This is a genomic window from Marinobacter sp. M5B (assembly GCF_042604615.1).
GTDB lineage: Bacteria > Pseudomonadota > Gammaproteobacteria > Pseudomonadales > Oleiphilaceae > Marinobacter > Marinobacter salarius.
Genome location: NZ_CP156894.1, coordinates 3,506,137 through 3,563,807, shown reverse-complemented (window position 1 = coordinate 3,563,807; position 57,671 = coordinate 3,506,137). Strand labels below are relative to the sequence as shown.

Annotated in this window: 44 protein-coding genes (2 of these 44 only partly in view); 21 read left to right on the top strand and 23 right to left on the bottom strand. The window is 57.2% G+C overall.

The features are described from left to right. On the top strand, nt 1–726 hold the 3' portion of the coding sequence (locus AAGD24_RS16170; RefSeq protein WP_041334063.1) for a YihY/virulence factor BrkB family protein. Its footprint begins 597 nt before the window's first position; 726 of the gene's 1,323 nt are visible here — the last part of the coding sequence; its start codon lies off the left edge, out of view; the stop codon is at nt 724–726. Here the strand turns inward: AAGD24_RS16170 and AAGD24_RS16165 are convergent. From AAGD24_RS16165 to AAGD24_RS16150, 4 genes are all read right to left on the bottom strand, one after another. Continuing rightward, nucleotides 723–1,763 carry an HDOD domain-containing protein gene (locus AAGD24_RS16165; RefSeq protein WP_036208938.1) on the bottom strand — a complete coding sequence of 347 codons (1,041 nt, stop codon included), beginning with the start codon at nt 1,761–1,763 and terminating at the stop codon, nt 723–725. The genes AAGD24_RS16170 and AAGD24_RS16165 overlap by 4 nt on opposite strands. A gap of 114 nt (nt 1,764–1,877) precedes the next feature. Further along, nucleotides 1,878–3,107, bottom strand: coding sequence for a DUF445 domain-containing protein (locus AAGD24_RS16160; protein WP_036208940.1), 1,230 nt, complete (start codon nt 3,105–3,107; stop codon nt 1,878–1,880). 261 nt (nt 3,108–3,368) lie between these two features. After that, complete coding sequence (locus AAGD24_RS16155) at nt 3,369–4,103, bottom strand: 16S rRNA (uracil(1498)-N(3))-methyltransferase (protein WP_379865690.1); 735 nt, start codon at nt 4,101–4,103, stop codon at nt 3,369–3,371. Nucleotides 4,104–4,111: 8 nt separating this feature from the next. Then, nucleotides 4,112–5,464, bottom strand: a complete 1,353-nt coding sequence (locus tag AAGD24_RS16150; RefSeq protein ID WP_085679275.1) for an adenosylmethionine--8-amino-7-oxononanoate transaminase — start codon at nt 5,462–5,464, stop codon at nt 4,112–4,114. Nucleotides 5,465–5,646: 182 nt separating this feature from the next. On the opposite strand from AAGD24_RS16150, the gene AAGD24_RS16145 reads away from it, so the two are divergent. Then, nucleotides 5,647–6,135: a DUF2505 domain-containing protein gene (locus AAGD24_RS16145; RefSeq protein ID WP_036208948.1), complete on the top strand. Its 489-nt coding sequence runs from the start codon at nt 5,647–5,649 to the stop codon at nt 6,133–6,135. Here the strand turns inward: AAGD24_RS16145 and AAGD24_RS16140 are convergent. Beyond that, nucleotides 6,130–9,369: a type I restriction endonuclease subunit R gene (locus AAGD24_RS16140; protein ID WP_085679278.1), complete on the bottom strand. Its 3,240-nt coding sequence runs from the start codon at nt 9,367–9,369 to the stop codon at nt 6,130–6,132. The genes AAGD24_RS16145 and AAGD24_RS16140 overlap by 6 nt on opposite strands. A 245-nt stretch (nt 9,370–9,614) precedes the next feature. Between AAGD24_RS16140 and AAGD24_RS16135 the strand changes: the two genes are divergently transcribed. The 6 genes from AAGD24_RS16135 (at nt 9,615) to AAGD24_RS16110 (ending at nt 14,200) form a co-directional block, all read left to right on the top strand. Beyond that, entirely contained in the window at nt 9,615–10,421 is an 807-nt protein-coding gene (locus AAGD24_RS16135) for an AraC family transcriptional regulator (protein WP_085679281.1), read from the top strand. A gap of 238 nt (nt 10,422–10,659) precedes the next feature. Continuing rightward, on the top strand, nt 10,660–10,827 hold the full coding sequence (locus AAGD24_RS16130; RefSeq protein WP_197025691.1) for a hypothetical protein: 168 nt from the start codon (nt 10,660–10,662) through the stop codon (nt 10,825–10,827). A gap of 78 nt (nt 10,828–10,905) precedes the next feature. Beyond that, nucleotides 10,906–12,411, top strand: a complete 1,506-nt coding sequence (locus tag AAGD24_RS16125) for a radical SAM/SPASM domain-containing protein (protein WP_085679284.1) — start codon at nt 10,906–10,908, stop codon at nt 12,409–12,411. A gap of 2 nt (nt 12,412–12,413) precedes the next feature. After that, nucleotides 12,414–13,151, top strand: coding sequence for a 2OG-Fe dioxygenase family protein (locus tag AAGD24_RS16120; RefSeq protein WP_085679287.1), 738 nt, complete (start codon nt 12,414–12,416; stop codon nt 13,149–13,151). A gap of 120 nt (nt 13,152–13,271) precedes the next feature. After that, a complete protein-coding gene (locus AAGD24_RS16115) occupies nt 13,272–13,889 on the top strand; it encodes an AzlC family ABC transporter permease (protein ID WP_264754877.1) in 618 nt (205 codons plus the stop codon). Further along, a complete protein-coding gene (locus AAGD24_RS16110; protein WP_085679293.1) occupies nt 13,886–14,200 on the top strand; it encodes a hypothetical protein in 315 nt (104 codons plus the stop codon). Before AAGD24_RS16115 ends, AAGD24_RS16110 begins: the two co-directional genes overlap by 4 nt. 152 nt (nt 14,201–14,352) lie before the next feature. Here AAGD24_RS16110 and AAGD24_RS16105 read toward each other — a convergent pair whose 3' ends face one another. Further along, complete coding sequence (locus tag AAGD24_RS16105) at nt 14,353–14,904, bottom strand: DUF6933 domain-containing protein (protein ID WP_227517867.1); 552 nt, start codon at nt 14,902–14,904, stop codon at nt 14,353–14,355. Nucleotides 14,905–15,217: 313 nt separating this feature from the next. Here AAGD24_RS16105 and AAGD24_RS16100 point away from each other — a divergent pair, with 313 nt between their 5' ends. Both AAGD24_RS16100 and AAGD24_RS16095 read left to right on the top strand, forming a co-directional pair. After that, on the top strand, nt 15,218–15,907 hold the full coding sequence (locus AAGD24_RS16100; RefSeq protein ID WP_051947004.1) for a HipA family kinase: 690 nt from the start codon (nt 15,218–15,220) through the stop codon (nt 15,905–15,907). Continuing rightward, a complete protein-coding gene (locus tag AAGD24_RS16095) occupies nt 15,904–16,758 on the top strand; it encodes a DUF3037 domain-containing protein (RefSeq protein WP_036208974.1) in 855 nt (284 codons plus the stop codon). The genes AAGD24_RS16100 and AAGD24_RS16095 overlap by 4 nt, the downstream gene beginning before the upstream one ends. 137 nt (nt 16,759–16,895) lie before the next feature. Here the strand turns inward: AAGD24_RS16095 and AAGD24_RS16090 are convergent, their stop codons facing one another. The 9 genes from AAGD24_RS16090 to AAGD24_RS16050 form a co-directional block, all read right to left on the bottom strand. Then, nucleotides 16,896–18,254, bottom strand: coding sequence for a restriction endonuclease subunit S (locus AAGD24_RS16090; protein WP_051947006.1), 1,359 nt, complete (start codon nt 18,252–18,254; stop codon nt 16,896–16,898). After that, on the bottom strand, nt 18,244–19,815 hold the full coding sequence (locus AAGD24_RS16085) for a class I SAM-dependent DNA methyltransferase (protein WP_197061335.1): 1,572 nt from the start codon (nt 19,813–19,815) through the stop codon (nt 18,244–18,246). Before AAGD24_RS16085 ends, AAGD24_RS16090 begins: the two co-directional genes overlap by 11 nt. Before the next feature lie 141 nt (nt 19,816–19,956). After that, complete coding sequence (locus AAGD24_RS16080; RefSeq protein ID WP_136633557.1) at nt 19,957–20,703, bottom strand: amino acid ABC transporter ATP-binding protein; 747 nt, start codon at nt 20,701–20,703, stop codon at nt 19,957–19,959. A gap of 13 nt (nt 20,704–20,716) precedes the next feature. Beyond that, entirely contained in the window at nt 20,717–21,388 is a 672-nt protein-coding gene (locus AAGD24_RS16075) for an amino acid ABC transporter permease (protein ID WP_041334074.1), read from the bottom strand. 69 nt (nt 21,389–21,457) lie between these two features. Continuing rightward, nucleotides 21,458–22,216, bottom strand: a complete 759-nt coding sequence (locus tag AAGD24_RS16070) for a transporter substrate-binding domain-containing protein (protein WP_075194435.1) — start codon at nt 22,214–22,216, stop codon at nt 21,458–21,460. A gap of 227 nt (nt 22,217–22,443) precedes the next feature. Continuing rightward, nucleotides 22,444–23,313: a methylenetetrahydrofolate reductase [NAD(P)H] gene (metF, locus tag AAGD24_RS16065; RefSeq protein WP_379865685.1), complete on the bottom strand. Its 870-nt coding sequence runs from the start codon at nt 23,311–23,313 to the stop codon at nt 22,444–22,446. A 12-nt stretch (nt 23,314–23,325) separates the two neighbouring features. After that, entirely contained in the window at nt 23,326–24,720 is a 1,395-nt protein-coding gene (gene ahcY, locus AAGD24_RS16060; protein ID WP_379865683.1) for an adenosylhomocysteinase, read from the bottom strand. Nucleotides 24,721–24,777: 57 nt separating this feature from the next. Beyond that, a complete protein-coding gene (metK, locus tag AAGD24_RS16055) occupies nt 24,778–25,968 on the bottom strand; it encodes a methionine adenosyltransferase (RefSeq protein WP_085679302.1) in 1,191 nt (396 codons plus the stop codon). 148 nt (nt 25,969–26,116) lie between these two features. After that, on the bottom strand, nt 26,117–27,118 hold the full coding sequence (locus tag AAGD24_RS16050) for a metalloregulator ArsR/SmtB family transcription factor (protein ID WP_036208990.1): 1,002 nt from the start codon (nt 27,116–27,118) through the stop codon (nt 26,117–26,119). A 245-nt stretch (nt 27,119–27,363) separates the two neighbouring features. Here AAGD24_RS16050 and tkt point away from each other — a divergent pair, with 245 nt between their 5' ends. The 4 genes from tkt (at nt 27,364) to fba (ending at nt 32,835) form a co-directional block, all read left to right on the top strand. Beyond that, complete coding sequence (tkt, locus tag AAGD24_RS16045) at nt 27,364–29,364, top strand: transketolase (protein WP_379865681.1); 2,001 nt, start codon at nt 27,364–27,366, stop codon at nt 29,362–29,364. Next, nucleotides 29,364–30,392: a type I glyceraldehyde-3-phosphate dehydrogenase gene (gene gap / locus AAGD24_RS16040; protein ID WP_379865679.1), complete on the top strand. Its 1,029-nt coding sequence runs from the start codon at nt 29,364–29,366 to the stop codon at nt 30,390–30,392. The genes tkt and gap overlap by 1 nt, the downstream gene beginning before the upstream one ends. A 29-nt stretch (nt 30,393–30,421) precedes the next feature. Continuing rightward, nucleotides 30,422–31,582: a phosphoglycerate kinase gene (locus tag AAGD24_RS16035; RefSeq protein WP_379865677.1), complete on the top strand. Its 1,161-nt coding sequence runs from the start codon at nt 30,422–30,424 to the stop codon at nt 31,580–31,582. A gap of 188 nt (nt 31,583–31,770) precedes the next feature. Beyond that, nucleotides 31,771–32,835: a class II fructose-bisphosphate aldolase gene (gene fba / locus AAGD24_RS16030; RefSeq protein WP_305937294.1), complete on the top strand. Its 1,065-nt coding sequence runs from the start codon at nt 31,771–31,773 to the stop codon at nt 32,833–32,835. 139 nt (nt 32,836–32,974) lie between these two features. Here the strand turns inward: fba and AAGD24_RS16025 are convergent, their stop codons facing one another. After that, entirely contained in the window at nt 32,975–33,757 is a 783-nt protein-coding gene (locus tag AAGD24_RS16025; protein WP_379865675.1) for a substrate-binding periplasmic protein, read from the bottom strand. A gap of 46 nt (nt 33,758–33,803) precedes the next feature. Next, nucleotides 33,804–33,977 (bottom strand): DUF6435 family protein, encoded by a 174-nt coding sequence (locus AAGD24_RS16020; RefSeq protein WP_269399793.1) that lies wholly within the window; start codon nt 33,975–33,977, stop codon nt 33,804–33,806. Between the two features lie 260 nt (nt 33,978–34,237). On the opposite strand from AAGD24_RS16020, the gene AAGD24_RS16015 reads away from it, so the two are divergent. Then, complete coding sequence (locus tag AAGD24_RS16015) at nt 34,238–36,178, top strand: methyl-accepting chemotaxis protein (RefSeq protein WP_379865673.1); 1,941 nt, start codon at nt 34,238–34,240, stop codon at nt 36,176–36,178. A 15-nt stretch (nt 36,179–36,193) separates the two neighbouring features. Here AAGD24_RS16015 and AAGD24_RS16010 read toward each other — a convergent pair whose 3' ends face one another. Further along, nucleotides 36,194–37,159: an NAD(P)H-dependent flavin oxidoreductase gene (locus AAGD24_RS16010; RefSeq protein WP_379865672.1), complete on the bottom strand. Its 966-nt coding sequence runs from the start codon at nt 37,157–37,159 to the stop codon at nt 36,194–36,196. Between the two features lie 107 nt (nt 37,160–37,266). Between AAGD24_RS16010 and AAGD24_RS16005 the strand changes: the two genes are divergently transcribed. From AAGD24_RS16005 to AAGD24_RS15990, 4 genes are all read left to right on the top strand, one after another. Then, a complete protein-coding gene (locus AAGD24_RS16005; RefSeq protein WP_379865670.1) occupies nt 37,267–37,998 on the top strand; it encodes a DsbA family protein in 732 nt (243 codons plus the stop codon). 167 nt (nt 37,999–38,165) lie between these two features. Next, complete coding sequence (locus AAGD24_RS16000; protein WP_379865668.1) at nt 38,166–38,723, top strand: porin family protein; 558 nt, start codon at nt 38,166–38,168, stop codon at nt 38,721–38,723. A 177-nt stretch (nt 38,724–38,900) separates the two neighbouring features. Then, nucleotides 38,901–39,911, top strand: a complete 1,011-nt coding sequence (locus AAGD24_RS15995) for a rhodanese-related sulfurtransferase (protein ID WP_151982957.1) — start codon at nt 38,901–38,903, stop codon at nt 39,909–39,911. Between the two features lie 19 nt (nt 39,912–39,930). After that, on the top strand, nt 39,931–40,662 hold the full coding sequence (locus AAGD24_RS15990) for a YdiY family protein (protein ID WP_126811704.1): 732 nt from the start codon (nt 39,931–39,933) through the stop codon (nt 40,660–40,662). 7 nt (nt 40,663–40,669) lie between these two features. Here the strand turns inward: AAGD24_RS15990 and AAGD24_RS15985 are convergent, their stop codons facing one another. The 5 genes from AAGD24_RS15985 to AAGD24_RS15965 form a co-directional block, all read right to left on the bottom strand. Next, nucleotides 40,670–41,617, bottom strand: a complete 948-nt coding sequence (locus AAGD24_RS15985; RefSeq protein WP_091642961.1) for a DUF523 and DUF1722 domain-containing protein — start codon at nt 41,615–41,617, stop codon at nt 40,670–40,672. Nucleotides 41,618–41,709: 92 nt separating this feature from the next. Beyond that, nucleotides 41,710–43,926 (bottom strand): glycosyltransferase, encoded by a 2,217-nt coding sequence (locus AAGD24_RS15980; RefSeq protein WP_199480827.1) that lies wholly within the window; start codon nt 43,924–43,926, stop codon nt 41,710–41,712. Beyond that, nucleotides 43,923–44,981 (bottom strand): lysylphosphatidylglycerol synthase transmembrane domain-containing protein, encoded by a 1,059-nt coding sequence (locus AAGD24_RS15975; RefSeq protein ID WP_085679346.1) that lies wholly within the window; start codon nt 44,979–44,981, stop codon nt 43,923–43,925. Before AAGD24_RS15975 ends, AAGD24_RS15980 begins: the two co-directional genes overlap by 4 nt. 65 nt (nt 44,982–45,046) lie before the next feature. Further along, the gene (locus AAGD24_RS15970; protein WP_273624323.1) at nt 45,047–46,081 is read right to left on the bottom strand and encodes a DUF6160 family protein; all 1,035 of its coding nucleotides are present in this window, start codon (nt 46,079–46,081) and stop codon (nt 45,047–45,049) included. A gap of 423 nt (nt 46,082–46,504) precedes the next feature. Next, on the bottom strand, nt 46,505–47,170 hold the full coding sequence (locus AAGD24_RS15965) for a GntR family transcriptional regulator (protein WP_228211018.1): 666 nt from the start codon (nt 47,168–47,170) through the stop codon (nt 46,505–46,507). 351 nt (nt 47,171–47,521) lie between these two features. Here AAGD24_RS15965 and AAGD24_RS15960 point away from each other — a divergent pair, with 351 nt between their 5' ends. Both AAGD24_RS15960 and AAGD24_RS15955 read left to right on the top strand, forming a co-directional pair. Continuing rightward, a complete protein-coding gene (locus AAGD24_RS15960) occupies nt 47,522–48,349 on the top strand; it encodes an OmpA family protein (RefSeq protein WP_379865664.1) in 828 nt (275 codons plus the stop codon). Between the two features lie 75 nt (nt 48,350–48,424). Further along, nucleotides 48,425–57,671, top strand: partial view of an Ig-like domain-containing protein gene (locus AAGD24_RS15955; RefSeq protein ID WP_379865662.1) — the 5' portion only. The gene runs 2,384 nt beyond the window's last position; the window shows 9,247 of its 11,631 coding nt (coding positions 1–9,247); its start codon is at nt 48,425–48,427; its stop codon lies off the right edge, out of view.

Below are 57,671 nucleotides of genomic sequence, written 5' to 3'. Positions count from 1 at the left end.
TCCATGATTGTCTTCGCCACCCGCTTTACCCCGTTCATGCTGGTGGTCGGGGCGTTCACCTTCGTATACGTGTTCATTCCCAACACCCGGGTGAAGCTTCGCTATGCCTTTATCGGTGGCCTGGTAGCAGGTATATCCTGGCAGGCGGCGGGTATGCTGTTTGCGTCGTTTGTCGCCGGTTCCGCCAAGTACGCTGCCATCTATTCCAGTTTCGCAATCGGCATCATCCTGTTGATCTGGGTGTACCTCAACTGGATGATTCTGCTGCTGGGGTCCAGCATTGCCTTCTATCTCCAGAACCCGGGCTCGGTGGCCAAACGCCGCCAGGTGCGGTTGTCGCCGGAACTTCTGGAAAAAACCGGGCTGGCGTTGATGTGGCTGGTGGCGAAACCCTTCAGCGAGGGCCGGCCGGCACCGCAGCAGGAAGCGGTTGAGCAGCAACTCAGGGTGCCGGGGGAGGTGACCCGTGGTATCAGCGACAAGCTGATCCGCGCCAGGCTGCTGACATTGGCCGGTCGCAACGGCGATTGCCTGGCTCCGGGCCAGTCCCTCGAGAGGATCACCGTTGGCAGCGTGCTGGAAGCCATACGTCGTGATGAGGATCGGGTTGCTGACCGTTTACCTTATGCCGTGCCGAGCCATCTGATGGAACGCCCTCCGGAGCACGAATCGGTGTCCTTCGCCGAACTGCTGAAGCAGGAAGGGGGTTACGGAGAAAAAACCTAGGCGCGGGTTTTTGCACCCGCTTCCAGGGTATCGAGGATCACCTTGCGTACCCGCGTAAACTGCTCCCTCGAGATGTTAGTAATACGCAATACGTCGTCTTCCGGCATATTGCGCTGGTGGGCGTGGCGTAACACCTCCCGGGTGCCGATAATAATACCGTCGTTCAGCGGGGTGTGTTGCTGCCTCGGCGCCGGCCGTTCCGCCGCCAGAAGCTGGGCGTGATATTTAGGCGGCAGCCCCCATTCATTGGCCAGTAGTTGTGACGTGGCCCACTGGTAGCGGGAAAGGGCGATGTGGATCAGCGAGGGTGGCGGTTCCGCCAGCCCGGATTCCGTCCTGCAGACGCGCTGCAACTCCCTTCGTAGTGTGATGTAAGAGAGTGCTGGCAGTAGGCCTGCCATGAAATAGACGCTGCTATCCTGGCCCTGAATCTTCGCAATCAACTCCGCACTGCGGGCACAGGTGAGCCCCCAGCGCCATACCCGTTGTGCAAAGAGTGCTTCCCGACTGTTCCTGGCTGCCATCATCGGCCGCATGATGGCGGCGGAAATAACGTTGCGAATACCGTCCATACCCAGTACAAAGACCGCCTGGTCCACCGAGTCGATGGACTGGTCGCCGGTGCGGAAGTAAGGGCTGTTGGCAATTTGCAGTAGTTGGTCGGTCAACGCGGGGTCATTGAGGATGATCTCCGTCAGTTGGTTACGGCCTGTATTGGCATCGGAGAGTGCCCGCATTAGCATCGGCAGGGTCATGGGTTGGCGCGGTAATTCGTCCAGTTCACTATTGGCGATTCGCCAGCGCAGTTTTTCCAGCACTTCATCCCATTGCCCGGTTTCTGAGCGCAGCGTGGCGGGGGGTGAGTCAAGCAGCCAGCAAAACAGACGCTCTTCCAATTTGTCGATCAGGGCCGGGTCTATGTCCGGGCTGTCGTTTGTTGAAACAACCGGGTTGAGCAGGCGGGATTCAGGTGCTGTTGCGGTTGTTGGTTTGTCGGACGAGAAAAGTCCTGAAATCCAGGAAATAAAGCCTGGCATCCGATGCCTCCGGGAAAAGAATAGTCGCCGGGAAATACATACCCGTACACCGCGAGTATAGAATGAGCTAGCGGCTATGCACAGTATAACAGCAGGCTTTTTGGCACTAGAGCCTCAGAAAACAGAGCCTCCGAAGACGAACACCAATTGGCAGATACCGGCGGCGAAACCCAGGAAGGCGCCCACCAGGATCAGTTTGATTTCGTCCTCCTGGAAGCAGGGTCGAAGAAGGTCTTGAAATTCCTCAGATGAGAGGGCAATCATGCGCTCCACCATGATGCTTTCCACGGCCCTTGCCCGGTCGGTTTCGAACACCGGGTTATTGAAGGAGGTTTGCGAAATTTCGATGGCTTTTTTGCCGACCTGGTTCTTTAGGGTCGCAAAGCCTGTTGGTCCAAACGCCATCTGAGTCAGGGCCTTACCCATGCCGGCGGTTTCGTCCACCAGGGGTTTAATGTGTTTTTTGACCATGTTGCGGGCCCGGTCGCCCTTTGGGCCCTCCAGTATGGCGTTGATGATGTTGCCAACCGTGAGTATTTCGTGGGTGACGATGTGGCAGAAGGATTCGGCGACTTCCTGCTGGCGTTTGAGGAACAGTCCCTGGAATCGGAAAGGGCCGACTTTCTTTTCGTGCAAGGGCCGGAAGATCACGTTCAGCGCGATCCAGTTGGTCGCCCAACCCACCATCAGGCCGAAGAAAGGCAGTACCCACCAACTTTGGTAGAAATACCAGACGGTCATCTGAACCAGGCCGAACAGGAAGCCGAAATAGAAGCCGGAGTTGATGATGAAACGGAATTCCACTTCCCCGCACTCGATGAAGATCCGGTTCAGCAGCCGTTTGTCCTTGGCCAGGCGTTCGATGACCATGCTTTTGATGTCGAGCAGGTCTTCGATGTTGTCGGAAACGTCACCCACCAGGTTGTCCACCAGTTGCGGGGTGGACTTGCGTACTCGGTCGTAGACCATGTTCCTGGCTGAGGAGGGCAGGTTTTCCCAGAAGGTGGGGTATTCCTTGAGCATCAGTTCGTCGACGTATTCTTCGGTGCGGGGTTCGACGGTGTAGAGGATGTGGGCTGCCAGTACCTGGGGATCGATCTGCTGGAAAATTTCCTGCACGGTGCCAATCTTGGAGATGGTGGCGTCGACGCTGATGGCGGCCATTTTTCGGGCCTTTGAGGGGATGATGCCCTGCCAGCCCAGTAACGGGGGCTTGCCGACGAATTCCAGCGGGTAGAAGGTCATTTTGATGGCCAGCCAGTTCGTGGTCCAGCCGATCAGGGCGGCAATGACGGGGATACTGAGGTATTGCCAGAATTCTGGGGTGCTTAGCAGGCTTGTCATCCGGTGTTCGCTTTTTGGGTTCTGGAGTTTGCTGCATTACGGGGAGGCCTTTCCAAAACACGCTCCTTGCGGCACGTCCCTGTGGCGCTTGGGCTCCGCCATCCATGGCTCCGCACAGTTTTGGAAAGGCCTCCCCGTAATACAGCCCCGACTACAGAGCTATCCTCAACAGACTTATCACTCGACAGGGATAATGTTGTCGGGGGCCGGCTCTGTCAATGACTTGCGCGCCAGATTGAGATGGCGGCACAGTCGGTAGGCTCAACCGCCGATATCACCCCACAACCACTGACACAGCGCCATGGCGGCAACCGGGGCGGTTTCGGTGCGTAAAATGCGGGGGCCGAGGGCAACGGGGAGGAAGCCGGCAGTTTCGGCAGCGGTGATTTCGTCCGGGCTTAGGCCGCCTTCGGGGCCGATCATCAGAGCGACGCGAGCGGGTTTGGCAAGGGTGTTCAGGGATTGTTCGGTGCGGTGGTGTAGAACCAGGCGCAAGTCGCAGTCACCCGAGTTTTCAAACCATTCCGACAGTGTCATCACCGGTACTATCTCGGGCACCCGGGCTCGGCCGCATTGTTCGGCGGCGCTGATGGCGACGGATTGCCAGTGGCGCAGGCGTTTGTCTTCACGGTCGCCTTTGAGTTTGACGTCGCAGCGTTCGGTGGTCAGCGGTACGATGCGGGTAACGCCCATTTCCACGGCTTTCTGAACGGCGTAGTCCATGCGGTCGCCTTTCGACAGGGTTTGCCCGAGTACGACCTCCAGATGGGACTCTGTGACATTGGCGGACGGCGTTCCCACCTCGACCGACACGTGTTTCTTCCCGGCCTCGGTGATGGTGGCGGGGTAGTCGTTGCCGTCGCCGTTGAACAGCAGCAGTTCCTGGCCGGGCTGCATGCGCAGCACACGGCCGACGTGTTGCGCTGCATTGTCGTCCAGGCCGGCTGTGGCGCCTTCACTCAGGGGTGAGTCGGTGTAGATGCGGGGGATGCGCATGATGTTTGTCAGTCCCGTACGGCGATTTCGATGCCTTCTGTGGCCACTTGGGCCAGGTGGCGGATCTGTTCTTCGGTGATCACGTAAGGGGGCATAAAGTAGACCACGTTACCCAGTGGCCGCAAGAGCGACTGGCGGGTCAGAGCGTGTTGGTAAACGCGGATGCCACGGCGCTCCTGCCAGGCGAAGGACTCTTTAGTGGCCTTGTTTTTCACCATTTCCACCGCCAGGGTCATGCCGTGCTGGCGGATATCGCCGACGTTGGGGTGGTCGGCCAGGTGTGCGACGGAGTCCGCCATGCAGGTGCTCAGGCGTTTGTTGTTTTCGATGACGTTGTCATCGCGGAAGATGTCCAGGGTGGCCAGGGCCACGGCGCAGCCAATGGGGTTGCCGGTGTAACTGTGGCTGTGCAGGAAGGCTTTCAGGGTCTCGTAATCGTCGTAGAAGGCGTTGTACACCGTGTCCGTGGTCAGCACCACGGACAGCGGCAGGTAGCCGGCGGTCAGGCCTTTTGACAGGCACATGAAATCCGGGGTGATGCCGGACTGCTCGCAGGCGAACAGGGTGCCGGTGCGTCCGAAGCCAACAGCGATCTCGTCAGCAATCAGGTGGACGCCATAGCGGTCACAGGCTTCGCGCAGCTTGGTGTGGTAGATCGGGTGGTGCATGCGCATGCCGCCAGCGCACTGAATCAGGGGTTCCACCACCACGGCGCAGATTTCGTCGTGCTTTTCGGCCAGCAACGCGTCCATGGCCTCAAACTGGCGCAGTGCGTATTCCTCGTCGGTTTCGCCCTGCTCTTTGTTGAACGCATCCGGCGAGGGCGCTGTCATGACTTCCATCAGCAGAGGCTGGTAGGTGTCCTTGTAGAGGGCAACATCGCCCAGTGCCAGGGCGCCCAGGGTCTCGCCATGGTAGCTGTTGCTCAGATTGACGAAGTTCTTCTTGCCGGGCTTGCCGTGGTTTTTCCAGTAGTGAAAGCTCATCTTGAGCGCTGCTTCAATCGCGGAAGAGCCGTTATCGGCGTAGAAGCACTTGTTCAGGCCTTCGGGGGTCACTTCGATCAGCCGTTCGGACAGGTTAACCACCGGCTCGTGGGTAAACCCCGCCAGGATAACGTGCTCCAACTGGCCGATCTGTTCCTGAATCGCGGCGTTGATTCTGGGATTAGCGTGACCGAACAGGTTAACCCACCAGGAGCTTACGGCGTCGATGTAGCGGTTGCTCTCGAAGTCCTCGAGCCAGACCCCTTCGCCCCGTTTGATCGGGACCAAAGGCAAGGTACCTTCGTGGTCTTTCATCTGGGTGCAGGGATGCCATACGGACTTGAGGCCGCGGGCGACGAGGTCAGCGTTGCGCATGATAAATCTCCGTCAAACGGTGGGGTTCTGTCAGGTTCCAACAAAAGGTCAGCTGTTAACCAGTGCGAATATTACAGTTAACAACGCCTGCTGACCACTATGCCATCCACCGATGACCGGCGGGCCAATGTGTGAATGAAACTCACCGCGCACAATCAGGCCATTCTTATACGGAGGCCTTTATGGAACTGGAATTGAGACATTCATACGATGCTGGCCTGGACCGGGTGCTGGGTGCGTTCTTCGACGAGGCCCATATCCAGGAGAAGAACCAGCGGCTGGGTTCGCGCAATGTGAATATACCGGAGCTGACCCGTGACGACTTGTCCGCGAAGGTGGTGGTTGAGCGTGAAATGACAGCCTCCACCGAGGTGCCCGGCATCCTGGCGAGCTTTCACAAAGAGTGGAATCGCGTACGCCAGGAAGAGCACTGGTTCCGCAAGGACGACGGGGAATGGCATTGCGAGTTCCGGGTAAAAATTGAAGGCGTGCCCGCGAAGATCAAGGGCAATATGCGCCTGCAGGGCACAGACCAGGCCTGCATCAACTACGTTACGCTGAATGTCTGGTGCGAAGTGCCGTTACTGGGCAAGAAGATTGCGCGGTTTCTGGCGGATGACTCCCACACCAAGATTGAGAAGGAGTATAGAATTACTCGGCAGCTGTTATGAGGTAGCGGGCCGGTATTTCTTGAAATTTTCTGCTTGTTCAAAAATCTCTTTGTAAACCTCATCCCGGTCAATGGGTGGGTAGCCATGCTTCCCCAACAGCAGGATGAGGTCCACCTTCAGTTCGGCCTTAATATCCTCGCGCCGGTTCCAATCGGTGTACTTCATCTTATCGTCCACCACAGCTTTTACCGCTTCGGAAAGAGGCAGCAGCTTCTCTTCAGGGTATGTAAAGTCATACTTGACCGCCAGATCTTTCAGGATGTCATAGAAGGCTTTGACTTCCAGGTCGATCCCCAGCTCCTCAAAGGAGCTGACTTCATGTTTCAGTGACTGGATCATGCCCAAGTAGCGGTCGATAATCTCGTCGGTGAAATCCTCAACGACCTCACCTCTCAGGATGTCTGCTTCCTTTCGTTCATTGTATTTCTCTACCAGCGCCTGAAGCTGCTTCGAGAAGTCGACACCTCGGGCTTTATTGACCCTTTTGAAATCCTCGATCGCTTTGGCGAGAAGCTGTTGGAGAAGTTTGATCTTAGTATTAGGAAGTTTGATTTTCTCGATTTTGGCCAGATAGTCATCGTCGAAAATATTTCGCGCTTCGGCGCCATCTTCGCCAAGCTTGAAAATTTCCTCCACGCCGTCGGCTTTCAGGGCCTCCGTCATCATCTCCCGCACCCGAGCGTTCATCTGTGAGGTGTCCGGGGCATGGCCGCGTGTCAGTTTGAAAACGATGGAGCGAACCGCAAGATAAAAGTGAATGCGGTCCCGCTCGGCCTGGGTCACGCCCTCTGAGCCACTACAAAGGTCATAGGCCGCTTTCAGACGTTTCACCAACGCCATAAAGCGCTTCTCAATCTTGTCCGTGAGTTGGGCGTACTCGGCGGCCTGGTTCAGGCAATTCAGTTGTTGTACCGGGCTGCCCTGGAAATAGAGACGGTCATCAAACTTGTGAAACAGTTTGCCAAGTAGGTCCAGGTGGTCTTTGACCACAATGATCGACTGCTCAATTTCCTCGATGTTCTGCTGGTCGGCTTTGTTGTAGTGGGCCAGTGCCAGGTTCATCTGTTTCTTGATGCCGATGTAGTCCACCACCAGGCCTTTGCGCTTGCCTTCAAATTTCCGGTTGACCCGGGAAATGGTTTGAATCAGGTTATGGCGCTGGATGGGCTTATCAATGTAGAGGGTGTCCAGAAAAGGCACATCAAAGCCAGTAAGCCACATGTCCACTACGATAGCGATCTTGAAGTTGGATTTTGGGCTTTTGAACTGGCGGTCAAGCTCCTTGCGATAGTCCTGAGTGCCAAGCATGTCCCAGAGGGGCTTGGGATCATCCTTGCCCCGGGTCATGATCAGTTTGACCCTCTCCATGGGTTTGATCTCTTTTCGATCCTTGTCTGAAAGATCGGCACCGGGTTCGCAGACCAGAACTTCGTTCCACTGCGGTCGAAGCGCGATCAGTTCCTGCCATAAGTTATAAGCGATATTTCGATTGCTGCACACGAACATCGCTTTACCTTTGACGGTAGCCCCTTCCTCTACCCTCTGTTCGTAGTGATGGACAAAGTCCTTAGCCAGCGTACGCAGCCGATCCGGATCGCCCAGGATCACGCTCATGTTGGCGCTGGCTTTTTTGCTCTCCTCAATCTGGTACTCGCTGGCGCCGTCTTCAGCGCACTGCTCGTAGTAGGCCTCTATTGCCTGAAGCTTTTCGTTGTCCAGGATTACCTTGGCGGCCCGGCCCTCGTAAACAATCGGTACCGTAATTTCGTCTTTGACCGATTCGGTCATGGTGTAGCTGTCCACCACCTCACCGAAAACATCGAGAGTAGCGTCGATGGGAGTACCTGTGAAACCGACATACGTGGCATTGGGGAGTGAATCGTGCAGGTACTTGGCAAACCCGAAGCTGCGTTTCACGCCGTTTTCAGTGACACGGATTTTCTGGTCCAGGTTCACCTGGCTTCGATGGGCTTCATCAGAAATGCAGATCACGTTGTAGCGATCAGTCAGTAATTCGGTGTCTTCGGTGAATTTGTGAATGGTGGTCAGGAAGACCCCGCCGCTGGTTCGGCCTTTTAGCAGTTCACGTAAATGGTCGCGGCTCTCCACGCTGATCACCGTTTGGTCGCCAATGTACTCCTTGGCGTTGGTGAACTGGCCAGAAAGCTGGTCATCAAGATCCGTTCTGTCTGTAATCAGAACAATTGTCGGGCTTTCGAAATCTACACTTTTCATCAGCAGGCGAGTGAGAAAGAGCATGGTGAAACTCTTGCCGCAGCCAGTCGCTCCGAAATACGTGCCGCCTTTGCCGTCGCCCCCGGGCTTGCGGTGCTCCAGGATGTTTCTGAACAACTTTCCAGCGGCATAGAACTGCGGGTAGCGACAAACGATTTTCTCCTCCCGGTGAGATTTGTCCGGGAAATAGATGAAATGCCGGATGACTTCGCGCAGCCGGTTGTGGTTGAACAGCCCCTGGATCATCGTGTGCATGGCGTTGATGCCATCCTGTTCGATGGTCTCGTCACCGGTGACCTTGCGCCAGGTATAGAAGTATTCGTAAGGCGCAAACAGTGAGCCCAAACGGGAGTTCACACCATCACTGATCACGCATAGAGCGTTGTACTTCATCAGCTCCGGAATATCACGAGCGTAGCGAATGGTGAGTTGCTTCCAGGCATCGTAAATGGTGGCGTTCTCACGGGTGGCGCTTTTGAACTCGAAAACCACCAATGGAAGGCCATTGATGTAGAGAATCGAATCGGGAATCCGCTTTTCGAGTCCCTCGATTTCCAACTGATTGACCACCCGATAGATATTGCCGCCAGTACGGTAACCCTCTCCGTCGTCGGCGATGACGGTATCCACATCTCCGGATTCGGGCTCCCGTTGCTCTGGAAGCCCGGAATAGTCCAGTAGTTGGATGTAAAGGTCCTTTTGCGATTGGTCTTCTCGCTTTAGCAGAAAACCATCGGCAACCCATCTGTGGATGGTCTTGTTGGAGGCATAAAGATCGGATGCGGAAAGGGTGTCCAGTCGATTGATGATCGTGTCGACTTCATGATCGGTAATGTAGTCATTGGCATACCGCCGCGCCAGGAAAGTCTTTAGATCATCCCGGATCAGAACGTCGTTTGGCGACCTGGAAAGGGAAGGGCCTGGGGTATGAGGAAATCCCTGCTCACCCAGTAGGGTAATGATCGCCTGTTCCAGTTTGTCCTCGGTGAACTTGGGCATTCCCTATCCTTACTGCGCGATCTGGCGTCCCAGGGTGATTTATCCGTAGGGTTTATCAGCATGTTACCTGATTGTAGCCATTTTTTGCCCACCTGACGGCGTCACATTGTGAAATCGGGTAATTTGGCCAACGAATAGCTTGCGTATAAGATACGTGCAAGCCTTTTGGGAGCTGGGAAGCTTCTGGCTGGTGCACGGCAAACGGTTTAGCGCGAATAGCGCAGTTACAGACAAGGACGTCAGATATGTCATCACAAACCCGAAGCGGCGATTGGGTAAAACGCGGTAGGAAATCAGCCTCGCTGGATCGCCTCGAAGCCTATTTCACTGGCAATGGTTATACCCCACATCGCCACGACACTTATGCCATCGGCCATACACTCTCCGGCGTCCACAATTTCCGATATCGCGGAAGCCTGCGTAATAGTCTTCCGGGCGGAACGATTGCCATCTATCCCGACGAGTTGCACGACGGAGAGGCGGGTACGGATGAAGGCTTCCGATACAGAATAATGTACGTTGAACCGGCCTTGCTTCAGGAGGTACTGGGCGGCAGGCCATTACCTTATATTCCTGGTGGTCTTTCTGAGGATCCCCGTTTAATGGCGGCATCCAGAGCGCTTCTTCAGGACATGGATCAGCCCTTGGATCACCTGGAAGAGGCAGACTCAATATATGACCTGGCGCAAGCGTTGGCTGCAGCCGCCGGTAATCCAACGAAGCGCAAGAAGCTGGACGTTCTCGCTGCTCAACGGGCTCGAGAGTTTATGCATGCCTCTTTAGATGCAATGATCACAATGGATGAACTCGAGGCTGTTACTGGCCGAGATCGATGGGGGCTTTCCAGGGATTTTCGCAACCTTTTTGGTACAAGTCCCTATCGCTACCTAACGATGCGCAGGCTCGATAGAGCTCGCGAATTGATGCAGGGTGGTTCATCGCTTGCAGAGGTTGCCGTTATAGTCGGCTTCAGTGACCAGAGTCATTTTACCAACCACTTCACAAGGGCCTACGGTATAACCCCAGCCCGATGGCTCAGAATGCTTCGCTAAACCTACGCGCAATTCTGTGACCCTCTCCTCGTTTTGAAGTCCCTTTCCTGCACGATCTTTCAAGATCGTGGTGCTCACTCACCTCTATGCTGCTATTCAAATAGCCGGATGCCTTTAACTGTCTAAAAACTGCATATTTTGGGCCTGGCACAAGGATTTGTGCTCTATCAGAGCGCAAATAAGAGCACGGAGATAACTCTGTGCTTGGTGCAAATCCATAAAGAAAAGGAAAGTAACTATGAACCAGAATATTTCAACTATCGGTGGAACTGTCGGCGGCACTGTTGGAGGAACAGTGGGTGGCACAGTTGGTGGAACGGTAGGAGGCACCGTTGGTGGAACTGTTGGCGGAACAGTTGGGGCTTCCCTTGGTTCAACCAAGTTGAAAACAAAATTGACCAAGTAATCCCCATTGGTATTCGAGGTAGCGTATGTGAGTGCGCTACCTCGCCATTTAAGAGCTAGAAATTGGTTAGGTGTTGATATGGCTGATAGTCGCTACGTGCTTTCAAGTGATCTGATCTTAAACGAGGTAGGCGATCGCTTTGCTGCATATCACCGGCAGCTAGGTGGGTTATGCTTTTTGGATGGCAACAGTAAAGGTCTACTGGAAAGCTTTTCAACTCCAAAATATTTACCGAATGACGTCATGGATGTGGAAGCACGTGACCGTTCTGAGGAGTTGATACAGCAATTAATTGCACGCCGGTTGATTGTGAGTAAAGAGGAAGAGGCTGAATCTAAAGAGGATGTATGGCCTGCCGTTGAAAAGAAAATAAACGTGATCCAGTTGATACTCGCTAATGCATGCAATTTTGGCTGCACCTACTGTTTTGAAGGCGTCCAGGGAAAGGAGCTCTCCGCAGAGGATGATTTTAATAGAGTCGACGAATCGAGAATAATCGCGAGGGAAGGCATAAAGGTTAATATTGAAGATTCGATTTATGCTTCCAAAGAGCGCTTTGAACATCAGTATGATCCCAAGAATCGTGCCATGAAGCCTGAAGATGGCGTTTCCTATGTTGAATCTTCATTGGCTGTGGCAAGAGCTGCAGGTGTAAAAGAGGTCATGGTCCAGTTTTTTGGTGGCGAGCCCCTATTGAACTGGAGAACCGTAAAGGCTGTTCTTCAACACTTTGGCAATGGCGAAAATCACGACATAATTATAAATTACTCTACGGTTACCAATGGATCCTTAATAACAAAAGAGGTTTCCGAAACGTTCTCTAAATATAATGTGGCTGTTTGTGTGAGTTTCGATTCTCCAACAAGCCCGAACCGTCCTCTTAAAAACGGAGACGACAGTACACCGGTTGTCATGGACGGGTTCAAGATGTTGAGAAAATACAACAACCGTGTAGCTATAAATTCGGCCTTGACCTCAGACACATGGAATGACTTTAACGAATCAATCGTAGATCTGGCCGTTGATGTTGGGGCGCGTGAAATTGGAGTTGTTGTAGACTTTGATCCCACATTCTATTCCGAGTTCGGTACACAAAATATCGTAGATCGCCTGTGGCGGGTAGTTGAGTACGGAAGATCTCGTGGCGTCGTTCTTACAGGATATTGGCATCAGATCTTCCAGGTGATGCTGGGGTTTGATGTGGTTGCTGACAGAGGATTCAAAAACTGCTCAGCAAAGGGTGCCCAATTTAGCATTGAGCCCAATGGATCCGTTTTTTCGTGTAAGGCGGGTTCCACTCTTCTAGGCAATATATCCGATGAAGAGCGAATTCTGGACTCGGAAGAGTATCTTAGCCACGCGCGGTTGCGGCGTAACAACCCTGAGTTTTGTAAAGGCTGTGAAATTGAAGGATTCTGTGGCGGGCTTTGTTTAGGGCCTCTGGAGAAGAAGTATGATGCGGTTGATGTGGTTGAACCTGCTGCCTGTGAGTTTTATAGAGGTATCACCAGGAAACACATCGAGTCATTGAAGCCGCATGAGATTGCTACTTTTGATCTTGAAGAAAGGGCAGGGGAGGCCTAAACATGAATATGTCATTAACCAAGACTGACTTAAAGACTGCTAATGAGCAGTATATTGAAAACGGATTTTGTGTTGTGAAAACGCCTGCTCTGTCTCATGAGATTATTGCTTCCTTCGACGAACTTCCTAGAGACTGTCACAGCAAAGCGCGGTTGAGGAAAATAAGGTTATCTCAATATTTCGGATATTTTGAGGACAATGAGTGGATATTCGGGCTGCTTCCTAAAAGGCGGTATATTCAGTCGCCGGAATATATAAAGTTAAAAGAAGCAGGTGGGGTTCTTAGATACAGGGAGCAATTAACTATTGATCCTTCGTCACTGATGTCTTGCATTATGCAGGAGCTGCCCGTCGATAAGGGGGATATCTTCCATCTGAATGTTAATCAGATTCGCGTCATTGCCAATGAGGAGTACCGTGGAGTTACGGTGCCTGAGGGGCCTCATAGAGATGGCCATCAGTTTAGCATTATTGGTGTTGCCGCTAGGGAGAACGTGGTCGGGGGTGAGACGCAGGTAATCGATCCCAATACGGGAAATGTTGTATTCAGGTATGAATTAAAGGAAAACGAAGCCATTATTATTGATGATGAACGATATGTTCATTACGCGACGAATATTGAACCTGAAGAGGGTAGCACCGGCTATCGGGATATCTGGGTTATCGAAATCAATAAATGGGAAAATCGAGCTTATGGACCAGTTCATGAGAAAAGGGCAAGGGGCCTAGAGCTATGCTAAAGAAGTATAGGTTGGGTGGAAAGCGTGAGTGCTAGCTTCGAGGACGCGGAAGGAGCGCTGACAACTCCCAGTGTTCTATCTCGAGTCTTGCCACCAGCGCTGGCAGTGGCCCCCGTGAGCATGCTGTTCGGTTTTATAGCCTCTCAGGCTGACTGGACTATTCTAGAAGTGTTTCTTGTAAGCGTGCTGGGTTTTTCAGGGAGTGGGCAGTTTGCGGTTCTGCCGCTCTCCCAGTCCGGCTCGGGATTCCTTACCATGCTCTTTGTGACCGCTTCGATAAACAGCCGCTATTTCCCAATTGCTTACGTATCATCTGGTCGCCTACCGCGAAGGAAAGTGGGCCGATACCTAGCGGCTCATATGCTGGGAGACGAAGCCTATGCAACCGAAAGTCCATCTGACGGCCCGCAGACTATTTTCCTGATCCGGAGCGTCATCTTTATTACATGGGTTCTGTCAGCGTTGGTGGGTGCGGCCCTGGGGCAATCACTTCAACTCCCTTGGCTTGGGGATAATGTCAATCTCGGGTTTTCAGCCAGCGCAGTATTGGTCTTCCTTTCGGTGAGCCAGCTCAGATTGCGGGTTTTTGTCGATGATGGGTTTACGGTATCTAGGGTAGGTGCCGTCATCCTCTGTCTGGCTGTTGCTTTAGCATTGATATATTCGCTGGGACCGGTCTATTTTTGGGTGCCAGGTATCATCGTGACGTCAATTCTGCTCGCGAGGGCCAGGCTATGAATAACGCTGCATTGCTGGCCGTTCTCGCGCTGTTTGTGACCAGTTTGATCGTTAGAGTTTTACCCGTGTTGCTGCGGTTCGAACTTGCCGCACCTTGGAAGGTCTATGTGGAGCAGGTGGTTCCGTCAGCGGTATTCATCAACTTCATTGTTTATATTTTCTACAGCGAATTGGCCCGAGAGCCTCTCGCCGCGACAATTTCTCTGGCCCTCGTAGCGACTGTTGCCCTGCTGACGTCAATGGGGCTGTTGATTTCAGCGTTGGTTGCTGCTGGCAGTTACTACTCGCTTGTCTATTTCATGTCATTTTGAGGACGACTAGCCTTGCTTAAACTAAATAGGCAAAGGCTCTGGCGTAATACCTCGCTGACTCGGTCAATGTCAGAGGGCCTGGAAGGGACGCTGCTTGAACTGCTCAAGAACTATGTCGACAGAAAGTTTGTCACGAAAGGAAAATCTGTGGTCTAGCATTGTTTCAACAACTCCAGCATCGCCCGTTTTGGCCAGATACAACCCTTGACTCCCTTCACAGTACAAGGCCGTTCGGCTAAAAAGGCACCTGTGCTGTATGGCGCCAGATCGCTAATCGAGAGGTTGTCGTACCAGATCTGATGCTCCAGATCCTGCTTCATCTGGTTCATGGTGGCCTGCACTGAGCGGTCGCATTCCGAGTCGCAAACCAGTTGCGAGAGTATACTTCCGGCAGTGTTCATTTGCGTCTCATTGGCACCGGATTTAATGAGAGTGTTCATCAGAGCGTCCTGAAACCACCAGTCCAGCTCCGCTAAGTCCGGTTTCGTGAGGCAAGTTGCCAGCACCGGAAAACGAGTGGTGCCATGAACGAACAGCACACAGTTGCGGCGCTGAATAGTGAGCAGGTTGGCGTGCCAGCCACTCAGCGGGCTCTCAGCTTCATCATTAGCTGCTTGCGGGAGCAATGCCTTTCTCTTTATCCGACCGGACGAATCCAGCGGCAGCTTTGCCAAAAGTTTCTTTGTGCAGTGGAGTTGGATCATAGGTTTCTGGCTTCGCACTCGTCTGACGTCTCACCACCGCCAACTTCGATTTGTGATGAAATGGTAAAAGATCTACGTTTCATGCGGTTAAGTGTCCCGGGGTGTCGCTATACGATTAGTGATGAAATACACTTGCCTGAATACCTGCGCTGTTACAAGAAGAGAATATGGGATACGGTTGAATCGTTCCACCGTGACCTTCAGTAAGATGTACCCGAGTAATCGTTGAGTAAAAGGGAATTTCATACCTGTGCCGAGTTTGTCTCCCCATGAAGTCGAGATCGTCGAGGTGTTGCGCCGCTCGGAACACGGTATGACTCTGCCGTTCATCTGCAGAGGCAACGATGGAGAGATTTATTTCGTCAAAGGCAGCGGGGCGGGCAGGCAGAGTCAGATCAACGAATGGATATCTGGCAACCTCGCTCTGGCCATGGGAATTCCCGTAGCTCCATTCAGCCTTGTTGATGTTCCCGAAGAGTTAGCCGAAGTGTTATCGGCAGAAGATGCGCTTGCGCTGGGCCGGGGCCCAGCATTTGGGTCGGTGGAACAGAGGATAACGGAGTTGGCTTTCTCCCAGATTCCTGACGTCCCGCCTGAAATGCGTGGCTCTCTCCTCGTTTTCGATTGGTGGATATCCAACGTCGACCGTCAATTGACGAGAAACGGCGGAAACGCCAATCTGTTCTGGGATGCGGAAGCTCAGCGCCTTGTGGTCATCGACCACAACCAGGCGTTCGACCCGGATTTCGATCCAGATCATTTTTTCCGGTATCACGCCTTTAAGGACAGCGTGCCACTTGTGTTCGATGACTTGGTTGAGCGTCAGCACTATACTGATCGGATGGAACAGGCTTTGAAGGGGTGGGACAGCATCATACAGGCCATTCCCGAGGAGTGGTTTTACATAGACCCCGAGATGACGATGAAACTAGACTTTGATCCGGGTTCATTCCTGACACACTTGCAGCGTTTTCGTAGCGACAACTTTTGGAACCAGAAATGACCAGGATAGCGTGCCAATACGCCATCGTGCGGTTTATGCCTTATATCGAGACGGGCGAGTTCGCCAACGTCGGTATTTTGCTGTGGGCACCCAAAACCCGCTACCTGGGCTTTAAACTGCTTCGGAGAAAACATGCCCGTATAACCCAGTTTTTTGAAGAGCTGGACCGGGGGTTGTACCTCAAAACGATGGCGAACCTGGATGCAGAGTTGTGCAGAGTGCAGGGCATGCTGAAAGACCAGATCGGCGAGTTTGGTGACAACGACCGGGAGTATGGATTTCATAAAGGCCTGTTTCAGGAACTGATCCGACCCCGCGAAACCATTGTGCGTTTCAGCGAGCAGCGGGCAGTGCTGGCGGAGAATCCAGAGCAAGCACTGACTGAGCTCTACGAACACTATGTCGGCAGGAACTTCGTCACCCCGGAATATCAGGAGACCATTCTCGAGAGGGGCATCAAAAAACTTCTGGAACAGCGGGATCTGGCAAAGCGTTTTACCAAGCGTCGGATTGAAGATCAGCTTTACCGAGTCACCTTCCCCTTCGTTGAACAAAAAGACAACGAGGCCATCCGGGTGATTAAACCCTTGTTCCTGGGGCAGAACGAATCCACCGCTATCATCGAGCATGGCGGCAAGTGGAAGCTCAGAGTGGATCAGCTCCGCGAGCGCAATCTGCTGAAAGGCCCCGTGCTATTTCCGGTGAAAGGCCCGGAGCCTGGGCAGATTAATGACGTCCGTGTGGAAGCGTTCGAAGAAACCCTTGCTAACCTGGCGGGCGATGGTATCCAGATAACTCTGCACACTGAAAAAGACAGAATTCTCGAGTTTGCCGGGTTGCACGCCCATTAGCGATATCGGGCTCGTCGGCGGGTATGATTGCGCCTACCGACTGCCCTCCTGATGAACTTGTAAGTAATCCTTACAGGTTGCACTTCGAACGGGGGGCCGTCCTTGCCGGTGCTACAGAGCATGAGCCTGCAGACAGGCTAGATGATCTCCTCCACTTGTTTCTCCGCTTCTGGAATTCGAAGTTCGCCGGAGAGGAGTTTGGGGAGGAGGGTGTCTCGGAGCAATCCAAGAGACCGAGACTCGTTAGCCAGAGTCGTCATTTTCACAAACCAGGCTTCGCAGTTATCTCGATACAGATCCAGAATATCGGGCACTTTCGGGGTGCAGATGAAGTAAGTGTCAAAGCAAGAGTTTTGGACTCGCTGTCGTCCTGAAGAACCTACCATGTTGGATATACAGTGCTGGCGGAACGCTTCTTGTCTCGCTAGCGCGGCTACGAAAGAGGTGCCAATTGCGTTTTTCGGTCGCATTACAATAAATTCTGTCGAGCCGAAGCCGGGTTCACCGTCTGATAGGAAGTTGACTACTCCAGTCTTTCCATTTTCCAAACATGGCGTGATCCGGGCGAGCAGCACATCCCCGCGTTCAAACTTTGCACCGCCTGCATACTCTTTTTCAGAAATTTCCCCGACACAGTAGCCTGATGTTGGCAGGGCTTTCATGTCTACGTGCTTCGCCTTTTGTCCCTTCTTTATCGTGACTTTGGGGTTGATCTCGATTGCTTCGCTCAGGGGAGTCACTTTCCAGCCCTCCGGAACCCACCCCATTTCCTCCGTCAACACAAACCGGTCCGGGAACTGCTGGCGGATTTGGTCGGGCAGGGGCTTGCGCCGGTCGCCGAGGGCAGCTCTGGCGTCGGCGCGGGCTTGCAGGGCTTCGGGGATGGGGTTGCCGGCGGCCAGGGCGTTGTCGATCACCGGGTCGAAGTCCACGAACCAGCTTTTGAAAAGGGCCTGGGCCATGGATTCAAGGGTGGTGTTGATTTGGGCATTTATGCCCACTTTTTCGTCAAAAAGCCGAATTAAACGAGCGATTTCTTTTTGCTCGTCCTTTGGCGGAACAGGCAAAAGTAGTTTATCGAAAGTAGATCGAGATAAGCTTGGATTGGAGGTTCCATCCTTTAAATGGTTGAGTCCAATATACTTGACTAGATAGAAGAAATACCGCTGATCAAGATTACTTGAATTTATGTCAACATAGTAAGCTGTATCAATAACCCAGAAAGGAGTTTCACACCATTCGACTCCCAGAGGGCCCTGACCCTTCCGCCCCAGAATTATGCCGGGGCCCTCTTGAAGAGCTTCGTTATGCCAGCCGCACTGACCATTAGTTCCGTAAACAGCAACTGAGCCAGATTCTCTCTCGCTCGCCTTAAGTGCCTTTCCGTACCTTAAGGTCACCAGCTTTGACGCTTGAATTAAGGGCCAGCGCCAGTTGTTTTCTCTTTTGAATCCGCGAGGGTATAAACCTTCGGCTAAAAGTTCGTCAATGGCCATAACCCAGCCCCTCCAAATTCTCCCGAATCACCGCATCCAGCTTCTCCCCCTCAGCCATCTGCCGATACAGCGTCTGGCTCAACTCCGCCATCTTCACCTCAAACGGCACACCATCGTCTTCAATCTCAGCCGCACCCACGTAACGGCCGGGGGTGAGCACATAATCATTGGCCTTGATGTCGTCGAGGGTGACGGCTTTGCAGAAGCCGGGTACGTCTTCGTACTCACCATCCTTCGCCTCACCCCGCCAGGCGTGGTAAGTGCGGGCGATGTGGGCGATGTCGTCGGGGGTGAGTTCCTTGTGCACGCGGCTGATCATGCTGCCCATGTTACGGGCGTCGATGAACAGGGTTTCGCCTTCCCGGTTGCGGTGGTTGCTGTCGTTGTGGCCGGGGATGGTCTGGGCCTTTTTGTTTTTGGTGACGAACCACAGGCACACCGGAATCTGGGTGGTGTAGAACAGCTGGCCGGGCAGGGCGATCATGCAGTCCACCAGGTCGTTCTCGACCATTTTCTGGCGGATGGCGCCTTCGCCCTTGGTGTTGGTGGACATGGAGCCGTTGGCCATCACGAACCCGGCAGTGCCGTGTTCGGACAGCTTGGCGATCATGTGCAGTATCCAGGCGTAGTTGGCGTTGCCGGTGGGGGGAACCTCGTAGCCGGCCCAGCGGGGGTCGTCGGTGAGCTCATCCGGGGCGCGCCACTGGTCCATGTTAAAGGGTGGGTTGGCCATGATGAAGTCCGCCTTCAGGTCCGGGTGCTGGTCCTTGAAGAAGCTGTCAGCCGGTACATCCCCCAGGTTGCCGGCAATGCCCCGAATGGCCAGGTTCATCTTGGCCAGCTTGTAGGTGGTGGCGGTGTACTCCTGCCCGTAGATGGAGATGTCTTTCTGGTTGCCCTGGTGGCTTTCCACGAACTTGATGGACTGCACGAACATGCCGCCGGAGCCGCAACAGGGGTCGTAAATCTTGCCCTGGAAGGGCTCGATCATCTCGGCCAGCAGGTTGACCACGCACTTGGGGGTGTAGAACTCTCCGCCGCCCTTGCCTTCTGTGGCGGCGAACTTGCCGAGGAAGTATTCGTACACCCGGCCGACCACATCCTGCTCACGATCTTCGACGGTGTCGATGTTGTCGATAGAGTCAATCAGCGCCGCCAGCTTGCTCACATCAATGCCGAGGCGCGAGAAGTAGTTATCCGGCAGGGCGCCGCGCAGGGACTTGTTGGTTTTTTCGATGGTCGACAGTGCGGTATCGATCTTCAGGGCGATGTCGTCCTGCTTGGCATGCTTGCGGATAAAGCTCCAGCGGGCTTCCGATGGCAGGTAGAACACGTTTTTCATGGCGTAGAACTCCACCATGTCCACGTAATCGCCTTGGCCTTCATCAACCAGCGCTTTTTTGCGCTCCTCGAACTTGTCGCTGACAAATTTCAGGAAGATCAGGCTGAGTACCACGTGCTTGTACTCGGAGGATTCCACCGTGCCGCGCAGTTTGTCGGCGGTGTCCCAGAGGGTCTGCTCGAAGCTTTTGGTGGTTTTTTTGCTTGATGCTTTTGCCATGGAAATTACTACATCCTGTGCCGGCGGTGAAATTGAAGGTTGCCGGATGGTTGGTCTGTTTGGAGGGCATTGTTGCCGTTTGGCGGTAGGCATTCAAGAAAAAAGCCCCCGGGATTGGGGGCTCTGTTGGGCAAGCTCAGTTCAGTGCGCCAACACCCGGCTCAGGAACGCCTGGGTGCGTTCGTTCTGCGGGTTGTCGAACACATCCGCCGGTTTGCCTTCCTCGACAATCTGGCCCTCGTGGATGTAGATCACGCGGTCGGCCACTTCCCGGGCGAAGCCCATTTCGTGGGTGACCACCATCATGGTCATACCTTCCTTGGCCAACTCTCGCATCACGTCCAGCACTTCGCCGATCATTTCCGGGTCCAGCGCGGAGGTGGGTTCGTCGAACAGCATCAGCCGGGGTTCCATGGCCAGTGCGCGGGCAATGGCTACGCGCTGCTGCTGGCCGCCCGAGAGCTGGCTGGGAAACTTGTCAGCCTGGCTGCCGATACCGACGCGGTTCAACAGTCTCTCCGCCGTGGCGTTGGCGACAGTTTCGGGGGCATCCTTGACCTTTCGGGGCGCGAGCATGATGTTCTTTTTCACCGTCAGGTGCGGGAACAGGTTGAACTGCTGGAACACCATGCCGACTTCCTTGCGGATTTCAGCCAGGGCTTTCGGGTTTCCACTCTTTGGGGCAAGCTCGTTACCGTCCACCACCAGCTTGCCGGACTCGAACTCTTCCAGGCCGTTAACGCAGCGGATGAGGGTGGATTTTCCGGAGCCACTGGCGCCGATAACCACCACCACTTCGCCGGCTTCAACGGTCAGTTCAATTTCCTTGAGGACATGCAGGGTACCGAAGTACTTGTTCATGCCCTGCATTTGCACGATCTGTGTCATGGGTACCTATCCTTCAGACAGAAGCCAGTCCGCGCCGCTCTATCAGGCGGAGCACGAGTGAGAGGGAGAGGGTAATCGCGAGGTACATGATCGCCACCACGAAGTAGACCTCGAAGGCAGTAAAGGTGTTGGCGATGTACACCTGGCCCTGGCGAACCAGCTCGCCCACACCGATGACCGAGAACAGTGATGTGTCCTTGATGCTCACGATCGCCTGATTGCCCAAGGGCGGAATCATGCGGCGGAAGGCCTGGGGCCAGATAATCGACCAGAAGGTCTGGGAGCGCGACAGGCCCAGGGAAAGGCCGGCTTCGGTCTGGCCCTTGTCGATGGATTGCACGCCGCCCCGGACCACTTCGGAAATATAGGCGCCGGAGTTCAGGGCAATGGCGGCGATACCGGCGGTCAGCGGGTCAATCGGGCCGCCAACAAGGTCGGGCAGACCGTAAAAGATAAACAGCACCTGCACGAGAATGGGGGTGCCGCGGAAAATTTCGATGTACGCGGTTGCGGGCCAGCGAAAAAACCATTTTTTGTTGATGCTCAACAGGCCGAAAATAATGCCCAGCACAAAACCAATGGCAAGGCCGCCAAAAGAAATAAGCAGGGTATAGGGAATACCTTTGAGCAAATAAGGAACGGCGTTGATGGCTGCCTGCCAGTCAAACTGAAACTGGAATTCCACAGTGGATGTCTCCGTTGGATGGGGAGTTACCAGCCGGGGTGTTGTACACCCCGGCTGTGGTTTTCAGTTTTACATGTCTTCCGGCATGGGGCCGAACCACTTCTCGTAGATTTTCTTGTAGGTGCCGTCTTCCTTGATGGAAGCCAGGGCTTCGTTAACGTCATCCACCCACTCACTGCCGTTTTTCAGGGCGATGCCGTACTGCTGGCCTTCGTACAGCTTGCCAACGGTTTTAACTTTGCCTTCACCACGGGTGCTGGCGAAGTAGCCAACGTTAGGCGCATCGTAGAACACAGCGTCAACGGCGCCTGACATAAGCGCCATGTACATGTCTGAACTGCCTGGGTAGGGCGTTACGCCGTCATTTTCGTCCAGCGTTTTCATCAGGTAGTCGTAGCTGGTGCTGCCGATCTTGGTGCCGATCTTCACACCTTCGAGGTCTGAAATTTCCTCGACTTTTCCATTGTCCTGGCGCACCAGGATGCGCAGGCCGGAGTCGTAATACGGATCGGAGAAATCAACGATTTCTTCACGCTCTTCGGTGATGGTGATCCCGGCAATGGCGATGTCCACGTTGCCCGTCTGCAGGGCAGGGATGATGCCGTTAAAGTCCATGGTGTTCAGGTCGATCTCAAAGCCGGCACGGTCTGCCACTTCGCGGATGATCTCCATGTCGAAACCGATCATCTCGCCGGTTTCCTGATCCATCATCTCGAACGGCACGAAGCTGGGGTCGGTGACGACGCGCAGGGTCTCTGCGCTGGCAGTGCCTGCGGCAACGGTAAGTGCCAGTGTTGCGCCAACCGTCTTAAGCCATTTGGTGCTCATACAATCTCCTGTTTTTACTTTTGTTGCCCGTGCACCCGGTGGAGTGCTCCAGAAATGCGGGCTGATCAAGCCTGTTCTTTCCGGGGGCGGTTTGTGGAACTGCAACCCTTACACTTTAGACCATCAGGCGGAGAAATGCAGAAAATCAAATGGTTGGAGGGGAGCCCTCTCCCGTGGAGGGAGAGGGTTTGGGGAGCGTTGGGGAGAGTTGGGGAGAGCAGCGAATCTTAAAACGCAATCTTCTCCCGCTCACCAATTCCCAGGTTTTTCCAGATACTCTGGCTCGGTTCCGCCTGGTTCAGGGTATAGAAGTGAAGCCCGGGCGCCCCGGCGACAAGCAGTTTCGCGCACATTTCGGTGACCACTTCCTCACCAAACTTGCGGATGCTGTCGCTGTCGTCGCCGTAGGCTTCCAGCTGCTTGCGGATCCAGCGGGGGATCTCCGCGCCGCACATGTCCGAGAAGCGGGTCAGGTTGGAGAAGTTGACGATGGGCATAATGCCCGGCACCACCGGAATGGTGACGCCCATCTTCTCCAGACGGTCGATGAAGTAGAAGTAGCTGTCCGCGTTGAAGAAGTACTGGGTGATGGCGCTGTTGGCGCCTGCTTCCACCTTGCGGGCGAAGTTCTTCAGGTCGTCTTCCGCGGTGCGGGCCTGGGGGTGGAACTCCGGGTAGGCCGCTACTTCAATATTGAAGGTATCGCCGCTGTACTCGCGGATAAAGCTGACCAGCTCATTGGCGTACCGCAGTTCACCGGCGGCGCCCATGCCTGACGGCATGTCGCCACGCAGGGCGACTATACGGTTGATGCCGTTGTCGCGGTAGACATCCAGCAGTTCCGCAATGCTGTCGCGGGTGGCGCCCACGCAGGACAGATGCGGTGCGGTGGACACGCCCCGTTTGTGAAGGTCCAGCACCGTCTGCACGGTGCGGTCCCGGGTGGAGCCGCCGGCACCGAAGGTGACCGAGAAGAAATCCGGGTCAACCTCGGCCAGCGTATTGCGCACGCCCTGCAGCTTTTCCCAGCCCTTGTCGGTCTTGGGCGGGAAAAACTCAAAGCTGAAGCGGCGTTTGAACTGTTTCTGGGTTTCCATGCTGCTACCTGATCAGTACTTGTAACTTTCCGGCTTGTACGGGCCTTCGACCGGTACCCCAATATACTTCGCCTGCTCAGGCGTCATCCTGGTGATCACGCCACCAAAGCCTTCCACCATGGCGCGGGCCACTTCCTCGTCCAGATGCTTGGGCAGAACCTGAACATAGATACCCTTTTCGCGGGCCTCTTCGGGAAGGTCGGCGAACTTGCGCTCGAACAGGTACATCTGCGCCAGCACCTGGTTGGCGAAGGAACCGTCCATGATCCGTGACGGGTGACCGGTGGCGTTACCCAGGTTCACCAGGCGGCCTTCGGACAGCAGGATCAGATGGTCGTTGGCGGCCTTATCGCGATACACCACGTGCACCTGCGGTTTGACCTCATCCCACTCCCAGTTCTTGCGCATGTAGGCGGTGTCGATTTCGTTGTCGAAGTGGCCGATGTTGCACACTACGGCGCCGCTCTTGATCGCCTTGAGCATGTTGGTATCACACACGTTCATGTTGCCGGTGGTGGTGACCAGCAGGTCGGTGTTCTGCAGCAGCGCCTTGTCCACGCCGGCTTCGGTGCCGGTGTTAACGCCATCCAAGTATGGCGACACCACTTCGAAACCGTCCATGCAGGCCTGCATGGCGCAGATCGGGTCGGCTTCGGTCACCTTCACGATCATGCCTTCCTGACGCAGGGACGCAGCAGAACCCTTGCCCACATCGCCGTAGCCGATGACCAGCGCTTTCTTGCCGGAAAGCAGATGGTCGGTGGCGCGCTTGATGGCGTCGTTCAGGCTGTGGCGGCAGCCGTACTTGTTGTCGTTCTTGGACTTGGTCACTGCGTCGTTGACGTTGATGGCCGGCACTTTCAACTTGCCGTCCCGCAGCATTTCCTGCAGGCGGTGTACACCGGTGGTGGTTTCCTCGGTGACACCGTGGCAGTTAGCCAGAATCTCCGGATACTTTTCATGGAGCAGGGCCGTCAGGTCGCCGCCGTCGTCCAGAATCATGTTGGGTTCCCAGCCCTCTACGTCGGCGCCAACGGTGCGTTCGAGGCACCAGTCGTATTCTTCGTCGGTCTCACCTTTCCAGGCGAAAACAGGGACACCACTCTCGGCAATAGCGGCGGCTGCCTGATCCTGGGTCGAGAAGATGTTGCACGATGACCAGCGCACTGTGGCGCCAAGTTCAACCAGTGTTTCGATCAGCACGGCGGTCTGGATGGTCATGTGAATGCAGCCCATGATGTTGGCGCCTTTCAGCGGCTGCTCGGTTTTGTATTTCTCACGCAGGGCCATCAGCGCAGGCATTTCGCCTTCGGCGATGTTGATTTCCTTACGGCCCCAGCCCGCGAGAGAGATATCGCGAACTTTGTAATCATCGAATTGCTTCAGTTTTTCTGCCGGAGTGCTCATGGTGTTCTCCCGTCGTATAAATAGTGGTGATGGTCGTGTGTACGACCGGTCTTCAAATCAAATACCAGCGGCATCCTTCAACAGGTCAGCCCGATCTGTCTTCTCCCATGGGAAGGCAGTAAACGTCTTGCCGCCAACCGTCATCTCCACCGGCTCACGCCCGAAGTGGCCGTAGGCCGCGGTGGCCCGATACATCGGGTGTAGCAGGTCCAGCATGTTGGTAATTGCATACGGGCGCAGGTCGAAGTGCTCGCGGACCAGCTTGATGATCTTGTCGTCGCTGATCTTCCCGGTGCCGAAGGTATTCAGGGAGATGGATGTTGGCTGCGCCACGCCGATGGCGTAGGACACCTGGATCTCGCATTTCTCAGCCAGGCCAGCAGCGACAATATTCTTGGCCACGTAACGGCCGGCATAGGCCGCGGAGCGGTCCACCTTGGAGGGGTCCTTGCCGGAGAAGGCGCCGCCGCCGTGACGGGCCATGCCGCCGTAGGTGTCGACAATGATCTTGCGACCGGTCAGGCCGCAGTCGCCCACAGGGCCGCCGATCACGAACTTGCCAGTCGGGTTGATGTGGAACTGGGTATCCTTGTGCAGCAACTCCGCCGGCAGAGCGTGCTTGACGATCAGTTCCATGACGGCTTCTTTCAGATCTGCCTGGGACACGTCTTCGTCGTGCTGGGTGGACAGAACAATGGCGTCGATGCCGGTGACCTTGCCGTTTTCATAGCGGCAGGTGACCTGGCTTTTCGCATCGGGGCGCAGCCATGGCAGCAAGCCGCTCTTGCGGGCTTCGGCCTGGCGTTGTACCAGACGGTGGGAGAAAGTGATCGGGGCCGGCATCAGCACGTCGGTTTCGTTGCTGGCGTAGCCGAACATCAGGCCCTGGTCGCCGGCGCCCTGGTCTTCCGGCTTCTGGCGGTCAACGCCTTGGGCAATGTCCACGGACTGCTTGCCGATGATGTTGATAATGCCGCAGGTGTCACCGTCGTAGCCCACGGTAGAGGAGGTGTAGCCGATGTCCTTGATCACGCCGCGCACCAGGTCTTCCAGATCCACCCAGGCGCTGGTGGTGATTTCACCACCGACGATAGCGACCCCGGTCTTTACCATGGTTTCGCACGCAACCCGGGCATGGGGGTCATCAACCAGAATGGCGTCGAGGACGGCATCGGAAATCTGGTCAGCCAATTTATCAGGGTGGCCTTCAGAGACCGATTCGGAGGTAAAGACGCTGTAATCAGACATAGGGTTGCTCCTCTGTGAGCGTTGCAAATTCGGGCCGGCAATGGATTTTTGATTGAAGCCGGCAGTTGTGATGTTGGTATCGTAAATCAGTTTTCAGAGTCTGCATATTTCTATATCAAAAAAAATTGATACAGTTTCTATTTCTGTCCTATGTGGACTCTGCGGTTTTCCAGAATTCTCTCACCTGCACCTGGAAGCCGTTTCTCAGCCCGATGAACAGCGACTCACCAGCAACCAGGCCTGCATCGGTGGCCCAACTGGTAAGCTCTTCCGGTTCAAAGCCCAGCCACAGATCGCCGCAGGCTTCCTTCGCCCAATCCTGGTCATGGCTGCACAGATCGCTGACGAACAGGCAACCTCCGGTGTTCATCAATGCCGAGGCATCGAGAAAAATGTCCGCGGGGCTGGGTACGTGGTGTAGGACCATGTTGGCCACCACCAGATCAAAATCGTCACCACGAGCCAAAAGGTTGTCGGTGACACCTTCAATGAGATCGACATTGTTCAGACGTTCTTCGATGCAGGTACGGGTGGCCTTGGCCAGCATGTCGCGGGAGTTATCCAGTGCCACCACGTGCCTGCAGATCTTCGAGAGCACCGGCAGGAATGCACCTTCACCGGGACCGATTTCCAGGGCCGTTTTCCAGTCATGACGCTCGGAACGATTACGAATCAGGTTCGCCACCGGTTCGGCGTAGAGGTCAAACGCGGCAATGAGTTCCTGTTGCTCCCGGAATTTTTCGGCGTAACGGGAAAAGAAGGCCTGGGACTGGTCCGCGCGCTGATTGCGGATGGCTTCGATCTTTTCCTGCAGATGCTCAGGCAGCGGAATACGGTCCACGCTCTGGAAAACCTGGCGGATGGTCTGGTCCGTCAGCTTGTCGCTTTCGAGGTTCAGGGGGCGCCGGTAGAAAATGGCGTTGCCTTCCCGCTGGGGTTCCAGCAGTCCTGCCTTGTGCATCACCTTCAAATGATGACTCATGCCCGACTGGCGCATCTCGAAGAGCTGGCTCAGCTCCAGTACACCGAAGGTGTCCCGACGCAACACCCGTAGAATCTCCAGGCGCAACGGGTCACCGCTCGCTTTGAAGATCGGTGCCAGGGCGTCCACGGAGGACAGGTCAGTTGCAGGTGTGGTCATGGATGTCATGGGAAAGAAGTGTAGGCATGTCTTTCCGGGCAATCAACATCTATATCAAAATAAATTGATATAGATTTAGATCTGTTTGAAAAATCAGATAAAATTTCTGTGCAGAAATTCCGGCGTTGAAAACATCCGTAAAACTTGCATAAAAAGAGTGTCGCCGATTTGCCCCGGTGGTCACTAATCGGCGAAAATACGCGCCTTCTTTTTAACCGTTCACCTTTTGCCGACCAAAAACTGGAGAAACGTCAATGCCGTCTCGCACAGATCTCGCCAACGCCATTCGCGCGCTGAGCATGGATGCGGTTCAGAAAGCCAAATCCGGCCACCCGGGCGCGCCCATGGGTATGGCGGACATCGCCGAGGTCCTCTGGAACGATTTCCTTAGCCACAACCCGGCCAACCCCCAGTGGGCTAACCGTGACCGGTTTGTGCTGTCCAACGGCCATGGCTCCATGCTGCAGTATTCCCTTCTGCACCTGAGCGGCTATGACGTCTCCATCGACGACATCAAGAACTTCCGTCAACTGCACTCCAAAACCCCGGGCCACCCTGAGTACGGTTATACACCGGGCGTTGAAACCACCACGGGGCCGCTCGGGCAGGGCATTGCCAATGCGGTCGGCTTTGCGCTGGCGGAGAAAACCCTGGCGGAGCAGTTCAACCGCCCTGGCCACAATGTTATTGATCACTACACCTACGCCTTCCTGGGCGATGGCTGCCTGATGGAAGGCATCTCCCACGAGGTGTCTTCCCTGGCCGGCACATTGGGCCTTGGGAAGCTGATCATGTTCTACGACGACAATGGCATCTCCATCGACGGTGAAGTGGACGGCTGGTTTACCGACGACACGCCCAGGCGTTTCGAAGCTTATGGCTGGCAGGTCATTCCCGAGGTTGATGGCCATAACCCGGAGGCCGTTCGCGCTGCGATTGAGGCCGGCCGGGCGAACACAACTCAGCCCACACTGATTTGCTGCAAGACCATCATTGGTTTTGGTTCCCCCAACAAGCAAGGCACCGAAGCCTGTCACGGCGCTGCGCTGGGTGAGGACGAAATTGCACTGACCCGCGAGAAGCTGGGTTGGAACCACGGTGCTTTCGAGATCCCGTCGGAAGTATACGGTGCCTGGGATGCCCGTGATAAAGGCGCCGCCGCACAGACCGAGTGGGAGCAGGCATTTGCCGCCTACGAAAAGGCGGAACCGGAACTGGCCGCTGAGCTCAAGCGTCGTATGGCCGGAGAACTGCCGGCGGACTTCTCCGAGAAGGCCCAGGCGTATATTCAAGAGTGCCAGGACAAAGGCGAAACTGTTGCCAGCCGCAAGGCGTCCCAGAACACCCTGAACGCCTATGGCCCGATGCTGCCGGAATTGCTGGGTGGCTCTGCCGACCTGGCAGGCTCCAACCTCACTATCTGGAATGGCAGCAAGCCACTGACCAAAGAAGACGCCAGCGGTAACTACGTTTACTACGGTGTTCGCGAATTCGGCATGGCAGCCATTATGAACGGCGTCGCCCTGCATGGCGGCTTCGTACCTTACGGCGCTACCTTCCTGATCTTTATGGAGTACTGCCGTAACGCCGTGCGCATGGCCGCGTTGATGAAACAGCGCACCATCTATGTGTTCACCCACGACTCCATTGGTCTGGGCGAAGATGGTCCTACGCATCAGCCCATCGAGCAGTTGGCGAGCCTGCGCACCACGCCTAATATGAGCACCTGGCGCCCGGCGGATGCCGTTGAGTCAGCGGTCGCCTGGAAAGCTGCCCTGGAGCGTGTCGATGGCCCGACTGCGCTGGTCTTCTCCCGTCAGGGACTGCCGCACCAGCAGCGTGATGCCGAGCAACTGGCCAACATCGCCAAGGGTGGCTACATCCTGTCAGACAGCGAGGGCACGCCGGACCTGATCCTCATCGCCACTGGTGGTGAAGTGGGGCTGGCTCAGGACGCAGCCGAAGCGCTGCGCCAGAAGGGTAACAAAGTTCGCGTGGTGTCCATGCCATCCACCGACACCTTCGACGCCCAGAGCGCCGCGTATAAGCAGGAAGTGCTGCCGCTCGAAGTGACCAACCGGGTCGCCGTCGAGGCCGCTATTGAAGATTACTGGTACAAGTACGTTGGCCTGGACGGCCGCGTGGTGGGCATGAGCACCTTCGGCGAGTCAGCGCCTGCTGGTGAGCTGTTCAAGGAATTCGGCTTTACGGTGGACAACATCATCGCCGTGGCCGGGGAGCTGCTGGAAGCCTGATGAGCACCGCTGCACCGTATCGCATCGCCATCAATGGATACGGCCGTATCGGCCAGTGCGTCTTGCGTGCACTCTACGAGAATCGTTTTCGCGATCACCTTCAGGTGGTCGCGATTAACGAGCTGGCGGACATCGATACCATTGCCCATCTCACCCGCTACGATTCCACCCATGGTCGATTCCAGGGTGAGATAAACGTTGAGGGCGATTCCCTGCTGGTAAACGGGGACCGTATTCGCGTCGTCCGTTGCGCCGAAGCATCGGAGCTGCCCTGGGACGAGCTGGGCATTGATCTGGTGCTGGAGTGCTCCGGTGCTTTCACCGACCGTGCGACGGCCGAGCAACACCTGAAGGCTGGTGCTGAACGCCTGCTGTTCTCACAACCGGCGGAATCCGATGTGGATCGCACCATTGTTTATGGCGTGAATCAGGACCAACTGGCCGAGTCTGACCGTATCGTGGCTGCTGCCTCCTGCACCACCAATTGCCTGGTACCGGTTATCCAGGTACTTGATGACGCATTGGGGGTGGAGCACGGCACGACAACCACTATTCATGCGGCCATGAATGACCAGCCGGTGATCGACGCCTACCACCATCAGGACCTGCGCCGAACCCGCAGCGCCCTGCACAACATTGTTCCAGTCGACACAGGCCTTGCGAAGGGCATTGAGCGCTTGCTGCCTCACATGGAAGGCAAGTTCAGCTCGGTGGCCATGCGGGTGCCCACCATGAACGTGTCGGCAATCGACATGGTGGTGAATGTCAGAGAAAACACCTCGGTGGAGGCGGTGAACAACTTACTAAAAAACGCCGCCCATGGCCCGCTGAAACACATTCTGGGCTACACCGATGAGCTTCTGGCCAGCTCCGATTTTAATCACGACGCCCACTCCGGCATCGTCGACGGAGGCCAGACGCGCGTAACCGGCGGCACCATGGTGAAGGTGCTGTGCTGGTTTGATAACGAGTGGGGGTTCGCAAATCGGATGCTGGACGTCAGCAAACACTGGCTCTCCAGCCACTGACACATTTTTTGATCAGGGGATGAACAACGATGACTATCAAGAGAATGACCGATCTGGATCTCGCCGGTAAGCGGGTACTGATACGTGAAGACCTCAACGTACCGGTAAAGCATGGCGAAGTGTCCAGCGACGCTCGCATCCGTGCCTCGCTGCCGACGATTAAGGCGGCAAAGGACGCAGGTGCAAAGGTCATGCTGATGTCCCACCTCGGCCGCCCCGAAGAAGGCGTTTACGACGAAGCCTCCTCCATGAAACCGGTGGCCGACCACCTCAGCAAGGTACTGGGTCAGGAAGTTCGCCTGATCACCGATTATCTCGAGGGCGTTGATGTAGCCGACGGCGAAGTCGTCCTTTTCGAAAACGTCCGCTTCAACAAGGGCGAGAAGAAAGACGACGAAGAGCTTTCCAAAAAGTACGCAGCCCTGTGCGATGTGTACGTGATGGACGCCTTCGGCACCGCCCACCGCGCCCAGGCCTCCACCCATGGTGTTGCCCGCTTCGCGCCCGAAGCCTGCGCCGGCCCGCTGCTGGCAGCAGAGCTCGAAGCCCTCGGCAAAGCCCTGGATAACCCGGCCAAGCCCGTGGTTGCTATTGTCGGCGGCTCCAAAGTATCCACCAAACTGGACGTACTCAACGCCCTGGAAAAAGTCTGCGACTCCATCATCGTCGGTGGCGGCATCGCCAACACCTTCCTGGCAGCCGCCGGTCACCCGGTCGGCAAATCCCTGTGTGAACACGACCTGATCGACACGGCCCGGGAAATCGCCTCCCGCGTTGAAATACCGCTGCCTGTGGATGTTGTGGTTGCCAGCGAATTCGCCGAAACCGCGACCGCCACCACGAAGAACATCTCCGACGTCAGCGATGATGACATGATCCTCGACGTTGGCCCGGAAACCGCTGGCCAGTTCGCAGAGCTGCTAAAAAGCGCCAAAACCATCCTCTGGAACGGCCCGGTTGGTGTTTTTGAATTTGATCAGTTCAGCAACGGCACCCAGTCCCTGGCGAAAGCCATCGCCGAAAGCGACGCCTTCTCCCTGGCTGGCGGCGGTGATACCGTTGCTGCCGTTGACAAGTACGGTGTGAGTGACAAAATCTCGTACATCTCCACCGGTGGTGGTGCTTTCCTGGAATTCGTGGAAGGTAAAACCCTGCCAGCTGTCGCAGTTCTTGAAGAGCGCGGCGTATAGCACAAGCTTGAATCGCAAGGAGGGCAGAGACACTCTCCCGGGACCGTCAAAAACATGGATGTTTTTGTCGAGCGTACACGGACGTATTTACAGCGTGTCCCGGGAGAGTGTCTCTGCCCTCCGAAGCAGACTCCAAACAAGAGAAGTCTGCCAAAGACATTGTTTAATAAACCAAGGAGACAACCCCAATGGCCCTGATATCGATGCGGCAACTGCTGGACCACGCCGCCGAGCATGGTTACGGTGTGCCGGCGTACAACGTGAACAACCTTGAGCAGATGCGCGCGATCATGGAGGCGGCCGACAAGACCGACTCTCCGGTGATTGTTCAGGCCTCTGCCGGCGCCCGCAAATACGCCGGCGCCCCCTTCCTGCGTCACCTGATTCTGGCAGCCATTGAGGAGTTTCCCCATATTCCGGTGGTTATGCACCAGGATCACGGCACCAGCCCGTCCGTATGTCAGCGCTCCATTCAGTTAGGCTTCAGCTCCGTAATGATGGACGGCTCCCTGGGTGAAGACGGTAAGACTCCTACCGACTATGAGTACAACGTCGACGTCACCCGCCGCACTGTGGAAATGGCCCACGCTTGTGGCGTCTCTGTAGAAGGCGAACTGGGATGCCTGGGCTCCCTGGAAACCGGGCAGGCCGGCGAAGAAGATGGTATTGGCGCAGAGGGCACCCTGGACCACAGCCAGATGCTGACCGACCCGGAAGAAGCGGCGGATTTCGTCAAGAAAACCCACGTCGACGCCCTGGCCATCGCCATCGGCACCAGCCATGGTGCCTATAAGTTTACTCGTCCGCCCACTGGAGACATCCTGGCGATTGAACAGATCAAGGCCATCCACAAGCGCATCCCGGACACCCACCTGGTCATGCACGGCTCCAGCTCCGTGCCTCAGGAGTGGCTGAAGATCATCAACGAATACGGCGGTGAAATCCCGGAAACCTACGGTGTGCCGGTTGAGGAAATCGTTGAAGGCATCAAGCACGGTGTTCGCAAGGTCAACATCGACACCGACCTGCGCCTGGCCAGCACCGGCGCAACCCGTCGTTTCCTGGCCCAGAACCCGGCCGAATTCGACCCGCGTAAATTCCTGAAGGAAACCATGAAGGCGATGACGGAAGTCTGCGTCGCCCGCTACGAAGCCTTCGGCACCGCGGGCAACGCCAGCAAGATCAAACCGGTTAACCTTGAACGCATGTTCGAGCGGTATGCTTCTGGTGAGCTGGATCCCAAGGTTCGATAAGCCCTGGGGTTTGCCTCTGTAGCCCGCTGACATGGCGGGCGTGCAGCGGTGGCAGAGACTGTTCAGAAAACGCCCTTAAATACGTCCATCTAGGGCTTGGTAGCGCCATCCCCGGCGCTCCACATTTCTGAGCAGTCTCTCAGTGGCTATCGGCTCCAAAAATCCGGTTGATGGTTCCGTCCTGTTTCATGTCCTCCAGTGCCTCATCGAAGCGAGCAACCTCTTCCCCGATCGGTGACGACTTTGACAGACCAATGAAGAATGGAACCGCCTCGAACGGCCCCCGGTGGTGAGTGAGCTTTTTCCGTAGGTTCGGGCGGTCTTCAATGGCCGATTCACCGGCAACCCGATTGACAAAAAAGACGTCGATTCGCCCCAGAGCAAGCCTCAACAAATTGCTCAGGATGGTTGGGCCCGGGTCAACCTTCAGCCGGTATTCCTCAACTGCCTGGTCAAAGGCCTCTCCATAGTTGAATCCTTCCGTCAGCCCTATCCTCAAGCCCTGAAAGTCTTTGAATGTTCGGAAGTCTCGCTCAAAAGTACGGTCCTTCAAAGCCCAGACCACGTTGGCATCCTGGTGGATCGCCACGGTGAAATTCAGATATCGGGATCGATCCTTATTGCGGGTCAACAACATCACGCCATCGTATTTGCCTTCTTTAGCCCATAAGAGGCAGCGTTTCCAGGGCAAAAGCCTGAGATGCAACGTCATGCCCAGGCGTTGTTCCAGTTCCTCGAACAGTTCAACGGCCATGCCGGCTTTGGGTGGCATGCTGATTTCGCCGACGGTGTAGGGGGGCCAAGGGTCTTCGCAAAATCGGTAGGTGGGCTGACGCTGATCGTTAGCGGCAGAATGGAAGCTGAGAGCCTCAAGCAATGGCATCAGTATGGATCTGACGAAACGCCGTAATGTATGGGTCATGATGCCATCTGTTTTCTATATAGACCGATTTACCGCAAAATACGTTTTATCCTTTGGTGGAAAGTTTTGCAATCTCTGCGTAAATTTTCTCCGCCTCCTCCATCAACGTGCCATGGGTACGTAAGTCACCATTGCGCTGGGCATGCAGCGCCTTCTGAAGCTTGGCTTCGTATTCCTTCTGCAGTTTCTTCTTGGGATCGCCCTTCAGGAATCCCAGCATTTTTTCACCTGTTTTCATTGATGTGTCTGGGAGCTTACGCCAATTGGGCACGAAAGTTCACAAACGAGTCCCCGTCATACTAACGGTACTCGTCTGCCGGATTCTCAGTTTCAAAGAATTTCACCGGGCCGTTACAAAATCCGTACATGATTGCGTCACTCCGTGGTCCGGGTTTTGCTCTATAGTCAATCATAAGTCTGGACGGGTAGGCCGAGCCCTGCCGCCGGAATGTGTGATTCACACGTGTTGATGGAGCCCGTATGACCCCTCGTTTTCTGAAGGCGCTGGTAACGAGCCGCTTGCTGCGACCTGTTTTCCTGATTCTGATCGTTGCCGGTGTGGTGCAGGTCGCCATGGGCCAGTGGCTGATATCCAATCAGGTGGACAGCCTGGTGGAGACCGCCGGTTCCGCCCTTGAGGCCAGCAGCCGTGAAGTCAGTGGGTCGTTTGGTGACACGCGCGAAGACGTCCGTAATCGCCTGCAGCTCATGCAGCAGAGGACCACGGAAGAGTTGGCGGGTGAATTGACGCGCCAGCAGACGGCTCAGCAGGAGCGGGTGGCGAACAACGTTCGGTCGGCAGTGATGTCTGAAGCGCAGGGGCTGGCGGAGGTGCTGGCCGCGGTTGCCGCGCCGCTGATCTGGGATCGGGACGTGCCGCGGTTGACGGATCTCATTGAGCTGGCGGATGCCCGGGAGTCGGTTCTTTTTGCAGTCTATTACGATCAGTACGGGGAAAGGCTGACCCGTTATGTCGATCGCACCGATGATCGCGTACGCACCTTAATGGAGCAGGGGGAGGGCCGTGGTGCGGCAAATAAGGTCCTGGATGCGGCAAGCCGCGACCCCAACGTGGTGATTATCACCGCCGATATCAAACCTCAGGGCACAGCGATTGGTCAGCTGAAAATGGGGCTCTCACTGGAAGGGATCAACCGTGATCTCGCTGCTCTGGAAGAAGAATTCAGTGAGACCATCACCGGCAGTATCGACGCGCTGCGCCAGACATTGGAGGCTGAGACCGGGGAGGTCAACCAGCGCCTGCAGCAACAGCTTGCCACCATGGGTGGAGACACGCAGGCACGTATTGATAGCACCGTGGAGGCACTGGACCGTGAGGCGGGGAGCCTTGCCTCCAATCTCTCATTCCTTGCCATCGGTTCTGTGGTTGTGCTGATTGTTCTGGTGGCGGCCGTGCTCGGCGGCGGCCTTCTTCCCCGTGTGCTCCGGTTGAGTTCGGCGATCTGGCAGATAGCCGACGGTGAGGCCGATCTGACCCGACGGGTATCCCTCAAGGGCCGCGACGAACTGACGGAAATGGCACGGGGCATGAACCAGTTCATTGCGCGCATCCAGGAGTTGGTGTCAGAGGTAAAGTCGTCCGCCGAATCAGCCGCTGAGAGAGCCAGAGAACAAGGTCAGATCAGCCGCGATGCGGTATCGGCCGTTAATCGCCAGCAGCAGGAAGTGGCGGAGGTGTCGGATACCATGTCGGCAATGTCGGGCAGCATTGCCGAAGTGGCTGACAGCGTCCAGGAAATAGCCGGTTCCGTCCAGAACGTAAACGCGGAGAGTGAGGCAACGGCATCGATTTCCCGTGATGTAAGAGGGCGTCTGGATCAGGTTGTTGCTAACGTGGAGCAGGCCGTCGCGGCGGTCAATGAACTGAACAGCCAGAGTACGGAAATTGATTCCGTGCTCTCGGTAATCGGAGCTATTGCTGAGCAGACCAACCTGTTGGCGCTTAACGCTGCCATTGAAGCGGCGAGGGCGGGCGAATCCGGGCGAGGCTTTGCGGTCGTGGCCGATGAAGTGCGTACCCTGGCCAGCCGCACCCAGGAATCCACCACGGAAATTCAGGGCATTATTGATCGCCTTCAGCGGGGCAGCCGCCAGGCCGTGACCGTGATTGATCAGGTTTCGGGGCAGGTGGCGGAATCGTCCGCCGAATTCCGTCGCGCCGACGAGCACTTCGACCAGATCAACCAAATGCTGGGTAGTTTGCAGAAACGCGCGCTTGAGATTTCGGCGGTTGCGGAAGAGCAGAGCAGGAATGCGGGGGAAGTCAGCGTCAGCGTGACGGACATTGCCCGCCTGTCCGGTGAAACCGTTGACGCCATTGAGCGCTCGGATCAGGCCAGCGGGCAGATCGGGGAACTACTGGACACCCTGCAGGGCAAGGCATCCCAGTTCCGGGTATAAGTGCGCTCGGCGGCTCTACTCACAGAGCCGCGCACGGGCACGTCGATATTCATCACCAATTCGCCCGACAAGATCGCTGACCGATACAACGTCGGTGATCTGGCTGACGCCCTGGCCGGCGGACCAGACGGTTTTCCAGGCTTTGGCTTCGTCGTCCACGGGCTTGAGCTTATCGCCGTAATTCAGCTCACCGGCCTGGTTCAGCTTATCCATGGGATAGCCGGCGGCTTCCAGACTCTGACGCATAAAGTTGGCGGGAATCCCTGACACCGCCGGTGTGTGGATAATGTCGCCGGATACCGCCTCGATGATCATGTTCTGATAGGCTGCTTCCGCCCGCGATTCGGTGGTATTGATAAACCGTGTGCCCAGATAGCACAGGTCCGCGCCCATGGCTTGAGCCGCCAGGAGGTCTTCGCCGTTGGAAAGCCCGCCGGCGAGCAGGATCACGCCATCGAACACCTCGCGGATTTCGTGCACCAGCACGAATGGATTAATGGTGCCAGCGTGGCCGCCGGCACCGGCAGACACCGCGATAATGCCATCCACGCCTGCTTCGGCCGCTTTGCGGGCGTGTTTCTGGTTGGTGACATCGTGGAAGACCAGGCCGCCGTAACTGTGCACTGCTTCAGTCACCTTGGTGGCGGCTCCCAGGGAGGTGATCACTATGGGCACCTGGTGTTTGACGCACAGGTCCAGATCGGCCTCCCAGCGCGGGTTCGTGCGATGAACGATGAGGTTCACGGCGTAAGGCGCGGCTGTCTGGTCCGGATGGGTTTCCCGGAAGTCCTTCAGGCCTTCGTTCATCTGAATCACCCATTCCTCGAAGCCTTCGCTGGTGCGCTGGTTCAGGGCCGGGAAGCTGCCAACGATACCCTGCTTGCAGCAGGCCAGCGCCATCTCCGGTCCGGAGATCAGGAACATGGGTGCCGCCACCAGCGGGAGACTCAGCGATGTCTTCAGGGATTCAGGTAAGGCCATGAGAATTCCTTAATTTTTGTTGGAACTTATGTAATGTATAAAGATCTTAGCGTGCTCATTACCGCATGAAAACGTCCACGAATGAATAAACAACAAGGAGCTCTACCATGGGCGAGGCAAAAAGAAGAAAAGAGACCGGCGCACCGCCGCCCAACAGGAAGAAAGATCGTAAGTCGTTGTATATCGGCATCAGTGTCATCGTTCTTGTTTTTGTTGCGGTGGGCGTCTTTTTCTTGACCGCGAGTCCGGCCCCCACCTCGGATGAGTTGCCGGTTGCCGGCCCCAATGCCGACCCGTTTCCTGCCCAGCTGGATCGCTTTGGCGTCTCCGTTGGTGACGAAGACGCACCCGTGGTGGTGCGGGAGTTCGCAGACTACCAGTGCCCCGCCTGCGCGCGTTTTTCGGACGCCAGCCAGCAGTTGAAACAGGAATACGTGGAGTCCGGCAAGGTGCGGTTTGTGTACTTTGATCTGCCACTCCAGCAACACGACAACGCCATGCCTGCGGCCCAGGCAGCGCGCTGTGCCGGTGACCAGGACAGCTACTGGGCCATGCACGACAAGTTGTTCGACATGCAGACCGAATGGAGCGGCTCCGGCAGCCCAGTTGATACCTTTAGCCGCTACGCTGAGGACCTAGGGCTCGATGAGCGCCGTTTCAGCCGGTGCATGACGACAGATCTTCACGTCGAAGAAATCGAACAGAGCCGTCGAGTGGCCATGCAGCTTCGCGTTACCAGTACTCCAACCGTGTTGGTGGACAATATCCGCCTGACCCGCCCCGGATGGGGACAGTTGTCGGCGGTGGTTGAGCGGGAGTTGGCCGGTTCCCAGCAATAATACGGCGACCGGTTCTCCCTGGAAAACTCCCGTACGGCGGGAGTTTTTTTAGTTGGGGTCGGGGAATTTCTCACAAAATGAATTATCATTCATGTGCCCTCAAAATCGACGGATAAACGCAAGAAGTTGAGGCTCTGGGGCAAGCCTTCATCAAGGAGCAAGTAGTGATGAATAAGATTGTTTTGGGTTCGGCCTTTGCCGTAATGGCTTCTTTTGCATCCGGTGCGGCTGCACAGGATTCCCTGGAAGGTGGCTATGTGGGCCTCAACTACGCCTTCGTAACCTACGAAGAAGATGGCATTTCTGAAGACTTTGACCTGGGCGCCCTGGTGGGCAAGGCCGGTGCGAAAATCAACCCGTACCTGGCAGCCGAGTTCCGTGCCGGTTTCGGCGCCAAAGACGACTCGACCAGTTTTAACGGTGTATCCCTGGATCTTGAACTGGATTACCTGGTGGGTGGCTACATGGTTCTGGGCCTTCCCAACGAAAGCCCCGTATACCCCTACGCCATTGTTGGCGTCACCAAGGGTGAACTGACGGCCTCCGCGAGCGGGTTTGGTAACTCTTTCAGTGACTCAGAGTCTGAGTCCGATATCTCCTACGGCGTGGGCGCCAACCTGAACATCAACAAGGATTTTCAGGTCAACGGCGAGTACATGCAGTACATCGATAAGGATGGCGCAGAAATTTCCGGCGTCTCCGTGGGTTTTGCTGTTCTGTTCTGAGCATAGCCTGATCACCCGGTGCCGCCTTTGGGGCTCCGGGCATTGTTAATGACGTCCCTGTAACCCCCCGTAATACTCTCCCTCGCCCGTATTCGTTAGAATGGCACCCTCACGCCCGTTGGCGATTATCAACCATGCTCCGGATTTACGGTCCGGCCCGCAGGAGAAACCAGACTCATGAGCCAGGATGTTGTTGTCTGTGCGCTTTATAAGTTCGCAGTCCTGAATGATTACAAAACCCTTCGTCAGCCATTGCTGGATCTGATGTTGGAGAAAGAGGTACACGGCACATTGCTGCTGGCCCGTGAGGGCATTAACGGCACCATAGCCGGCAGTCGTGAAGGTGTGGATGCCATTCGCGGCTGGTTGGAGGCTGATCAGCGGTTCGAAGGCATCGACTACAAAGAATCGTTCGTCGACATCCAGCCCTTCAAGCGGACCAAAGTGAAGCTCAAGAAAGAGATCGTCACCATGGGTGTGGAGGGCATCGACCCGAAACGGATCGTCGGCACCTATGTAGACCCGAAAGAATGGAATGATCTCATCTCCGATCCGGACGTACTGGTGGTGGACACACGCAATCAGTACGAAGTGGAGATTGGGACTTTCCAGAACGCCAGGAACCCGGCCACGGATACGTTTCGTGAGTTCCCGGAGTATGTCAAAGAGAACCTGGACCCTTCGAAACACAAGAAGGTGGCCATGTTCTGCACCGGCGGCATCCGTTGTGAAAAGTCCACGGCGTTCCTGAAGGAGCAGGGGTTTGATGAGGTCTACCACCTGAAGGGAGGTATTCTCCGGTACCTCGAAGAAGTCCCGGAATCACAAAGCCTGTGGCACGGAGAGTGCTTTGTATTCGATGACCGGGTAACGGTGAACCACAAGCTGGAACGGGGTGAGTTCGATCAGTGCCACGCCTGCCGCCGGCCGATCACCGAGGAAGACAAGCAGCGCCCGGAGTATGAGCAGGGCGTGAGTTGCCACCGTTGCATCGATTCGTTGACGGAGGAGCAGAAAGCCCGTTTTGCCGAGCGTGAGCGGCAAATGCGACTGGCGGAACAGCGGGGTGAAACCCATGTGGGCGGTGAAGCGGCACGTCTCATTGCGGAGCGCAAGGCCCGTAAAAAGGCAGAACGTGAGGAGCAGGCCCGCAAAAGTGCTATGGGGGAGCGCCGCGCGAAATCCTGACAGGAAACAAGGAGATTCCATGCAGTTCAGAGCAACCCTGGCGGTCGTCACACTGGCGGCATCGCCCATGGTTTTCGGCCAAGAGTTTGAAGAGTGGGAAGGCGAAGGGGAAGTCGGTGTGCTGATCACCTCCGGCAACACGGAGGAAACCAACGTCAACGGTCGTCTCGGGCTGAAACATGAGATCGCGGACTGGCGGAATACCGGTGATTTCCGTTCAACCTATTCAGAGACGGATGACACCACGACGGCCGAAAAATACAGCGCTGAAGTGCAGTCTGATTACAAATTCGAGGGCAGCCAGTACCTGTTCGTACGCGGAGCGTATGAAGACGATCGATTTTCCGGGTATGACTTCCAGTCCTCGTTGACCACCGGTTACGGTAACCGGGTCTGGCAACGTGGCAAACGTTCTTTTCTTGACCTGTCTGTCGGTGGCGGTTACCGGTTTAACCGGCTCGAGGAACCGGAAGCAGACGGCAATCAGGAGGAAGAAGAAGCCATCGCCCGGTTGGCAGGCAAGTTCGATTACGCTCTGTCCGATACGGCGTTGTTTCGTCAGAAGCTGAGTACCGAAATCGGTCTGTCAGAGAACAACACCATCAGCGAATCGGAAACATCCATACAGGCAACCGTTGTAGGTAACCTGTCCATGAAGGCCGCGTATCTGGTCCAGCATGTTTCCGACGAGCCGGAAGGGGCCGACGACACCGACACCCAGGTGTCTGTGTCACTGCTCTACGGATTCTGACCAGGCGTTATACCCGATTCCTGAGCCCCAGCTCATCCGGGTAGGGGGTCAGGTACTTCTGGCTGCTGAGGTAGTCCACCGGCTCCCGCCGCTGGGCCATCCGCAGCAGGGTCATCGGCACCACCAACGGTACTTCGCCCCGGTGGTAGGCGTCTACCTGCTCCATCAGTACCTGCCGGTCCTCCTCCGCCATGGAATCCCGCAGATAACCCATCAGGTGCTGCATGGCGTTCACGTGGGAACCCCGGCTGACCCGCTGGGTCATCGCTTCCATGAACGACGCGATGTATCGGTCAGCAATGTCTTTCAACGGCTCTGATTTCAGGTCGCCGAGCATTGGCCCCAACTGCCGATAGATCTTCTCGGAATGAGCCAGTAGCTGGAACTTGTGGCGGGTGTGGAACTCGATCAGTGCACGGGCGGTGAGGTTGTCGCCAGCCACGTTCTGCATCCAGTCATCGTAGGCAAATACTCGCTCTATAAAGTTTTCCCTCAACATGTCGTCGTTCAGGCGGCCCTCTTCTTCCACCGGCATCAGCGGGTAGCGACGAATCAGTGCCTCAGCAAACAGTCCCCGGCCATCCCTGCGGGTGACATTGCCATCTTCATTGTGCACCTTGATGCGCTCCATGCCGCAGCTGGGAGACTTGGCCATCAGGATGTAGCCCCGCAAATCCGCCAGAGTCGGTAGAACCTGGTCGATAAATCCCTGCATGGCATCCGTATGGTCCGCCGTGCCTTTGGTTTCGATCAGCTTCAGGCCGTCGTGATATTCACGCAGGTGAATGGCGGGCCGGGGCACACCGAGGCCCGCTTCCAGCTCCGGACAGATGGAACGAAACTCGAAATGGCGGGAAAGTACCTGGGTGCAGAAGCGGGAATGCTTGTGGCCGCCATCATGGCGAACTTCCTTGCCCAGCAGGCAGGTGCTGATACCAACGGGAATGCCTGTCACTGTCAGTCTCCGAATCGAAAAAGGTCCTTTAAAGTACGCTTTTCCAGTCTAGACCGATCATCTCCAAAGTTAAAAGCGGCGTGATGAATCACTCAGCGGGAGGCTGATCGCGCCAGGGTCAGGGCATAGATTTCCCGCATATCACGGGCAAACTGCTCGACAGAATAGTCCGCCGCGAACGCCAGTGCGTGCTCGGCCAGTTCCTGGCGCAGGGTGTCGTCTTCCAGCAATTGTTGCACATGGTCACACCACTGGTCCTGCTTTTCCGGCGTCTTGAAGCCGTTGTAGCCGTGGCGCACTACGTCTTCAATGCCACTGGAACGCACCGCCACCACTGGTAACCCGGCGGCCATGGCTTCCAGGATCACCATGCCCTGGGTTTCGGATTTGGAGGCGAACAGGAAGGCATCTCCCAGGTGATACCAGGTGGCCATATCGTCCGGCGGGATGGAACCGACGAGTGTAAAGCAATCCTGAAGTCCCAGTTCATCAATGCGCTGCTGCAGTCGCTCGTGCTGATGCCCTTCACCAATCATCAGGAACCGGAAAGGACGGTCTGTCCGCCGGCGAAGCTCCTCAATGGCATCGATCATGAAATCAATGTTCTTCTCGTTGGACAGCCGCGAGACGCTGACAAACACGGTCTCATTGCCGATGCCCAGGGAATCCCGCAGTTTGCGAACGTCGCTGTCGTCCACTTCCTGGAACTTCTGGTACTCAATGCCCGTCGGCTGAACGAATGTGGGGCTTTTCACACCGATCATCCGCAGGTATTCCTCGGTGGAGTAGGTGGGCACAATCACGCCATCGCATTTGTTGGCGAAACGTTTGATCAGCTCGTGGGAAATCAGGTTGCGGAACAGATTGCCCGGCAGCGGCACGAAGTGGGCATAGTGCTCCAGCCGGGTGTGGTAGGTGTACACCGCCGGTACTTTCAGGCGACGGGCCACGAACAGCCCCAGCGAGCCCAGCCAGATGGGGTGGTGAAGGTGGATGATGTCGGGTTTGAACGCTCTGACCTGTTGGCGGATTCTTGCCAGGAAGATGTTGGCAAGGCGGAACTCCCGTTTCTCCCCCATAGCCAGCAGGGAGGGCACCCGCACCACATTGGTCTCCTCGCGTGGCTGGTCGCGATAGCGGGGGCAAACGATGAGGATGATGTCCCCCAGGGTTTCCAGGCCTTTGCGCAGGCGTGCGATGGAGATGGGCACGCCGCCAATGAACGGCAGGTAGTTGTTGGTGAACATGGCCACCCGCAAGGGTTTCGACAGCCAGGGCTGGGGGTCCAGATCGTAGTCCGGATAGTAGTCTTTCGCCACGAAAATAGCGGTGTAAAGCTTGGTGCTGATCAGTATGAACACTGCCACCAGCAGGATGAAGTTTACATAGCCCACATAAAACAGCGAGTAGATAAAGAACCACAGGGATTCCAGGGTACTCAATACAGGGTGTTGTCTCGCCTCCAGGCGCACCATCGAATGGCTGATTTCGCCGTCGTCGTTCACATCGACGCGCACATAGTGGTAGAAACTGGTGTCGTTGTTCAGCACCAGCCCGCCCGCTCCGCCGGTGGTGATAAAGCGTGTATCACCCTCGACCTGATCCGCGTACAGCGACAGGTTCGCTGAAAACACCATATCCACATCGTGCCGATCGATGGCGTCCATCAGGGCGGTGCGGAACTCAGGGGGGTGCAGGAAATCATTATCCTGCTCGAAAGGGGCTTCCTGATCCGGGTGGAGCAGCGGGTGACCGATGAAGAGAAAACGCAGCCGGTTGGGCTCCTGGCTTAACAGGTCATTGAGCCAGCGGATCTGCCATCGCCAGGGCGTCTTGCTGGTGCTGTCGAGGAAGATCAGGCGGGCGCCGCCGGCCTTGATGCTGAAGAAGTGAGGGCCGAAGTGGTCGTAAAACCGGTAACTGCCAAAGTTCTCGTACTCGTTTTCACCGAAGGTCAGCAGGTAGGGAATGTCCAGGTGGGTCAGCGAGCCCTGGATGGCCCGGTACTTGTCCTCGCCGCCGCCACTCACTGCGTTACCGGCGGACACCATAAAATCCACGCCGGACTGGTTGAGGGCCGGTATCATGCGTTCTTCGAAAACGCCCACGGAATTGTTGATGTTGCCCACGACCGCGAAACTGAAACCGCCATCATCAGAGAGCATGTCGTGAATGCGGGCGACCTGTTCCGTGTGCAGGGCCTCGAAATCCGGCTCGAACAGGTTCAGGTAGGCCTTGTACCCGATCAGCAGCACAACAATCGTCAGGCTGATGTAAAACAGCACTTTTAACGGGTGACGTCGTGTCATTGGGATGCCTTCCTGTTTCTCACCAGTTCCCGCTGCAGTATCACCAGGCCTGCCAGCATGCCGAGGTAGATGGTGATGAATCGCCAGCTAATGGTCACCAGTACCAGGTGGTTGGCCGTGAGTATGTCCTGGAAGAAGCTGCCGAACACCCCTTCCGAAATGCCAGACGCACCGGGTGTGGGTGAAAAGTACATCACAAAGGTGGTAACCACCAGTAGTCCCGTGCTCACCAGGTAGTCTACCTCGTAATCCAGTGCGGAGATTAGCAACGCCGGGAAACTGAATAGGCTGAGCAGGAACACAAAGGTAAACAGCACTGATAGCGCGACGAACTGTTTGGGGCCCCGGAGGTAGTCGCCGAAACTGTGAGAAAAACGCAGCATCTCCCGCTTGGCCTTGAACTGCCAGCGCTGATGCCGGCGTTCCCCGATCAGGTGAAACCGGTGTAGTGTGCTCAAGAGCCGGCCCAAGGGCGCAATCAGCCATCGGGTACGGAACAGCACCACCATGAAAAAACCGAGATACAGGAGAATCAACACAGCGAGCACCGGCCCCAGTTCTCCGACCAGGGGCTGGTTATCCAGGGCATTCAGAGTCAGCAGGAATACGGGGGTCAGCGAAAAGATAAAGATCACCGCGATTACGGTGCGGATGGTGGTGGCCGCCGTGGCGCGGCCGACCGGCACGCCATGGTGTTGGAGATACCAGATCTGCGCGAAGCCACCCCCAGTGGCCATGGGCGTCACGTTGGAGAAGAACAGGTTGATGAACACCAGCCGGAAAATCGCCGGGAAGGGCAGGCGGTGCCCCAGTGCCCGAAGGGTGAAGTGCAACCGCAGCCCGTCCGCCGCAAAGTAGACCACCAGCAGGGCAATGATGGAAACAAGCGCCTGAGGCGAGACCAGTCGGTCGTCGAAGGTTACGCTGCGCCCGGCGAACTGGTCGTACACTGCATAGAGCCCGGCGGCGGTCATGGCGATAAATATCAGGCTGAAAACAGTAAGCCTGCGCCAGGACGCGCGCTGCTGATAATCTTGATCCGGGATGTTGGTCATGGACTGCCCGCCGTTAAGAGACGGGCAGTTTACTGTTGGGGGCGGGGGGCTTGTCCAGTGTCTTGCTAGTGGCCATACACCATCATAGTGGTGTTTTTAATGGCAAAATCCGTGAACTGTACGGAGCCGATACTGGTGCCACCGACTTTGAACACTGGCATATCAATATCGGCCCGGAAGTCTACCTCATGGATGGAAAGGCCTTCCTTTCCAGACGACGCGCTGGTGCCCCTGGACAGCTTCGCGGTGGCACTGGCCATCCCGAAGTGACCCAGGGTATCGTCGCCCCGGCGGTTGTGGATCTGCAGCCCTTCGATGCCAACGGCGGCAAAGTTGAATATTAGAATGACGTCGGCGGCATCCCAGTTGAGATTACCGTTGGTGATTTCAAAGTGGGTGTCGAGCTGCAGTTCCGAGCCAGACACCACGTTACCGTTGGCCAGCGTACGGGTATTGTTACCCTGGTTGCGGATCACCAGATCGGTGGGGCCGATATAACCCTGCAGCATGATATTGGAGAACAGGCTGGCAGTGCCGCCGGAGCCGGTTGCTTCAACACTGTCTACGGCCAGCTCGAAATCCACGGCCTGCAGGTAATCGTCCAGGCTGGTCGGGTCGCCGTAATCTGTGGCACCCAGGTGAATCACCAGGTCACCGCTATCGAACTGTTTGCCGTAACCACCACCCACGGCATAGCGGGCGAGGGCATCGGCCACATCCGGATTGGAGACATCCAGAAGGCCGGCGTCGGCGCGGCGGGCAATCTCGGAGAAGCCGTATTCAAGCACCTCATCCTGGCCGGCAATGTCCAGCGTCAGCTTGAGGTTGTCCAGCACTGTATCGTTCTGACCGGACAGGCGAATGCCATTGACGTTCAGCGAGCCTTCATCCGTCCAGCTCAGTCGGTCCATCTCAATCCTGGTTTCCATCTCGATGGTGACGCCAGTCTGGCCAGTGACGTTGCCCAGGGTACTGTCGTCCAGTGGGCGGAAGTCGGCCATCACCGGCAATGATAGACTGGCGGTCAGGCTCAGGGTAAAGAACCTGCGCAAGGCAGGTCTGAACGGTTTCAGGCGCTTGCGGGCGTTTCGACGTGTCATGGTGGCCCCGGATCGTTGTTGTTATGCCGGCTTCAGACCGGTCTCAGTCGTTGTGTAGCCGCAGGGGACAACCTGACCAGCGCAGCGGACTTAGGAGTTTGTTACAGACTGTTACGATAGGTGGGATAGGGACAGGAGTCTGTGAGTCAGGTCACAGACTAGTGTCCCGTTTGGCTAATTCGCTGGCCTACTGCGCGGCGCTGGGGCTCCTGGCCAAGGCGCCAGTGCGCAGGTGTGGTGGCTCCACATCAAGTGCTGGCAACACAGGCCTGGGGCCCTAGCGCCGCGCCCTTCGGGAGCCACTGAGAGCCTTGATAGCAGTGTTGCGCTGACTCGATTTGGAGCCACCAAACCTTCGCCATCGCGCCTTGCTATCAAGGCTCTCAGTGGCTCAGTAGGTCAGCGAATTAGCCAGACGGGACACTAGGCCGAAGGGGCCAAGGCCTGGTGAATCAGCGCCTTCTGGTGAGCGCCGAAATCCGCCACCAGTGCCTCGGATTCACCAGCATCCCGCGCCAGGATGGCATTCGTCAGATTGGTAAAGAAACGGCCGGTACGGTCCAGATCCTGCCGGTATCGGTCTGCACTCAGATAGTAAGCCCGGCTGACAGCGGGCTTGAAGTTGGTCAGAGCCTCCGTGAGGTAGGGATTGCCGACGACTTGGCAGCAGACGCCCATTACTTCAAAGCTCGCTTCCACAATGGCCGTGATATTGGCGTCCTTGCGCTGCATCTGGCCAGTGACGTGTCCAACCGCTGACAACAACGCGGCTTTGTCCTCTTCCCGCCAACGCTCACACAAACGCCGCGCCAGCATGATTAACAGGTGCATGTACACGTCATAGAGCTCTGAGGCATGCACCGCATCCAGCTTGGTGGCCGACGCGCCCTTACGTGGGGTGATCTCGATCAGGTGCCAGCGTTCCAGGGTATATAGGGCCTCTTTCACAGATGCCCGGCTTACCTTCAGTTCCGTGGCGGTCGTCGCCTCCTGCAAACGCTCTCCGGGTTTTATCTGCCCGGTCATAATGCGCTCGGCCAGATAGTTGGCAATCTGCTCGGCGAGGGTGTTGGGGACCTGGAAATCCATGGTTTAAAAGGCCTTATTATCGTCCAGACGCAAAAGTAGCACTATATTAATGGGCTGGCGGAAGAGTTGATACTGGGTTGCGAGAGAATTTGCCAGGGAGTTTAGGGACAGGCATTGCCGCGTGGATAACAGACTGAGTTGAGCCTCGCTGTTTGTTTGCTTGGACGTAAACGCTGATTTGGTAGAAATCGTGTTTACCTGCTAGCTTAATTGTAGTGAATCGACTTTCAACTTGATGATAGTGATTATTCCGCTTCATGACTCTTGTCATGGAGGTCAGTGGAATGTAATTGATTTATGAGTTGTTGCTTTGCTTCTTAATGAGAGAAGCAAAACAGTAAGGAGGCATGGATGAGCCCCACCAGATTTTTGTCTGTTCCGAACTTAGTCGTCGGCCTTGTAGCGATACTCTCGTTTTCAGCGAATTCCGCAGAATCACCTTTCCCCGACGAAATTGTCCAGCCTACCGAGCTAGGGGCGACGCCGCTACGCCTTGGGCGTGATTACAGCATCCTGGATCTTGGAAATATTTCCTCTGAAATGTCTGGCAGTCAAGTAGAGGCGTTGTTGGGGCCGCCTGCTGACCGTACCTCCCATGGCAACCTTTCCCACTGGCACTATAACGTCAACTTTCCCATCGCAGGCGGTGACAGTGAACTGGTCTGCCAATACAAAATCGTTTTCAGGCCTGATGGAACAGTCGAGTCGACTCACTGGCGCCGACACACGTGTGAGAACCTGGCTCAGACATTGACCGTCCCGCCACCGGCGGAGGCGAAGCCTGAACCGAAGGTACAGGTAGTAACTCTCTCCGCAGATATTCTCTTTGGTTTCGGTGAGTCGGAACTGACCTCCCAGGGCAAGGACCGTTTGCGAGAAGTCGCCGAAAATCTGCAGGCCGCCTATCAGAACCCGATGGTCACGTTGATCGGACACACGGACCGGCTCGGCTCTTTCGACTCCAACATGGGCCTCTCTCAGCGCCGGGCTGAGGCGGTGCGACGTCAGTTGGCGAAATCCGGCCTGAGTAATAGCGCAATGATCGCTGAGGGGCGAGGCGAGACGGAGCCTGTTGTGGTCTGTCAGACCGATCAAGTGGAAGAGCTGAAGCAATGTCTTCAGCCGAATCGTCGAGTTGAAATTGAAGTTTTCGAGCGGCGAGTCGGGGATAGCTCTTAACGAATAGCGTGAGGGATAGAAGGTGCTACGAAGAGGCTAGTTGAGCTTCTTTGCGTATTTGTTAGTGGGGGGGATATGCGTGACCTGACAGCAGTGATGGTAACCAACAAGGAAACTGGTCAGAGCTCAGAAGTAGAGCTCGATGCGTTGGATAACCCGACTAACAGCGTAATAACGCTTTCGGTTGGCCCCGAGGAAATTGCGTCCATTGACACGGTGGCAGACGATTTGCTGGTCACCCTCACGTCGGGAGAGTCGATTGTCATCGAGGGGTTTTTCGCTCCGGGTGACGACCAGAGAAACGAACTGGTTCTCAAAGACTCCAGCGGTATTTTTTGGTGGGGGCAGTACGATTCGCCCTGGTCTGAATTTTCCTTTGCTGAGATAACCGTTGATGAAATTGCGGGTGCGGGTGCGGGGGATGGGTCCGGCTGGTGGCTGCTAGCGGGGATTGGCGGAGCTGCCGCGGTGGCCGGTGCAGTGGCTGTTGGATCATCTGGTGGATCCTCATCGGGTGACTCCGCAGGAGATGACGTTCCTCCTGACGTATCCCGGGCCAGCGTTAGCGATACTGGTGACCAGGTTAGAGGCGTTGCTGAACCGGGTAGCACCGTAATCGTCGCCTATGCCACCAGTGGTATCGAGCTGGGCCGGGCTACCGTCGGTGATGACGGCAGGTACAGTATCGACTTGGACGAGCCGCTAACCAACGGCGAAGTGATGGTGGTTACTGCGACCGATGAGGCCGGCAACGAATACTACCGGGCCACAGTGACTGCGCCTGACATGACAGCTCCGGATAGCCCGAGCGTCGACTTCAACGACGCTGGCAATGAAGTTAGCGGCACGGCCGAACCGGGCAGCGTAGTGACCGTCACCGATGGCAGCGGTAACGAACTGGGCAGCGCCACCGTTGACGATAATGGTCAATACCTGGTCAGCCTGGATGAACCATTGACCAATGGTGAGAGTGTTGAAGTCACCAGTACCGATGGGGCGGGCAACGTGTCTGCCCCGACCACTGCTACCGCTCCGCATATCCCGACGATTGATACGGCCACTGACGATACCGGTAGTGTGACGGGCGATCTACCGGCCGGATCGAGCACCGATGAGACCACGCCGATCTTGAGCGGTACTGCCGAAGCGGGCAGTACGGTGACAGTGTTCCTGGATGGTAATGCGATCGGTACAACGGTGACGGATAGTGGGGGGAACTGGAGTTTCGAAACACCGGCCCTGGCGGAAGATGGCCACAACTTCACCGCCATGGCCACTGATGTGGCAGGGAACGAATCGCCTGTCAGTAGCACGTTCGAACTGACCGTAGACACAGTGGCTCCGAATGCACCGACGCTGGCGTTGGCGAACGACACCGGCGCAGAGGGCGATGGCGTGACCATCGACGGTACCGTCACGGTCGGTGGCCTGGAGCCTGGCGCTACCTGGTCGTACTCCACCGATGGCGGGGCCACCTGGAACGACGGCACCGGCAATGGCTTTGAGCTGCCGGCGGGCGAGTACGCCGAAGGGGAGGTGCTGGCGCGCCAGACCGACGAGTCGGGCAACACCAGTGATGACGGAAGCCTGATTGGGGTGACCGTGGACAACACCAGCCCCGGTGGTGCGGATGGCACGGATGCGCCCACGCTGCTGATTCCCGAAGCGGACAACGGCTTCATCGGCAACGATGAGTTGGGCGATGGCATCCAGGCGGTGGTCAGCCTGACGGTGGGAACCGAGGAAGGGGACACCGTCAGGGTGACCCTGACCGATGGTAACGGGGTTGAGCACACGTTCGAACATCTTGTAACGGGCGCAGACCTGGCCGCCGGCGACGTTGGCCTGGACCTGACGGGCCCGTTTGCCGAAGGGCTGTCGAATGCCGTGGCGGAGATTACCGACGAGGCGGGCAATGCCTCGCTGGCCACCAACGAGGTCACGTTCACGCTGGATACGACGGTTCCGGAGGCCGGCGCTAACAGCATCGCCTTCGATGATGGTGGTGATGACGTGTTGGGTGCCGCCGACGCGAGCGCCGTCAGTCTGAACGGCCAGGTGGAAGCGGGCGCCACCGTTGACAGTATCGAGATCACCGACGGTGTCTCAGGCATCGTGACGGTCCCTGCGAGCGCGATCAGCGTCGACGGCAGCGGCAACGTCAGCGTGACAGGCCAGGACCTGAGCGGTCTGGCCGATGGTGAACTCACCGTGACCATGACGGTGACGGACGAGGCTGGCAACAGTGGCTCAGTGGCCAGCACCACCACGCTGGATCAGACGGCTCCGACCGTGGGCGTGAACCCCCGAACCACCAACGACACCACACCGGCACTGACCGGCACGGTGGATGACGCCAGTGCCGACGTCACCGTGACCGTGAATGGTAATGACTACAGCGCCACCAATAACGGTGATGGTACCTGGACCCTGGCCGACGACACATTGCCAGCGTTGGGTGCGGGGGATTACACCGTCACCGTAACCGCGGTTGATCCGGCGGGTAACGAAGGGTCGAACACCGGCACCCTCACCGTGGATACCTCCGTGCCGGCGGTGACCTTCGACAGGCTGTCCACGAACGACACGACCCCGGCGTTGAGCGGAACGGTGGACGATGCGGCCGCCGACGTCACCGTGACGGTGGACGGTAACGACTACAACGCCACCAACAATGGCGATGGCACCTGGACCCTGGCGGATGATCAGTTGCCGTCCCTGGCCGAGGGCGATTACACCGTTGAGGTAACCGCCACGGGTGCGTCGGGCAACGTTGGTAGCGTCAGCGGTACGCTGACGATTGATACCACGCCGCCGTCGGTCACCGTTGACCCGGCGGGGGATGGTGACCTGACCGGTACAGCGGAGCCGGGCAGCACGGTGAGCATTGACACGGATGGAGACGGCACGGCGGATTACACCCTCGAAGCCGATGTGGATGGCCGCTGGTCGGTGACGCCCGATGCGCCATTGGCCGATGGTACCGATGTGAGCGTGACGGCCACCGATGAAGCCGGTAATACCAGCGACCCGGTTACGATCACCGTGGACACGGTAGCGCCGAATGCGCCGACGCTGGCGTTGGCGAACGACACCGGCACCGACGGCGATGGCGTGACCATCGACGGTACCGTCACGGTCGGTGGCCTGGAACCCGGAGCCACCTGGTCGTACTCCACCGATGGCGGGGCCACCTGGAACGAAGGCACTGGCAATGGCTTTGAGCTGCCGGCGGGCGAGTACGCCGAAGGGGAGGTGCTGGCGCGCCAGACCGACGAGTCGGGCAACACCAGTGATGACGGCAGCCTGATTGGGGTGACCGTGGACAACACCAGCCCCGGTGGTGCGGACGGCACGGATGCGCCCACGCTGCTGATCCCTGAAGCGGACAACGGCTTCATCGGCAACGATGAGCTGGGCGATGGCATCCAGGCGGTGGTCAGCCTGACGGTCGGGACCGAGGAAGGGGACACCGTCAGGGTGACCCTGACCGATGGTAACGGGGTTGAGCACACGTTCGAACATCTTGTAACGGGCGCAGACCTGGCCGCCGGCGACGTTGGCCTGGACCTGACGGGCCCGTTTGCCGAAGGGCTGTCGAATGCCGTGGCGGAGATTACCGACGAGGCGGGCAATGCCTCGCTGGCCACCAACGAGGTCACGTTCACGCTGGATACGACGGTTCCGGAGGCCGGCGCTAACAGCATCGCCTTCGATGATGGTGGTGATGACGTGTTGGGTGCCGCCGACGCGAGCGCCGTCAGTCTGAACGGCCAGGTGGAAGCGGGCGCCACCGTTGACAGTATCGAGATCACCGACGGTGTCTCAGGCATCGTGACGGTCCCTGCGAGCGCGATCAGCGTCGACGGCAGCGGCAACGTCAGCGTGACAGGCCAGGACCTGAGCGGTCTGGCCGATGGTGAACTCACCGTGACCATGACGGTGACGGACGAGGCTGGCAACAGTGGCTCAGTGGCCAGCACCACCACGCTGGATCAGACGGCTCCGACCGTGGGCGTGAACCCCCGAACCACCAACGACACCACACCGGCACTGACCGGCACGGTGGATGACGCCAGTGCCGACGTCACCGTGACCGTGAATGGTAATGACTACAGCGCCACCAATAACGGTGATGGTACCTGGACCCTGGCCGACGACACATTGCCAGCGTTGGGTGCGGGGGATTACACCGTCACCGTAACCGCGGTTGATCCGGCGGGTAACGAAGGGTCGAACACCGGCACCCTCACCGTGGATACCTCCGTGCCGGCGGTGACCTTCGACAGGCTGTCCACGAACGACACGACCCCGGCGTTGAGCGGAACGGTGGACGATGCGGCCGCCGACGTCACCGTGACGGTGGACGGTAACGACTACAACGCCACCAACAATGGCGATGGCACCTGGACCCTGGCGGATGATCAGTTGCCGTCCCTGGCCGAGGGCGATTACACCGTTGAGGTAACCGCCACGGGTGCGTCGGGCAACGTTGGTAGCGTCAGCGGTACGCTGACGATTGATACCACGCCGCCGTCGGTCACCGTTGACCCGGCGGGGGATGGTGACCTGACCGGTACAGCGGAGCCGGGCAGCACGGTGAGCATTGACACGGATGGAGACGGCACGGCGGATTACACCCTCGAAGCCGATGTGGATGGCCGCTGGTCGGTGACGCCCGATGCGCCATTGGCCGATGGTACCGATGTGAGCGTGACGGCCACCGATGAAGCCGGTAATACCAGCGACCCGGTTACGATCACCGTGGACACGGTAGCGCCGAATGCGCCGACGCTGGCGTTGGCGAACGACACCGGCACCGACGGCGATGGCGTGACCATCGACGGTACCGTCACGGTCGGTGGCCTGGAACCCGGAGCCACCTGGTCGTACTCCACCGATGGCGGGGCCACCTGGAACGAAGGCACTGGCAATGGCTTTGAGCTGCCGGCGGGCGAGTACGCCGAAGGGGAGGTGCTGGCGCGCCAGACCGACGAGTCGGGCAACACCAGTGATGACGGCAGCCTGATTGGGGTGACCGTGGACAACACCAGCCCCGGTGGTGCGGACGGCACGGATGCGCCCACGCTGCTGATCCCTGAAGCGGACAACGGCTTCATCGGCAACGATGAGCTGGGCGATGGCATCCAGGCGGTGGTCAGCCTGACGGTCGGGACCGAGGAAGGGGACACCGTCAGGGTGACCCTGACCGATGGTAACGGGGTTGAGCACACGTTCGAACATCTTGTAACGGGCGCAGACCTGGCCGCCGGCGACGTTGGCCTGGACCTGACGGGCCCGTTTGCCGAAGGGCTGTCGAATGCCGTGGCGGAGATTACCGACGAGGCGGGCAATGCCTCGCTGGCCACCAACGAGGTCACGTTCACGCTGGATACGACGGTTCCGGAGGCCGGCGCTAACAGCATCGCCTTCGATGATGGTGGTGATGACGTGTTGGGTGCCGCCGACGCGAGCGCCGTCAGTCTGAACGGCCAGGTGGAAGCGGGCGCCACCGTTGACAGTATCGAGATCACCGACGGTGTCTCAGGCATCGTGACGGTCCCTGCGAGCGCGATCAGCGTCGACGGCAGCGGCAACGTCAGCGTGACAGGCCAGGACCTGAGCGGTCTGGCCGATGGTGAACTCACCGTGACCATGACGGTGACGGACGAGGCTGGCAACAGTGGCTCAGTGGCCAGCACCACCACGCTGGATCAGACGGCTCCGACCGTGGGCGTGAACCCCCGAACCACCAACGACACCACACCGGCACTGACCGGCACGGTGGATGACGCCAGTGCCGACGTCACCGTGACCGTGAATGGTAATGACTACAGCGCCACCAATAACGGTGATGGTACCTGGACCCTGGCCGACGACACATTGCCAGCGTTGGGTGCGGGGGATTACACCGTCACCGTAACCGCGGTTGATCCGGCGGGTAACGAAGGGTCGAACACCGGCACCCTCACCGTGGATACCTCCGTGCCGGCGGTGACCTTCGACAGGCTGTCCACGAACGACACGACCCCGGCGTTGAGCGGAACGGTGGACGATGCGGCCGCCGACGTCACCGTGACGGTGGACGGTAACGACTACAACGCCACCAACAATGGCGATGGCACCTGGACCCTGGCGGATGATCAGTTGCCGTCCCTGGCCGAGGGCGATTACACCGTTGAGGTAACCGCCACGGGTGCGTCGGGCAACGTTGGTAGCGTCAGCGGTACGCTGACGATTGATACCACGCCGCCGTCGGTCACCGTTGACCCGGCGGGGGATGGTGACCTGACCGGTACAGCGGAGCCGGGCAGCACGGTGAGCATTGACACGGATGGAGACGGCACGGCGGATTACACCCTCGAAGCCGATGTGGATGGCCGCTGGTCGGTGACGCCCGATGCGCCATTGGCCGATGGTACCGATGTGAGCGTGACGGCCACCGATGAAGCCGGTAATACCAGCGACCCGGTTACGATCACCGTGGACACGGTAGCGCCGAATGCGCCGACGCTGGCGTTGGCGAACGACACCGGCACCGACGGCGATGGCGTGACCATCGACGGTACCGTCACGGTCGGTGGCCTGGAACCCGGAGCCACCTGGTCGTACTCCACCGATGGCGGGGCCACCTGGAACGAAGGCACTGGCAATGGCTTTGAGCTGCCGGCGGGCGAGTACGCCGAAGGGGAGGTGCTGGCGCGCCAGACCGACGAGTCGGGCAACACCAGTGATGACGGCAGCCTGATTGGGGTGACCGTGGACAACACCAGCCCCGGTGGTGCGGACGGCACGGATGCGCCCACGCTGCTGATCCCCGAAGCGGACAACGGCTTCATCGGCAACGATGAGTTGGGCGATGGCATCCAGGCGGTGGTCAGCCTGACGGTGGGAACCGAGGAAGGGGACACCGTCAGGGTGACCCTGACCGATGGTAACGGGGTTGAGCACACGTTCGAACATCTTGTAACGGGCGCAGACCTGGCCGCCGGCGACGTTGGCCTGGACCTGACGGGCCCGTTTGCCGAAGGGCTGTCGAATGCCGTGGCGGAGATTACCGACGAGGCGGGCAATGCCTCGCTGGCCACCAACGAGGTCACGTTCACGCTGGATGTGGATGCCCCGGATGCTCCAACGATTGATTCCGCCACTGACGATACCGGTGATGTGACGGGTGGTCTGCTGAGTGGGTCGAGCACCGATGAGACTACTCCGATCTTGAACGGTACTGCGGAAGCGGGCAGCACGGTGACGCTGTTCCAGGACGGTAACGCGATCGGTACGACGGTGACGGATACCGGAGGTAACTGGAGTTTTGAAACACCGGCCCTGGCGGAAGGTGGCCACAACTTCACCGCCATGGCCACTGATGTGGCAGGGAACGAATCGCCTGTCAGTAGCACGTTCGACCTGACCGTAGACACAGTGGCTCCGAATGCGCCGGCGCTGGCGTTGGCGAACGACACCGGCACAGACGGCGATGGCGTGACCAGCGATGGTACGGTCACGGTCAGCGGCCTGGAACCCGGAGCCACCTGGTCGTACTCCACCGATGGCGGGGCCACCTGGAACGAAGGTGCCGGCAATGGCTTTGAGCTGCCGGCGGGCGAGTACGCCGAAGGGGAGGTGCTGGCGCGCCAGACCGACGAGTCGGGCAACACCAGTGATGAGGGCAGCCTGATTGGGGTGACCGTGGACAACACCAGCCCCGGTGGTGCGGACGGCACGGATGCGCCCACGCTGCTGATCCCTGAAGCGGACAACGGCTTCATCGGCAACGATGAGCTGGGCGATGGCATCCAGGCGGTGGTCAGCCTGACGGTCGGGACCGAGGAAGGGGACACCGTCAGGGTGACCCTGACCGATGGTAACGGGGTTGAGCACACGTTCGAACATCTTGTAACGGGCGCAGACCTGGCCGCCGGCGACGTTGGCCTGGACCTGACGGGCCCGTTTGCCGAAGGGCTGTCGAATGCCGTGGCGGAGATTACCGACGTGGCGGGTAACGCCTCATCGGATAGCAATGAGATTACGTTCACGCTGGATGTGGATCCCCCGGATGCTCCAACGATTGATTCCGCCACTGACGATACCGGCAGTGTGACGGGTGATCTACCGACCGGATCGAGCACCGATGAGATCACTCCGATCTTGAGTGGTACTGCCGAGGCAGGTAGTACGGTGACAGTGTTCCAGGACGGTAACGCGATCGGTACGACAGTGACGGATACCGGGGGTAACTGGAGCTTTGAAACACCGACCCTGGCTGAAGGTGGCCACAACTTCACGGCCACAGCGACGGATGCGGCAGGGAATGAATCGCCAGTCAGTACCACGTTCGACCTGACGGTGGACACGGTGGCCCCAAATGCGCCGACACTGTCGCTGGCGAACGACACAGGCACAGACGGCGATGGTGTGACCAGCGATGGTACGGTCACGGTCAGCGGCCTGGAACCTGGAGCCACCTGGTCGTATTCGCTCGACGGAGGGGCGACCTGGAGCGAGGGCACAGGCAATGGCTTTGAACTCCCGGCGGGTCAGTATGCCGAAGGAGATGTGCTGGCGCGCCAGACGGATGCGCCGGGCAACACCAGTGGTAACGGCAGCCTTATCGGGGTGAATGTGGACACCACAGCTCCGGTAGTCGGCGATGCCCTTAGTGCTGTTTCGGAAGAGGGCCTGCCGGGTGGCGAGCCGGATAATACCGGTACGCCTGATGACACAGGGAACTCCGCGACCGTGGGCGGCACGTTGTCTATCACGGAGGACACCAGCATCTCCGAGGTCACGGTTATCGAGCCTCCACCGGTTACCTCCGGCGGGGAGGCCGTGTCCTGGCAGGGCGCGTTCTCGGGAGACACCTATACGTTGACGGGTTCAACTGTCAGTGCTGGTACCGTTGCTACCCTGACGCTAACAACGGCGGGCGCATACAGTTTTACGCTGGAGGCGCCGCTGGACCACCCCGGTGACAGTGTTGAAGATGTCCTGACATTGAACTTCGGCGTCAGTATGACCGATGCCGCTGGCAATACCAGTAACGAGGGCGCGCTGGCCGTGAATGTCGAGGATGACATGCCGGTGGCGGCAGACCCGGTGTTATTCAATATCACTTCTGCACCAACGACGGAGAACGGTTCATTTGTCGAGTCGTTTGGCGCCGATGGTGGGCATATTTCCTCGGTAACGGTTGATGGCTATACCTTTGAACTCGACTCGGCAACCAATTCGGTGTCGGCGAGTGGGACCACTGATAGTGTCCTGACGTTCTCTTCGGAGGACTACAACACCACCACTGGAGAACTCACGGTCCAAACCG

What these genes read in the sequence shown, in the direction of transcription:
- AAGD24_RS16165 (WP_036208938.1), bottom strand. Translation starts at nt 1,763, where the DNA reads ATGCCAGGCTTTATTTCCTGGATTTCAGGACTTTTCTCGTCCGACAAA.
- AAGD24_RS16160 (WP_036208940.1), bottom strand. Translation starts at nt 3,107, where the DNA reads ATGACAAGCCTGCTAAGCACCCCAGAATTCTGGCAATACCTCAGTATC.
- AAGD24_RS16155 (WP_379865690.1), bottom strand. Translation starts at nt 4,103, where the DNA reads ATGCGCATCCCCCGCATCTACACCGACTCACCCCTGAGTGAAGGCGCC.
- AAGD24_RS16150 (WP_085679275.1), bottom strand. Translation starts at nt 5,464, where the DNA reads ATGCGCAACGCTGACCTCGTCGCCCGCGGCCTCAAGTCCGTATGGCAT.
- AAGD24_RS16145 (WP_036208948.1), top strand. Translation starts at nt 5,647, where the DNA reads ATGGAACTGGAATTGAGACATTCATACGATGCTGGCCTGGACCGGGTG.
- AAGD24_RS16140 (WP_085679278.1), bottom strand. Translation starts at nt 9,369, where the DNA reads ATGCCCAAGTTCACCGAGGACAAACTGGAACAGGCGATCATTACCCTA.
- AAGD24_RS16135 (WP_085679281.1), top strand. Translation starts at nt 9,615, where the DNA reads ATGTCATCACAAACCCGAAGCGGCGATTGGGTAAAACGCGGTAGGAAA.
- AAGD24_RS16130 (WP_197025691.1), top strand. Translation starts at nt 10,660, where the DNA reads ATGAACCAGAATATTTCAACTATCGGTGGAACTGTCGGCGGCACTGTT.
- AAGD24_RS16125 (WP_085679284.1), top strand. Translation starts at nt 10,906, where the DNA reads ATGGCTGATAGTCGCTACGTGCTTTCAAGTGATCTGATCTTAAACGAG.
- AAGD24_RS16120 (WP_085679287.1), top strand. Translation starts at nt 12,414, where the DNA reads ATGAATATGTCATTAACCAAGACTGACTTAAAGACTGCTAATGAGCAG.
- AAGD24_RS16115 (WP_264754877.1), top strand. Translation starts at nt 13,272, where the DNA reads ATGCTGTTCGGTTTTATAGCCTCTCAGGCTGACTGGACTATTCTAGAA.
- AAGD24_RS16110 (WP_085679293.1), top strand. Translation starts at nt 13,886, where the DNA reads ATGAATAACGCTGCATTGCTGGCCGTTCTCGCGCTGTTTGTGACCAGT.
- AAGD24_RS16105 (WP_227517867.1), bottom strand. Translation starts at nt 14,904, where the DNA reads ATGATCCAACTCCACTGCACAAAGAAACTTTTGGCAAAGCTGCCGCTG.
- AAGD24_RS16100 (WP_051947004.1), top strand. Translation starts at nt 15,218, where the DNA reads ATGACTCTGCCGTTCATCTGCAGAGGCAACGATGGAGAGATTTATTTC.
- AAGD24_RS16095 (WP_036208974.1), top strand. Translation starts at nt 15,904, where the DNA reads ATGACCAGGATAGCGTGCCAATACGCCATCGTGCGGTTTATGCCTTAT.
- AAGD24_RS16090 (WP_051947006.1), bottom strand. Translation starts at nt 18,254, where the DNA reads ATGGCCATTGACGAACTTTTAGCCGAAGGTTTATACCCTCGCGGATTC.
- AAGD24_RS16085 (WP_197061335.1), bottom strand. Translation starts at nt 19,815, where the DNA reads ATGGCAAAAGCATCAAGCAAAAAAACCACCAAAAGCTTCGAGCAGACC.
- AAGD24_RS16080 (WP_136633557.1), bottom strand. Translation starts at nt 20,703, where the DNA reads ATGACACAGATCGTGCAAATGCAGGGCATGAACAAGTACTTCGGTACC.
- AAGD24_RS16070 (WP_075194435.1), bottom strand. Translation starts at nt 22,216, where the DNA reads ATGAGCACCAAATGGCTTAAGACGGTTGGCGCAACACTGGCACTTACC.
- metF (WP_379865685.1), bottom strand. Translation starts at nt 23,313, where the DNA reads ATGGAAACCCAGAAACAGTTCAAACGCCGCTTCAGCTTTGAGTTTTTC.
- ahcY (WP_379865683.1), bottom strand. Translation starts at nt 24,720, where the DNA reads ATGAGCACTCCGGCAGAAAAACTGAAGCAATTCGATGATTACAAAGTT.
- metK (WP_085679302.1), bottom strand. Translation starts at nt 25,968, where the DNA reads ATGTCTGATTACAGCGTCTTTACCTCCGAATCGGTCTCTGAAGGCCAC.
- AAGD24_RS16050 (WP_036208990.1), bottom strand. Translation starts at nt 27,118, where the DNA reads ATGACATCCATGACCACACCTGCAACTGACCTGTCCTCCGTGGACGCC.
- tkt (WP_379865681.1), top strand. Translation starts at nt 27,364, where the DNA reads ATGCCGTCTCGCACAGATCTCGCCAACGCCATTCGCGCGCTGAGCATG.
- gap (WP_379865679.1), top strand. Translation starts at nt 29,364, where the DNA reads ATGAGCACCGCTGCACCGTATCGCATCGCCATCAATGGATACGGCCGT.
- AAGD24_RS16035 (WP_379865677.1), top strand. Translation starts at nt 30,422, where the DNA reads ATGACTATCAAGAGAATGACCGATCTGGATCTCGCCGGTAAGCGGGTA.
- fba (WP_305937294.1), top strand. Translation starts at nt 31,771, where the DNA reads ATGGCCCTGATATCGATGCGGCAACTGCTGGACCACGCCGCCGAGCAT.
- AAGD24_RS16025 (WP_379865675.1), bottom strand. Translation starts at nt 33,757, where the DNA reads ATGACCCATACATTACGGCGTTTCGTCAGATCCATACTGATGCCATTG.
- AAGD24_RS16020 (WP_269399793.1), bottom strand. Translation starts at nt 33,977, where the DNA reads ATGCTGGGATTCCTGAAGGGCGATCCCAAGAAGAAACTGCAGAAGGAA.
- AAGD24_RS16015 (WP_379865673.1), top strand. Translation starts at nt 34,238, where the DNA reads ATGACCCCTCGTTTTCTGAAGGCGCTGGTAACGAGCCGCTTGCTGCGA.
- AAGD24_RS16010 (WP_379865672.1), bottom strand. Translation starts at nt 37,159, where the DNA reads ATGGCCTTACCTGAATCCCTGAAGACATCGCTGAGTCTCCCGCTGGTG.
- AAGD24_RS16005 (WP_379865670.1), top strand. Translation starts at nt 37,267, where the DNA reads ATGGGCGAGGCAAAAAGAAGAAAAGAGACCGGCGCACCGCCGCCCAAC.
- AAGD24_RS16000 (WP_379865668.1), top strand. Translation starts at nt 38,166, where the DNA reads ATGAATAAGATTGTTTTGGGTTCGGCCTTTGCCGTAATGGCTTCTTTT.
- AAGD24_RS15995 (WP_151982957.1), top strand. Translation starts at nt 38,901, where the DNA reads ATGAGCCAGGATGTTGTTGTCTGTGCGCTTTATAAGTTCGCAGTCCTG.
- AAGD24_RS15990 (WP_126811704.1), top strand. Translation starts at nt 39,931, where the DNA reads ATGCAGTTCAGAGCAACCCTGGCGGTCGTCACACTGGCGGCATCGCCC.
- AAGD24_RS15980 (WP_199480827.1), bottom strand. Translation starts at nt 43,926, where the DNA reads ATGACACGACGTCACCCGTTAAAAGTGCTGTTTTACATCAGCCTGACG.
- AAGD24_RS15975 (WP_085679346.1), bottom strand. Translation starts at nt 44,981, where the DNA reads ATGACCAACATCCCGGATCAAGATTATCAGCAGCGCGCGTCCTGGCGC.
- AAGD24_RS15970 (WP_273624323.1), bottom strand. Translation starts at nt 46,081, where the DNA reads ATGACACGTCGAAACGCCCGCAAGCGCCTGAAACCGTTCAGACCTGCC.
- AAGD24_RS15965 (WP_228211018.1), bottom strand. Translation starts at nt 47,170, where the DNA reads ATGGATTTCCAGGTCCCCAACACCCTCGCCGAGCAGATTGCCAACTAT.
- AAGD24_RS15960 (WP_379865664.1), top strand. Translation starts at nt 47,522, where the DNA reads ATGAGCCCCACCAGATTTTTGTCTGTTCCGAACTTAGTCGTCGGCCTT.